Raw genomic sequence first — 56,519 nt, forward strand, 5'->3', positions numbered from 1 at the left:
TATAGGCGATCATCTTGATGGCCAGGGCCATCCCCAAGACTTCGCCGGCATTGGCCCCGGCCAGATCATGCGCCAGCAGACCCAGCGCCACCGTCGCCATGCCCGTGCCGAGCAGGGCCGCGACCTGAGCCGTAAACAGGTGCCGATAACCGGCATGTCGGAGCGGGGAAAACATCGAAGATCATCCTGCGGGTCGAGCCAGGGGGCTAGCCTTATCCCCTCCGGGGGGATAGCATCTTGCTATGGCCCACGTCGTCCATAAATCCCATCCCGAGATCGTCAATCGGCTCAAACGCGCCGAGGGACATCTGCGGAAAACCATCGCCATGATCGAGGGCGGCCGCACCTGCCTCGACCTCGCCCAGCAGCTTCACGCAATCGAGAAGGCCGTGGCGGCGGCCAAGAAGGCCCTGATCCACGATCACATCGACCATTGCCTCGCCCATGCGGCGGAGGGCGATCCGGCTGAGGCGCGGCAGGCCATGGCCGAGTTCAAAGACATCACCAAATACCTGTGAGACGCCGATGACTCCGTTTGCGGACCTGCTCGCGCAGGGCTCGGCCCATGCCTGGCTGTTCATTCCCTCGGCCCTCCTTCTCGGGGCGCTTCACGGTCTTGAGCCGGGGCATTCCAAGACCATGATGGCGGCCTTCATCGTCGCCGTGCGCGGGACGGTCTGGCAGGCGGTATTGCTCGGGCTTTCGGCGACCTTGTCGCACACGGCCATCGTCTGGGCGATCGCCCTGACCGGTCTTTACTTCGGTCAGTTCTTCGACATCGAAGCCTCGGAGGGCTGGTTCCAACTGGCCTCGGCCGTGATCATCCTCGGTGTCGCCGCATGGATGCTGTTGGCCACATGGCGCGAGCAGAACGCCGTCCATAACGAGCATGATCATGACCACACCCACGACGAGACGCGCTGGATCGACACGGGCCATGGCGTCGTCAGCCTGAGTATCTTCGAGGACGGTATTCCGCCGCGCTTCCGGTTTGCCCCCGATCACGGTCCTGTCCCGAGGGCCGGCGACATCAAGGTCGCCACCACGCGCGCGGACGGCTCCGTCCAGACATTCCACTTCGAGACACGCGACGGCTATCTCGAATCGGCTGACGTCATTCCCGAACCCCACGCCTTCACGGCGCGGCTGGTTCTGGGCCACGGCAATCACACCCATGACTTCGACGTCGAGTTCGCCGAACACGATCACGAGCATGGTCATGACCACGGCGGCCTGGATGTCTCAAACCCCGGCCACCAGGACGCCCATGAACGCGCCCACGCCAACGACATCAAGAAACGGTTCGCCAACCGCAAGGTGACCACCTGGCAGATCATGCTCTTCGGCCTGACAGGCGGCCTGATCCCGTGCCCGGCCTCGATCACCGTCCTGCTGCTCTGCCTGCAGCTGAAGCAGGTGGCCTTGGGTGCGACCCTCGTCCTGTGCTTTTCGATCGGATTGGCGGCGACCATGGTCACCGTCGGTGTCGCAGCGGCGATCGGGATGCGGCATGCGGAGAAGCGCTGGTCGGGAGGTTTCGCGGCTTTTGCGCGGAAAGCGCCCTATTTTTCAGGCGGGCTGATCGCCATCGTCGGCCTGGTTCTCACCTGGCAGGCCGTCGTGGCCCTGGCCGGGTAGTTCCTTCATGACCGGCACGCCCTGTATCGATATCTGCACCTTCGACGGCCGCTCGGGTCAGTGCGAAGGCTGTGGTCGAACGCGCCCGGAGATAGCGGGCTGGCGCAAGCTTAGTCCCTATCAGAAGAGAACCATCGAACGGGATCTGCCGCGTCGTCTCGCCAGGCTTTCAGCCAACCTCACACCGAAACCGACGGTGTGAAAAGAGACGTGAGGCCGTGGCCATCGCTCCGGTCCACCTTGCGGGTTACGGCGTTTGAGACCCGACGACGTCTCATTCTGACCGGCGCTGGCGAGATAGCGGTCGAGAATGAACTGGTCGAGAGGCACGCCGACCGCCCATCTCGGGAGCTGTTTCGTGCTTCATCCTCGAACGCTATGCTTCCGCTTCTGGGTGCTTTTGCGAGTGATGCCGGTTCTTATCTAGCTGTACTGTAAGCCTTTTTGGAACCTTGAAGCTTTCGCGCGATTAGCGTTCGGGTCGCAACCGATGCCGACCGGAGCGAACCTCGATGCCGGCTTCCGCCAAACTTCTCTCCATCGCGACCGCAAACGCGCCGAATGTCATGACCCAGACGGACGTGGTCCGGGTCGCTCAGGCGCTGTTTAGAGACCGGTTTCCCGGAATCGACCGGATGCTGCCCGTGTTCGACACTGCGGGGATCAGGACGCGGCAATCGGCCATGCCCCTGGATTGGTATCTCACTCCACGGAGTTGGCCGGAACGGACCCAGGCCTATCTCGACATCGCGGTCGGCATGTTGGCCAGAGCCGCGGAAGCGGCTCTCGATCAAGCAGGCCTGAAAGGTTCCGATGTCGACGTGGTCATCACGGTCTCATCGACGGGCATCGCCACGCCCAGCCTTGAGGCCCGCGCCATGGCCCGGATGGGATTTCGCTCCGATGCAGCGCGGGTCCCGGTCTTCGGCCTCGGCTGCGCCGGCGGAGCGACGGGCCTCGCCCTTGCGGGAAGGCTGGCCCAGGCCTCGCCGGGGGCCGTGATCCTTGTGGTCGTGGTCGAGCTCTGCACCCTTTCGTTCCGGATGGAGGATCTGACCAAGGCGGACATTGTTGCGACGGCGCTGTTCGGCGACGGGTCGGCCGCCTGTGTGGTGCGCTGCGGCGAGGCGGGCTTCGCCTCGATCGAGGCGGCGGGCGAACACACCTGGCCCGGAAGTCTGGACGTCATGGGCTGGCGCGTCGGCCCGACCGGTCTGGGCGTGATCTTCGACCGCGCCATTCCTCCGTTCGCCCGCGAAAACCTTCGACCGGCGATGGTCGGGATGCTCGAACGCCAGGGCCTGGAGCTTGAGGATGTTGATCGTTTCATCTGTCACCCGGGCGGAATGAAGGTCATCGACGCCCTGGAGGGATCCCTGTCCCTCGATCAGGGCAGTCTGGATCACGAACGGGAGGTTCTGGCCGACCACGGCAACATGTCCGCGCCGACGGTCCTCTACGTCCTCGACCGGGCGAGACGACGGGGCCTGCCGAACCGGTCGGTCGTGACCGCCCTGGGGCCAGGTTTCACCCTCAGCACCGTGACCCTGAGGGCGGCGGCGTGATGTTGTCCATCGTCGTCCTCGCCCTGGTGACCGCGCAGCGGCTCGGGGAACTGGTTCTGGCCGAGTATAACACTCACCGTCTGCGCGCCCAGGGCGCCGTCGAGACGGGCGCGGACCACTACGTCTTCATCGTCCTCCTGCACGGGGCCTGGCTTCTGGGACTGTGGGCGTTCGCGTGGGACAGGCCGGTCAACCTTGCCCTGCTCGCCGTCTTCGTTCTGCTCCAGGCAGGCCGGGTCTGGGTGATCGCCACTCTCGGTTCCCGCTGGACGACCCGGATCATCACCTTGCCAGGCGCGCCGCTGGTCACTCGGGGGCCTTATCGCTTCGTCTCCCATCCCAACTATGTCGTGGTCGCCCTCGAGATCGCGGTCCTGCCGCTGGCCTTCGGACTGGTCGGCTATGCGATCATATTCAGCCTTCTCAACGCAGCGATGATGTGGGTGCGCATCCGCAGCGAGGCCCGGGCTCTTTCGGCGGCAACCGCCGGAGCGCAGCCGGGATAGGAGACCGCTCGAGGCCTTCCTGTCGTGTCAGCAGGCGCGGATCCTGGCGGTGAGCTTAGCAACTCTGGTGCGAAGCCCCGTCCACCAGCCAAGCGGCTTTTTGGTTTTAGGCGGTCCAGCAAGTTCGCGGCGCCTGGCTCAGGGCAGTGTGAACACCGTCTGGATCCAGCCGCTCGTCTGGGCATGTTCGAGCAGCTCGAAGATCGGGATCGCAAACAGGAAGATCAGGCCATTCCTGAGGGTGACCAGAAAAAAGATGGGGCGGACTTCGAGGGTCTCGGCGTCCCGCCACTTCGAGACGTCTGGCCAGAAACGAGGCGTGGCCGGCGAGCATGAGGAGCCATTTCAGGAGCCAACCTGACGCCCGCGGCGTACCTTGCCAACAGTGAACCGGAGAAAAAGGAAGGGCGGAGGCGGCCGCCCCGAGCGGGGGTGGAACAGTCCAGGAGCCCGTGATGCGACCCTTGCCCTCATCGACGCCCCAGCCCTCCGATCGTCTCTCGGCGTCGCTTTTTGATCTACCGGGAGCCCTTCAGCCGGAGTTGGACGACGCGTCCCTACTCTCCCTGCTGATGACACGCACCTTGCCACAGCGTGACATTCCCCGGGCCGTTGAGACTTTGCTGAAGGTCTTCGGCTCGGTGGCAGCCGTCGTCGCTGCCGACCCGCCGGAACTCGCCCGGGCCGCTTCACTGAACGCGACCACGATCACCGACCTCAAACTACTGCAGCAGTTGAGCGTCCGTCTGGCCCGGTCGGAAGCTTGCCGACGTCCCGTCGTATCGTCCTGGTCATGCCTTATAGCCTATGTGCGCTCAGCGTTGGCCCACGCACCCCGGGAGCAGTTAGGTCTGTTCATCGTCGATCGCGTCTTCGATCGCGCCGAGCTCAGGCTCGGCGATCGTCGCCCCCAGACCGTTCGTATCCGCCGCCTCCAGGGACCCGCCCGATGACCTCGTTCCAGGATAGCCCCCACAATCCCGACGACGTCGCTTCCTCGGCAGGGTCCGGCGTCGGCCCTGAGGTCAGGCCCGACCTGACCAGCGCGGCAAAGGCGCCGCCGCCCGGCCTGTCGATGCGGGCGCCGCGGCCGCCGGTCACCCGGCTGCGCAAGTCGGTCGTCCAGACGATCGTGATCGGCGGCGTGATCCTCGTCTCCGGCTCCCTGGCCTGGGCCTTCGTCGTCCAGCCGGAACTGCGCGACAGCGCCCGGCTCCGCGCCGTCGAGGGCCGGGAAGAGCAGGCCCGGGGCTCCGTTCGACCCTCCGAAGCGGTCACCGACCAGCCCGCGACCTATGACCGGCTGCCCGAGCCGCGCACTGGAGCCGAGGCAGAGACGGCTAAGCCTGGTGTCCCTCCGCCGTCGCCCGCGCCGGGCCGGTACAGCGCCGATTATGCGCCATCGCGGACGACCCGGGCGACCGGGCCCAGTCCGGGCGAACAGGCGGCGCGATCGGGCTTGTTCTTCGAGGGGTCGTCAACCGGGGCCGGTCCTGCCGCGCATGCCGGGGCGGGTCCAGCGACAGCCGGCGCCCGTTCGGGCGCTGCGGACGTCGGCGCCACCTATAATGGCCACACCCTGACGGCGCCGCTGTCGCACTATGAGCTGAAGGCGGGCGCGATCATTCCTGCGGTCCTGTTGACCGGGGTGGACACCGCGCGCGCCGGGCCGGTCGTCGCGACGGTCTCGCAGAACGTCTATGACACCGTCAGCGGCCGCCATCTCGTCCTGCCCCAGGGGACCCGGCTTATCGGCCGTCATGAGGGCGAGAGCGCCTATGGCGACCGACGCGCCTTCCTGACCTGGGACCGGCTGATCCTGCCCAACGGCAAGAGCCTGGTGCTCACCGGCGAGCCCGGCGTTGACGCGCAAGGCGCGGTCGGGGTTCGGGGCCAGGTCGACCGGCGGCTATTCCCCCTCCTGATCGGAACCCTGTTCGCTGGCGCGATCACCACCCTCGGTCAGATCGCACGCGACGGCGATGGCGAGGGTTCAGGCGGCCTGCTCGGCGACGCCGGGGACGCCGCCGCCATCGAGGGCTCCCAGGTCGGGGGGCGGCTCGTGGACCGGGAGCTGGACGTCCGGCCGTCGATCCGTCTGCGCGCAGGCGCTCCGGTCCGCGTGATGATCACCCGCGACCTGATCCTGGAGCCGTACCGGCCATGACCTGGACACCTCTCGATACTGGAAACCGCTGGGCCGTGCTCGGCGTCACAGTCTTCTTCCTCACCCTGGGCGCCCTGATCGCCGAGCAGACGCCAGCCCTGGCTTTGGTCAACGAGAGCCCCAGCGTCCCGCGTGGCCTCTATCTGCGACAGCCTGGCGGCGCGGTGGAGAGTGGCGCGATGGTCGCTCTGCCCCAACCCCCGATCGCCCGGCGCTATCTGGGCGCGCTCGGCATGCCGGACGAGGTCCTGCTGATCAAACGGGTGGCTGCGGTCGGCGGCGATCAGGTTTGCCGAGTGGGCGCCGTGGTTCGGACTCCTGACAGGGTGGTTCCCGTTTTGGATCAAGACCGGCGCGGAATGGATCTGCCCGGCTGGACCGGATGCCGTCGGCTGGCGCCGGACGAGCTCTTCCTGCTCGGCGACACGCCGGGGAGTTTCGACAGTCGCTATTTTGGCCCCGTCCGAACCCGAGACCTGGAGGGGGTGTTTCGGGAGACACTGACATGGTGAGAACCCTCGTGGCCGCAGCGGCCCTGGTGTTTGCAGCGGGTAACGCCGCCGCTCAAACGGTCGACTGGCGCAACGCCGGTGGCGATCTGTTCGGCCGTCCCACCGCGCAGCCTGTGTCGGACGTGGCGGGCGTCGTCGACCTCACACCTAGACTGCCGCCCCTGTCCCAACCCTTCATGGAGGCGATCGCCGCCGCCGCCGAGCGCCATGGGATCGACCCCAAGATGCTCCATGCCCTGGTGATTGTGGAATCCGCCTATAGGGTCGATGCCGTGTCTCCCGTCGGCGCTGGCGGCCTGACCCAGTTGATGCCGGGAACCGCCGCCGATCTCGCCGTCAGAGACCGGTTTGATCCGGTCGAGAACCTGAATGGTGGGGCGGATTATCTGGCCCGGCAATTGCTCCGCTTCGGGGACGTCAGGCTTGCGTTCGCCGCATATAATTCTGGGCCGGATCGTGTCGCCAGGCTCGGCCGCATTCCGAATATTGCAGAGACCCAGGCCTACGTCGCCGCAGCCGTTGACTGCTACCTCGCGCTCTCGGCCGGGAGGGGCGCCCGCAATTCCCGGGACTGTCGGGTGCGGGAGCCGAGCCGATGACCCCGGCATCGGTACCGGTCATCTCGCCGACAGGGGCGACCGATGAGGACCTGCTGACCCGCAAGGAAGCGTCCGCCTTCCTGATACAGTTCGGTATCCGCATGAAGCCCGAGACCCTCGCACGGCTGTGGTCCACTGGGGGCAATGGCCCTCCCTGTCTCCACGTTCGGCATAGGCCCTATTATCCGCGTGGCGTGCTTCGCGCCTGGGCTCTGGACCAGGTCAGTGACCTGCGAGCGTCTGCACCGCCGGCGGCACGGGGGCGGCGTCATGGCTGAGATGTGTTTCGAAGGGTTCAGGACCGAGTGGGCGCCCACGGTGGCGGATCTGTTGATCGACCCCGCAGTCAGCTTCGCCCTCAAGGACGTTCTTAAAACCTGGGAGGTCCGCGATCCGGTCGACGCGGCGCGAGACGCCCGGTTGCTGGCCGAGGTTCTGGAGCGCCGGGCGGACGAGGCGGTGTCATGGACCCTGTGAGCGAGCCGCCTCCGTTCGACGCGTTGGAAGACAGGATCCTGCCCTGGTCGCAGGTCAGGGTGATCTGTGGTCTGAGCCGGACGACGGTTTGGCGCATGCAGAAGAGCGGAGACTTCCCGGCCTGCGTCCAGGTCTCTCGCAACCGGGTCGGCTGGTGGCAGAGCGAGTTGCTGGCATGGAGACGAGCAAGGACGCCCCGGCGTCTGCCGGAGCCGCGGGCCGTAGTATCGGCGCAGGAACCGGTCGAACCGGTCGAACCGCCACAGATCAGGCGAATCCAGGAACAGGCAAAGGGAGCCGCTCGACCAGAGGCCGTGATTGACCCGGATCCAGGCGCCAAGACCCGTCGAAAACGGAAAGCCGCCGTTGCGGAAAACCAGACGGCGTTCGATTTTGGCGGTTAATGCGCGGGATGTGGGGCTTTGACCCGATTGAAACGCACACGGTCAGCCCCAGCGATCAGAAGGGCGTCGAAGCCGGCGTCGCCCCAGGCCCGACGCTGAATTTGGGTCGTGGCCGGATCGGCCGTGCTGGCCCACCACTGCGGCAGGCTCGCGCTCTTGGGCAGCATATAGCCGATCTTGCGTTCCATCTCGACGAAGGAGAGTTCGAGCTCATCCGTCTTCTGTCTGCGGAGATAGTCTCGAAGCGGATCGTATTTGCCCATCGCTTCAGATGACCGGACACGGGGGTTCAGCGCAAGTCGAGCCGTCCTCAGAACAGCGCGGGCGAACCCGCCGCACATCCGGCCGGGGGTGGGAAATCGCTGGTGCGGCTCTAACCGACGGCGGATAGCCCGGCTCGGATCTCAACGACCTCATCGAACCGATCATCATTGAGGCGGTGGCGCTCGCGCGGTCTTGATCGACGTCATGGGACAAGGACAGGAAGCTGGCTTCAGCTGTATGTCGAGACCGCGCTCATACCGGTCGGGAGGCTCTCTGGCTCAGGGCGAACCGCTACGACCTGGGCAAGGTGTGCTACTGCACCGCATCCCGATGGCTTTGATCTCGATCAATGACGGCCGCGCCGAAAGAGGCGCTTTGAGCACAACCTCATGGAGCGGAAGTCTTGCGTCTAATCGCGATCACCGGATTGTTCTTGTTGACGGGATGTACGACCGATCCTGTCTATCGTGAAGCATCACGCACTGCGGAAGCAGCGCGATACTATCCGGTGGAAACGCTGGATTTCGCCTCCATCGCTCGGGGGAAGGCGCTTGTAGAAAGCCGCTGTGCAGCCTGCCACTCCGTCGGACCCACGGGGGAGAGTCCGAGCGCCGCCGCGCCGCCGCTGCGGCACTTGGGGACCCGTTATCCGGTGGCGGACCTTCAGGAAGCTTTTGCCGAAGGCATTACGAACGGCCATCCGGAGATGCCCCAAATCACTCTGGAAAGCGACGAAATCGCGGATCTGATTGTCTATCTTCAGGACGTACAGAACCATTCGAAGCCGTGACCGGGATGCGGGGCCGGCCGGCCCCTCTGGGTCGTCCGGCCTGATCCGGCCCGGGCTCACAAACCATTAGGGTTTCGAGCTCGATTGGGTGAGTGCGCGCGCTGTCAAAGCTGGCGAGTATTCAGGCCGATCCCCGTGTTTCCCGGGCAATCAGAAGCGGCAGCGGTCAAGGCCGAAGCCGATCAGAATGTTTTTCGGTCAGCGACGCTGGCCGGGGAGGCGGCGCGGTGCGGGCGGCTCCAGCCGCGCCGGTCGAAAGGAAGACCCGATGATCGAACACGAACGGATTGTGATCGTTGGCGCAGGCCACGTCGGGGCGACGGCCGCATATGCCCTGATGCTTCGAGCCCTGTTCGAGGAGATTGTGCTGATCGACAGCGATTTGGCGCTGGCCGAGGCTGAGGCGGCCGACCTCTCCGATGCGAACGCGCTCGCCAGGCCCGCGCGCATCTGGGCCGGAAGCTACGCCGACGCGGCAACAGCCCGGATTGCTGTCATTACCGCAGGGGCGGCGACGCACGGCTCGGAAAGTCGCCTGTCCGTAGCGTCCCAAAGCGCCATGATCGTCACGACCTGCGTCGGAGAGCTGGTCCAGGCCGGGTTCGCGGGGATCATCCTTGTCGCCGCCAACCCGGTGGACGTGATGACGCTAATGGCGCTGCGTCGCTCGGGCTTTGCGTCGGCAAAGGTCATCGGCACGGGAACACTGCTCGACACGAGCCGTCTCAAACAGACGCTCGCCGAGAGCCTGCAGGTCACGCCCGGGTCCATCGACGGGCTTGTTCTGGGCGAGCATGGCGACAGCGAGGTAGCAGCGTTCTCGACCGTTCGTGTCGGAGGGTTGCCGCTGAGCGAATTCTGTCCGCCGGGGCAGGAACTCGACCAGGGCCAGATCGCCACGGAGGTGCGCGACGCCGGCTACCGAATTGTCCAGGGCAAGGGCTACACATCCTTCGGGGTGGCGACCGCGATCGTGCGGATATGCGAGGCGATCTTGCGCAATGAGAGGGCGGTGCTGCCAGTCTCGACGCTGCTGACCGGACAATACGGTATCGCCGATGTCTGTCTCAGCCTGCCGTGCATTCTTGGCGCAGGCGGGGTCGAACGCATTCTGTCGCCGGCACTCACCCCCTCGGAGACGGCGGCATTGAACGCGTCGGCGAGGGCGTTACAGCAGGTGCTTGCGCATATGGATCTGGCCATCTGATCGCGAGACGTCGTGGCGGGCAAGGTTCCGTCGACGCCACACAGCCTCTGTGCCGCCGACGGCGGCTCGATGCCGGCGGTTCGTTCCGTGGCGTGGAGACCGAAGGAGAAATCAGTCGTTGACCTCGGCGAGGCTGATGCCGCCCGGCCCCCTTCCGACCGGGATGGTGCGGACAAGCCGGCGGGTCCGGGGATCGAGCACGGACACCGTGTCGGCGAAACTATTGGCGATATAGACCCGGTCGCCATTGCCGCCGACCACGACGCCGTGAGCGCCCGCGCCGGCGACGATCGTGGCGACGACAGTTTGACGGGCGGTGTCGATCACAGAGACGGTGTTGCCTGGACGCGCTTCTGTCCCCTGGTTGGCGACATAGACCTCCCGGCCGTCAGGTGAGGCGAAGACCTGAATAGGTCCGGGTCCGACCGGGATACGGGCGACCACCCGTCGGCTTGCGGTGTCGATCACGGCCGTGCCGTTCTCATCTCGCAAGGTCACATAGCCGAAGCGTCCATCCGGCGTGAATGCGACCTGGACCGGGCCACGGCCGACTGGAATGCGCTCGACTTCGTCCAGATCGACGGCGTCGACGACGGAAACCGTCCCATCGCCAGTATTGGCGACATAGAGGGTACGACCATCCGGGCTCATACGCAGGCCGTGGGGCGATCGCCCGACAGTGATGTTGCGATCCACTGAGCCCGACTTGAGATCGACGACCGTGAGCATGTTGTCTCCCGCGCTGGTGACAAACGCCCGCTCGCTCCGCGCATCGACGACGACATGCGCCGGCATCCTGCCGACGGGGATAGTCGTGCTGGGGCCTTTTGAAACGGCGCTCGCGTCGAAGATGAGGAGGCGCCCCGGTCCATCCATTTCAGCCTCTCCGTCCGGGCCCTGAGGTGCTGAGGCGCCGACTGCAAAGAGGGATCGACCGTCGCTGGAGACCTGAACGTTGTGAGGGGAAACGGCAATACGGGTCGTCTCGACCTGGCCTGTCTCGGGATTGATGACGGAAATCGATCGGCCCTGTTCGTCGGCTGTAAACAGGATCGGGCGAGTATTCCGATCCTGGTTTTCACACCCGGCCAACAAAAGGGCTGCGGTCGCGCTTGCCGCCACCAGGACGACTCTCTTGACGTAGGTTTTGAGAAACATCTGCTGTTCCGGTTTACGGGACGGGCCGATAGCGACCCCAGGCTCCATGACGCTATCCGGCGAATTCGCGCATTGATCCATGTCAGAACTGGGCGGTGGGCAACCTCATCCATCACCGGGTTCAACCGGTTGCCTGATGTCGGCGACAAGGGCCTGGTCGAGGCTGACGCTGTGGGGTTCTCCGTAAACCGCGATGATCATCGGCAGTCCGGATTCCAGCGAGACCTCGAGTGTCCGGTTGGTCTGGTCGATCCTGATCGCGAGGCTCCGGTTGCGCCATTGGAGGCTGAAACTCAGGCTGGTCCAACTCGCCGGCAGCTGCGGCGCGAGGGCGAGTCCGTCGCTCCGTAGCGCCAGTCCGGCGAACCCAAAGACCGACATCATCCAGAGGCCGCCTTGAGCCGCGATGTGGACCCCCCCTCCGATCGCGGACTTGGTGTCGATCAAATCGATCGCCGCAGTCCTGTGGAAATAGTCGAGCGCCCTTTCGACATCTCCCAGCCGCGCGGCCACGAGGCCGTGCATGGCCGTGCTCAAAGAACTGCCGTGCCCGCAGCGGGGCTCGTAGTATCGGAAGTTTTTCAGGTCCGCGCCGGCGTTGAATTCGCCAGGCAGCAAAGCCAGCAGGGCAACGACATCGGCCTGTTTCACCACCTGCGACTGCTGGGTGCGTTCACGCCCGAGGATGACGTCCATTGGGACGGTGCGGCCCGCATAGGCCGATAGATCCACGTCCTCGAGATCGAAATAACCCGCGAACTGCTCGTACAGGCCGGTGGCCGGATCCAGACCCGTCGCCAACGTCTCCGCGACGTCGGACCAACGTTTCAGCTCGGCCTCGTTCAGGTCGAGGTGGCTCGACAGGGCTGACCATCGATCGGGCCATCTTTGGCGCAGCAGGCCGGCGACGTCGAGCGCGCGGCGAATGTTCCAACGGGCCATGACGTTGGTGAACGCGTTGTCGTCGATATTCTCGTGATACTCGTCGGGGCCGATGACGTTGCGGATGTGGTGCAGGCCATCGGCTTCGGGCTGGGCCCGACTGGCCCAGAAGCGTGCGGTCTCGAGCAGTATTTCCGCCCCGGCCTCGATCAGGAATTCGTCGTCGCCTGTCGCCTGCCAATATTGCCAGACGGCATAGGCGACGTCGGCGCTGATGTGTTGCTCCTGCACGCCGGTAAGGATGTCGACGATTTGTCGATCCGGACCGACCGCCTGCTCAGGCGTGGTCTCCAGACCGGTATCCGTCGACTCCCAGGCGTAGAACGCGCCGCGCCATCCTCGATCCGCAGCCTTTGCCCGCGCCCCGTTCAGGGTGTGGAACCGGTACATCAGCAGGGACCGGGCCGCCTCCGGCCAGGTCACGATATAGAAGGGCAGGAGGAAGATCTCGGTGTCCCAGAAGACGTGCCCCCGATAGTCGGCCCCTGTCAGCGCCCTGGCGCCGATAGAGACACGCGGGTCGTCCGGGTTGGCGGCGCTGTTCAAATGGTAGATGGCGAATCGAAGCGCCTTCTGCGCCGCGGCGTCGCCTTTGAGGTCGATGTCGCTGGACGACCAACGATGTGCCCAGGCCGTCTCATGCCGTGTGAGCAGGTCTCGCCACCCTAAATCTCGACCGGCCTTGAGTTCATTCAGAGCCTTGACGCCGGCGTCCGGACCGGGAACCGCGCTTCGCGCCACCCCCATAATGCGCTCAAGGCAGATGATCTGTCCGGGACGGCTTTTCCAGGTCCACGACCATTTGAACGGGGCGAGCACGACCGGCGCCATCTCCAGGCCGTCGATCCGCAACGCCACCGCTGCCGCGATTTCCAAGCGCTTGCCGGAACGGCGGGTGCGCCATACGCCCAATTCGTTGTCGAGCCGCTCCGCCATGAGGTCGCGATCGAGGCCTTCGAAGGACGCTTCGAGCGTCATCTCGGACTCGCCGCGCTCAACCTCCAAATGATGCATTTGCAATCCCAGGGATCTGCGGTCCTGTGACACCAGGTTCAACCGGACAAGGCGGGCGCTCACGGCGGATCCGTCGACCAGGCGGCATTCCGAAAGCAAAAGGCCTCGCCGCATATCGAGCGTGAGCGCATGCGATGGACCAGGGCCGAAATGCTGGACAAGCGGCCCCCCAGGCAGGCTGATATGGACCTGCAACCCGTTCGGGACAGGGATCAACTCAGGCACTGCCCGGTCGCCATCGGGCGTATCGAACAGTCCGGCGACATAGGTGTTCGGTGAACCGACGCCCTGCGGTGATCGATTGACCGTCTGGGACGCTCGTACGCCGAGAAACCCGTTGCTGATCGCGAACCGAGTGGCGCGATCGCTCTCGCGGAGCGGATCACAGCCATCGTCACTCAGGACCCATGAGGCGTCGGCAGTCGGCTCCAGCGCCTGTTTCATGGTCTTCGGATCCTTCACAGTGTCGGGCCGACCAGCCGGCCAAGCGCAAGCTCGGTGATCACGACGTCGTCCAGGCTTGTGACCACCAGGTCCGCGCGCGCCGCACGCAGCATCTCGGCGTCGCCGAGGCGTGCAACGCCGATAGCCGCCATGCCCCCGGCGCGGGCCGCTTCAATCCCCGCTGGAGCGTCTTCCGCCACGAAACACTGCGCGGGCGCCACGCCCATCTCGCGGGCCGCGATCAGAAAAAGCTCCGGATCCGGCTTGCCGTGCGTGAGGTCTCGACCCGAGACATTGACGCGGAAGATGTCGAGCAGGCTCCGGCCGGCCCGCAGCGGGATCGCGCGCATCATGGCGGTGGCGTTCCTGGAGGAGGAAGCGGCCGCCATGGGCCAGCCGAGGGCGGCGACCGCCTCAACGAAACGCAGCGCGTCCGGAAAGGCCGCCACGGCGCCTGTCCGGATCAGCTCCTCCAGCCGCGCCTGCTTGCGTTCGGCATAGGCGACCGCGTGGCGGTCGGCGTTGCTCACACCCAAGGCCTCGAGTGCGGACCGGGCGCCGTCGAGCCGTAGCTTTCCCGCGACATGGGCTTGATAAATAGCCGTCGTGAAGCGGTCCGGCTCGGCAAGCCCCACGAGCGCCTCGCGCCACGCCCTCTCGTGGGGCGAAGCCAGCAGGACCCCATCGACGTCGAAGATTGCAGCGGCCAGCATCACCGCCGCTCGACCCTGCGGTTCGTCTCTTCTGGCATCTGCGCCTCGGCTCCGCTGTCCTTCGACATCGACCGAGGATGACATGCACCGGCGCGGCGAGCTTTGATCCAGATCAATGCGCGGATCCCGCATCGTCTGCTTTCTAGGCCGGAGGAGACGTATGTATGACCAGGTCGATACGGGTTGCCGTGAATGGTTATGGCGTGATCGGCAAACGCGTCGCCGATGCCGTTAGGGCCCAGAGCGATATGACGCTCATTGGCGTGTCCGACGTCGCGACGGACTGGCGAACCCGTGTGCTTCAGACCAAGGGTGTGCCGCTTTTTGCCGCCACGGCCCCGGCAGAGGATGCGTTCCGGGCCGCAGGCGTTCAGACGGCTGGCCGCCTGGATGATTTGCTTGGCGAGGCGGATGTCGTTGTCGATTGCACCCCCAAGCGCGTGGCGGCGGACAATGTCCCCCAATACCGCAAGCGTCAGCTCAAGTTCATTCTTCAAGGGGGCGAGAAGCACGGCATAACCGGGCATTCCTTCGTCGCCGAGGCCAATTTCGAGACGGCGATCGGGCGTGAATCGACCCGAGTGGTTTCTTGCAACACAACCGCGACTGTGCGGACCTTGAGCGCACTCAAGCGCGCCGGTCTGCTTGGACGCGCCCGGGGAACCCTGCTTCGCCGCGCGACCGATCCGTGGGAGAGCCATCAGGGCGGCATCATGAACACCCTGGTTCCTGAGCCCGAAATCCCCAGCCACCAGGGTCCGGACGCCCGGACTGTCGATCCCGACCTCGACGTGGTGACCATGGCGGTCAAGGTCCCCGAGACGATCGCCCATCTGCACTACTGGTCAGTCCAGTTGACCCGTCCCGTGGACAAGGAGGAGGTGCTCAATGCCTTCCGCTCGTCGTCACGCATCCTGTTGATGAAGACTGAGCACGGTCTGGATGCGCTTAACGCCGTCAAGGAACTGATGGCGGATCGGGGCCGCTCCCGCAGCGACCTTTATGAAGTGGCGCTGTGGGCCGACATGCTCACGGTGCAGGGCGATGAGCTCTTCTACGCCTACATGGTCGACAATCAGGCGATCGTCGTGCCCGAAACGATCGACGCCATCAGAGCGCTCGATGGACGCGAGACATCCGGGCGGCGCTCAATCGCCGCGACCGACTCGGCCATGGGCATCGAAGGCCGACTCTTCGCCGAGGCCGGCGCCCGGACACCCTAGACGCCCGCGCTTAAAGACGTGACCGCTCCAGGACCATTGCCGACCGGGAGGGGCGCAGACAATCCAACGGAGCGTCACTCGGGCTCTCCCTCACCAGTCGGAGAGCATCAATGACCACCCGGACGCTTGAAGTCGGTAATCTCTTCTCCGTCCTTGGGGCGTCCGGGATTGAACGACAGCTGCGTCGCATCGACGGCGTCGGCCGCGTTTCCGTCAATCCGGTGTCGGGGTCCACCACGGTCGCCTACGACGCGGCCAAGACCAGCCTGTCTGAAATCAGGGCGGCGATCGAGGCCTGCGGCTTCCACTGCGCCGGCGAGGCCCTCCCCAACCATGTCTGCCAGAATCACGAAGCGCCGGCCAAAGGCGCCCCGGAGCCGGTCGGGCCCGCCGACGCGCATCGAGGACATTCCCGCGAGACATCCAAGGCGAAGTCGGGCCTCATGAACGGGAAAGACCCGGCCCGGGGCAAGGCGCAGAAGGACGCCATGGCCCACGAAATGGGCCATGGCTCCGGAAAAGACATGCAGTCGATGGTGCGCGATATGCGCAACCGCTTCTGGGTCGCGCTGGGATTCAGTCTGCCGATCTTCGCCTTCTCGCCGATGGGCATGGACTTCATCCGGATTCCGCCTCCGTTCGGCATGAGGCTGGACCTCGTCCTGTTCATCCTTGCGAGCGGCGCCATCCTCTATCCGGTCTGGCCCTTCGTCGTTGCCGCCTGGCGGTCATTGCGAAGCGGCGTCGCCAACATGGCGGTGCTCATAGTTTTGAGCGTTGGCACCGGTTATCTCTTCAGCGTCGGCTCCACCTTTATCTACGGCGGACAGCAGTTCTACGAAGCGTCGGCGATTCTGCTGGTCTTCATCCTTCTCGGTCACTGGCTTGAGATGCGCGCCAGGGCCGGCGCATCCGAAGCCATTCGGGCCTTGATGGATCTGACCCCGCCCAAGGCGACCGTTTTGCGTGACGGCAAGGAAGTGGAGGTGCCCACCGCGGAGGTGGTGTCCGGCGATACGGTCGTGATCCGGCCCGGCAACAAGATACCGGTCGATGGCACCGTGCTGGAGGGGGCGTCGCTCGTCGATGAATCCATGCTGACCGGCGAGTCGATGCCGGTCGAGAAAAAGGTGGGCGACACCGTGATCGGCGCGACGATCAACAAGAGCGGCACGTTCCAGTACAGCGCCACCAAAGTCGGTGCGGACACAGCACTCGCCCAGATCGTCAAACTGGTTCAGGAGGCCCAGAACTCCAAGGCTCCCTCGCAGCTGCTGGCCGACCGCGCGGCCCAGTGGCTTGTCTGGGCCGCGATCCTCGTAGGCCTGCTGACCTTCGTGGTCTGGTTCTGGGTCATCGGCCAGCCCCTCCTGTTCGCCGTCAGCCTGACCATCACCGTCTTTGTCATCGCCTGTCCAGACGCGCTGGGCCTGGCGACTCCTATGGCCATCATGGTCGGGACCGGACTGGGCGCCATGAATGGCATCCTGTTCAAGAATGCGTCGGCGCTCGAGGACGCCACCAAGCTGGACGTCATCATCTTCGACAAGACCGGCACCCTGACGATGGGCCAACCCGAAGTCGTCGATCTGGTGACGGCGGACGGCGCCACGGAGCATCAGGTGTTGGCCGCAGCCGCGGCCGTGGAGGCCGGATCTGACCACCCTCTGGCCCAGGCCATCCTGCGCAGGGCCGAAAAGGTGAAGGCGCCCAAGGCGAGCGGGTTCACCAATCTCGAGGGCAAGGGCGCTCAGGCAAAGATCGGCGGCAAGACGGTGTTGCTCGGCAACAAGCGGCTGATGACCGAGAACAAGATCGACCTCGGGGAACTCGGCGCAAAATCCGAGGCGTTGCAGGGCGCCGGCCGGACCGTGGTCCACCTGGCCGTGGCCGGCAAACTGGTCGGTCTGATCGCCATCGCCGACGCGGTGCGGCCCACTGCGATCGAGGCGGTCAAGGCCCTGCGCGCTCGGGGCGTCGAGGTCATCATGCTGACCGGGGACAACCAGGGTACGGCCGAACGGATCGCCAAGGGTCTCGGCATCGATCGCGTGTTCGCCGACGTTCTGCCCGGCGACAAGGCGAGCAAGGTCAAGGAGCTGCAGGCTCAGGGCAAGAAGGTCGGCATGGTCGGCGACGGCGTCAATGACGCCCCGGCCCTGACCCAGGCCGATGTCGGCTTCGCCATCGGCGCCGGCACGGATGTCGCCATGGAGAGCGCAGACATCGTCTTGATGAAGAGCGACCCGTTCGACGTCGTCGGCGCCATCGAACTGTCCCGGGCGACGCTTCGAAAGATGCACCAGAACCTGTGGTGGGCCGTCGGGTACAACGTCATCGCCTTCCCGCTGGCCGCCGGCGTGCTCTATCCCTTCCTGCTTGGACCGAGCATCGCCGCCATCGCCATGTCCGGGAGCTCAGCGCTCGTGGCGATCAACGCCCTGATGTTGAAACGAACCCGCCTGACCGGCATCCGCCGGACCGGCGAGGCGGTCGTAGCGGAGCCGACGCTTACCGCGACGGCGGCGGTGTGAAGCGTAACGCCAGATTGACCCTGCCACCGGTTGCGATGGCTGTCCTGATGGCCTCGGTGTTCACGGTGTCGATGGGCTTCGGCGTCGTCCTCCCATTGCTGCCGTTCCTGATTGAACGGCTGGTTGGCGAAAGCGCCTCGGCGGGAGAGGTCTCCCGGTCGACAGGTCTGCTGACCGGCCTCTATATGCTGTCGTTGTTTCTCTTCGCACCGATGTGGGGCCGCCTTTCGGACAGGCATGGACGCCGCGTCATCCTGCTGATCGGCCTGACGGGTTTTGGCGCCACCATGCTGGTCTTCGCCTTCGTCGAGAGCCTCGTCGCGGTCTACGCGGAGCGGATCCTGAGCGGTCTGTTCGCCGCTGCGGTCACGCCGGTGGCGCTTGCCGCCGTAGGGGATCTGGCGGCGACCGACGAGGTGCGCGCGCGCCGATTGACCTTCGTCAGCCTGGCGGGGGTCTCGGGATTTCTCCTGGGACCCATGTTAGGCGTGTTCATCGCGCGCGCTGCCGCAGACGTGCTGTCGATCACCAATCCCATGGGGTCGTTGGCGTTTCCGCTGGGCGCGACGGCGGTTCTCGCATTTTCCGTGGCCGGCGCAGCCGTCTTGGCGATACCACGAAGCCGGCGCAGGGGGCGGATGGGCGCGCCCGACCCGACCGCTTCGTCGACAGGCCGCTGGCTGATCCCAAATCTGCTGATCCTGGGATTCATCGTCGCGGCCGGTGTCGGTGTTTTCGAGGTCGGTCTGGCGCTTCGCGGCAAGCAGGAACTGGGCATGACCCCGACTCAGATCGCCCTGATGTTTACGGAGTGCAGCCTGGTCATGCTCGTGGTTCAGGCCATTGTCTTCTCGCCCTGGATCAAGCCCTCGGCGACCCGCTGGCTCATAGCACCGGCCCTGGTCGTCCTGGCGACGGGATTGTTCCTGCTTCCGCGCGCGACGGATTTCACCCTGATGCTCGCGGTGATCGGCGCCGTGGCGGCAAGCGCCGGCATTCTCGCGCCGATCCTGACCTACTGGACCTCCAGCATGGCCGGTCAGGCGCAGGGCGCTCAACTCGGCCGGCAAACGGCTGCCGCAAGCTTGGGTGCGGCCGTCGGTTCGGCCGGGGGAGGCCTTTTATACGATGTCGCCTGGTTGCCCGATGCCTCGTTCATCATCATGGCCGTATTGACCGGGTTCGGCGTCGTTCTCGGCATGGCCATGCCTCGCATGCTGACCCATGCCCTCCCGATTGACCGTCAAAGGCGCGCTTCAGCTGAAAACTAAACCACGGCGCCGCTGCGTGTTGAAAGGTCAGCGGCTTCGGTCCGGACGTCACGTTTGGTTGGCGGGCGACAGGATCCGAAGCACCCTGGCCGGCCAGGGGCGCAAGCATCGCCACGCCTGACCTCGGCATTCGGGGGCCTAGACGACAAAAACGGGAGCGAAGCCGCCGCCCGGGGTTCTGAAATTTGTCGTCTGGCCCTGATAGACGCGGGCGGCCATCTGGAGAGGCTGGCCTTGATAGGTGTAGAGGCGGACATCGAGCTTCAGAGACTGGATCTCTCCGTCGATCTTGATGCGACGTTCACTCGGCTTTGCCAGTTCCTGGGCGATATAGCCGCCTCGCTGGATCTCGGCCCAAACGCGCCGGGTGAGCTTGTCGCCGCGATAGACGGCCTTTCCACCATGACCGCCAGCGGGCTTGAAGAAATGCCGGCTGCGCTCCGCCCACAGCCTCTCCGCGTTTTCGGCCGTCACGAGGGCGGTGTGGGGGATCGCCGAAAGGCTTTTCAGTTGGCCTGGCGTCAGATCCCAACCGGCGACCATGGCCGGGTCCGACAACAGGCTGAGATTCCGTTTGTCGGCGAACAGGGCATGGTTGCGGGGGTTGGGCGTCAGAACGACAGCGCCGTGGAGATAGGCGTCTCGCAAAGCTTCGTGGCCTGCGGCGTCGAGGGAAAAATCGACGAGGCGGTTGTAGACGAGGTCCACGGTCTGCCCATCATGTTCCAGGCGTCCCCCGGAAATCCGGAGTTCGGAGGGATCGACGACACAGGCCTTCACGCCGCGCTGTTCGAAGAACCGCTGGGCCAGCAGGAACTCCGGGTAGAGGAACTGATCTTTCGGGCCGTCTTCGACGATGGCGATCGTCCGTGGCTGACCGACGCGACCCTGCAATTCCCATTCGTCGATAAACATTTGCCACACGAGCGCTTCGAACTCGCCAGGCGCGTTTGCGCGTCTGGCGTCACTCGCTTGGCGGCAACAGGCCTCTTGGGCGCGGGCCAGCAAGGCGTTCAGGAAGGCGCCCCCGGCATTCGTATTCACTTCGATCAGCTTGGGGCCGCTGCCGCCAAGATGAAAATCATAGCCCATGAAAACGCCGCGGGGGCCGAAGTCGTGGCGGGCGATCGCGGGAGCCCAGCCAAGCACCTCTTCCTGATAGGCCGTGTCGCCGGTCGCCGCTTCGATGGCCGCGACGACGTCGAGCATGGCCTTGACGTCGTGCGTGGAGATGAAGACGGGCCCGCCGGAGAACAGATTCGGCCTTGAGGCGAGCAGCGCGCCAACGAGGTCCGGATCCCCGGCCTCCGCACGGATCGCCGCACTCAAGCTGGATCTGTCGAGCGTGATGCAGAAGCAGTCTCTGTTGAGCACAGCGTCGCGGGCGCTGTCCCCGATGCCGCCGGTTTCACTCATCCGCTCTTCCTTTTCCGACGGCGGCGCGAACGGCGGTTTCGCCTGCCGACCGGCGCCGCCTGGGCAGACTATGGAGCGTCAAGCCTGCGGGCATCATGTCGGCACGGAGCCGACCGCGCAGTCGGGCTCACGTCGACCCGTCTTGAAGCCTCCGCCGAAAGCCATCCAGACGAGGTAGAGAGACATCAGCGCTCCGCCGAAACAGAAGACCGAGACATAGGCGTAGGCGAAGAAGGCGTAGGTGACCGCCATGACGGCGAACACCAGCAGACCGAACACCTTGACGTTGCGGTCCCACGACAGGAGGAGCGAGCCCGCCACGATCGCCATGTAGATCACGTAGGTTCCTTCCCGCCCTATGATGAAGTCCAGAAGCTCGGTGCTTTGATAGACGATCGCGTTCGGCAGGAATCTCACCGTGAGCCAGCCTTCATGCGCGAAATAGGGGACATACTGCAGGCCTCCCAGCATCCCGCCCAGGACCGCCATGACGAGAAACAGGGGTTTGCGGCGAGAGCCTTCTATGAGGAAGACGGCGACCGGCACCCATACGGGCCAGGCCAGCCAGGAGAAGAACATATAGGCCAGGGAGTACCGGGCCACCGCGACCTGATCGTCGAGCCCGCCGGCGGTCCAGACCAGACCCTCGAACATCTGCTGAAGGCCGAACAGAAGGGGCAGGGCGAACAAGGCGGCATAACGCCTGTCCGTCCGTAGTCCCCGAACCAGGGTGACCGTGCCGACCGGGATCAGCACGACGGCGGCGGCATAACTGACGGCGGCTGAAAGGCAGATGGCTTGCGTCCTGTCGCCGGGTCGATCCGGTGCGTACGACCTGCGGCTCCTTGGGGGGACAAAGCAAGCCTGCGGATCACGGTCGGGTATTGATCCCGATCAATGCACGGACCGCTGGGGGCTTCAAAGTGGCCGCCACCGTTTATCCAGGAGCTCCCGATGAATCGCCGCCGCCTCCTCGAGGGCAGTCTGCTGGGCGCCACGGCGCTCGCTTTCGCAGCCCCGCAAGTTTCGTGGGCCAAGAGCTTCATGGCTCGGCCGGCGACCGTCCCCGTACAGCTTCGGATCGCCCGGCGAACCATCGAGGTCAACGGAAGGGCGGCAAGCGTCTTCGGGTTGCGTCAGCCGAATGGAACGCCCGGCCTGGCCTTGCGGGAGGGGGACGCATTCAATGTGATGCTGGAGAACGATACGGATGAGGCGACCATCATTCATTGGCACGGCCTGACACCGCCTTTTGCAAGCGACGGGGTGGCGGGCGCCGCTCTCCCGCTCATGGCGGCCCGCACTGAACGGAGCTTCGATTTTCCGGTGGGTGCGGCGGGAACGCACTGGATGCATGCCCACACACTGCAGGAGCAGGCGTTGCTGGCGGCTCCTCTGATTGTCCGAACCCTGGCGGAGGAGCGGCGCGACGAACAGGAGATCATCGTTCTCCTGCATGATTTTTCGTTTTCCTCCCCCGAGGAGATCCTCGAAAGGCTGAAATCACGCGGCAGCCCGGCGCCCGATCATGCGCCGATCGCCGGCATGGCGCCGACGACCGCCTCGACCGACGGCGTCGGGATGGCGATCGACATCAATGACGTCGAGTACGACGCCTATCTCGCCAACGACCGAACCCTCGGCGACCCTGAAATCGTTGCCGTCGAACTCGGCGGACGGGTGCGGCTACGGGTTATAAACGGGGCGACGGCTACCGCCTTCACCCTGGATCTGGGTGAGGTCGACGGGGAGGTGATCGCCGTCGACGGGCAGCTCGTCCAACCGGTCAAGGGCCGGCGCTTTCCTGTGGCGATGGGGCAAAGGCTCGACGTCCGTCTACAGTTGCCGCGCGAGGTCCGGTCGTTTCCGGTCCTTGCTCTTCGGGAGGGCGCCAGGCAACGGACGGGCCTGATCCTTCAGCCCCCGGGGGCGACCGTTTCCAGACTGCCTGAACTGTCCGTCGATGACGCTCCCGTGCTGGATCTGGATTTTGAAGCTCGCTTGTCCGCTCTGGTTCCGTTGGAAAACCATTCGGATCACAGGGCCTTCGATCTGGCGCTGACCGGATCGATGGCGACCTATGGCTGGGGTCTTGAAACCGCTGAGCCGATGGTGGTGCGCCGGGGTGACCGGATCGAGGTCACCATGCTCAACAAAAGCATGATGTCCCATCCGATGCACCTCCATGGCCATCATTTTCAGGTGGTGGCGATCAATCGTCAGCGGTTTTCCGGCGCCATGCGGGATACTGTGAACATCCCACCCCAGCGGTCGGTCACCATCGCATTCGATGCCGGCAATCCCGGTCAGTGGGCTTTCCACTGCCATCACCTCTACCACATGGCGGCGGGAATGATGACGCAGCTCTCTTATTCAACCTAGACTGACGTCGTCGAGCGGCGAACGACCACACTCCGGGCATGGCCGCAGGCCGTCGGAGGCCGTGGGTCTTGCCTGACCGCTGGAGCCGCCGACCGGGCGCCGGTTCAACACGACGATCGCCACCAGCGGCCGCGGGCCATGCCCTCGAGGTCGCCTGCGCCGGGGTCAAATACTGTTTGCTGAGCGCGTCGGGTGGCGGCGGCGCGAACCCCAGCGTTTGACGGGATAGTGAGCACCGGGGCGGCCTCGCCGGTCAGGACGGATTCCTCGACGCTCAGCCGCTCTCCGTCCGCGGCCCAACCCGTGTGGAGCAGGACCTTGGGGCCGGCGATTGCCGGCCTCCATTCAAGTCGCTCCTCACTCGCAGCCCTCGGAGTATTTCACGCGTGCATGCGAATTTCGTTGGCGTGCGGCGGATAGGGGGCGACGGGAAGCTGATCGATCGCCGTTCCGCTCAGCGTGCTGGCGAAGCCGTGGTTGACGTCCCGGTGATGGGCCTCGTCGGCCCGTACCATCAGCACGACGTCGCGCAGCGTCGCGTCGGCTGGCAGCTTCCAATAATGGATGGCGATGTCCGGCGCCGGAACATTGGGCGAGCGGCCCTCGTCGATCTCCTTCAGATACAGGGTGTAGCTGATGACGGCCTCCTCCTCGAAATATCCGACCACCCGGTGGGCCGTGCGCGACGAGATCAGGTAGAGCCCGAAAAAGCCGATGTAGAACACCGCCTGGGCCAGCTGGATCACCAGCCGCTCGAACCATGTCGGCTGGGCCACGGCGATGAAGGTCATCAGATGCATCCGCTCGTTCTCGGCCTCCTCCATCAGGGTGCGGATCCAGCCGTCGTCGTCCTTCATCTGTCGCAGGCATCTCAGGTGAGTCAGCGTGGCCCCGACCATGCCGGGCACGGCGGCGACGGTTTCCAGCACGATGGCCCGGTGACCGTATTTCTTGGCGAAGAAGGTGTCGGCGCAGACGCGCAGCAGTTTGGTGAAGCCGAGGGCGAATTTATCAGAAAAGCCTCGCGGCACATGGTGGACGGCGGGTTCGGCGACCTTCTCCTCCGCCAGGGCCCGGTCGTCCGGAGCGAGAATTCTATTGACCATCTGCAAGTCCTTTCAGGACGCCGTTTGTGGTTAGGGGAGACAAATGATGGATACCCGCGTACCGGGCCGCGCGTCGGCGAGCTCGACGCGAGCGCCCAGCTGACCAGCAAGAGCCTGAATGATCCCGGTGCCCAGACCTGGCTTGACCGTCTGGGATCCGCTGGGCATGCCGACGCCGTTGTCGGTCACGCTGAGGATCCAGCCATCGCCTCGGGCGTGGTAATCGACGACGATGTCGCCGTTTCGGTCGTCGGGAAAGGCGTGCTTCAGCCCGTTGATGACCAGCTCGGTGACGATCAGACCCAGGCTTACGGACATGCCGGATGAAGCGATGCTGTCGTCCACGGATACGGTCAGCGCCAACTGGTTGTGGTCTCTGATCATCGAGTCGCCGATGCTCCGACACAGGTCGGTGAAATAGGCCCGGAGTTCGACGTCCCCCGTCGTGGATCCGGCCAGGTGCCGTTGCACGGCCGCGACGGACAAGATGCGCTGATGGGCGTCTCGCAAATGGCTTCGGCTCTCATCCGATCCGACCGTTCGAACGCCCTGCATCAGGACGCTGGCGATGATCTGGAGACTGTTGGCGACCCTGTGCTGCACCTCCTGATACAGCAGCGCGTTCTGACGGATGAGTTCGTCCTTCTGACGATCCTTCGCCCTGGGGATCGTCACATCCGTGATCGTCAACAGGAGCCGCACGCCCTGATCCGGCCCTGGGCTCAGGCGACGCGCATGAAAGATCAGATGCTTGGGTGGCCGATCGGCGAGCACCAGATCCATCTCGTAGGCACGGATGTCAGCCTTGCCATAGGCGGTCGCTCTCAGCAGAGACCACAGCTGCGGCACATTCCATTCGCCGGCGCCCAGATCCGCCAGCCGGCAACCCGGGATAGCGTTCGGGTCGATGTCGAAATCCTCGAGGAACGACTGACTGGCGGCCACGACCTCGAGTTCACCGTCCAGCAGAAGCACGGGGGCGACCGAGGCGTTGATGAGCGACAGCGCGAGAGACATCGATATATCGGGCACGGGCACGGGCACGGTCGATGTCGGCATGAACGATCCCTGTTGAATGTCGCGGAGCCGGCCGGGCCCACGCCTTGGGCCGACCGGTCAAGGCAGGCTAGCCCTGCGGGCTGACAACTGCCTTGATCCAGATCACGGGGGCGCTGCGACCGGCGTTTCGAACGGCGGGAAGGCGATCAAATCAAATGGCATCCGGGCGGGTGGCGTCAGGCTCTCGGCCGCCTGGTCCCGCAGGTTCGCCTAGCGAGAAACATTCCGTTCGGCTTCGGCCATCGACGGCCGAGATCGCGCAGATCAGTTCCGGTTTCACATGGATGATCGCCACGGAACTGGTCGCCGGGCAGTAGACGCTCACCATCGGCCAGCGCTTGAACATCATCTGGTTGAGCCGTTCGACTTCGCCGGCGTCCGTCACCTCGGTCGCGTGCGCGGCCATCGAAACCCCGACGGCGCCGCCCCGCTCCGCCAGCGAGTGGATCGAGACCGAAACACGATCATCGGCCTGGAGATTGGCCAGTTTCTGGCTCTCGCGGCCGCTGACGAAATACAGGTTCAGCCCGTCATTCAGATAGCCGACGGTCGTCACTTGGGGCCAGCCGTCGGGTCGATTGACTCCGATGCTCATCAGCCGTTCACGATCGAGAAGTTCGACGATGGTTTCGACCGCGGCCCCGTTGATCGGCGGGTAGCGGTCGATATTTGAGTCAGCGTCCATGATGCGGTCCTCCGGGTCAGCGGTCTCCCGCCTACCCTCCCGGCCCGCCGGCTGCCTTGATCTGGCTCAACGGTCCGGCGTCAGAGTTCTCCGCAGGCGTGCGCGCGCAGCAAGTCCGGACGTTCGACGATCAGCTCGCTCTGGGAGGGCATCGAGATGATGCCTTTGGCCTTCATGCGGGTGAGCACTCGGCTGACCGTCTCGATCGTCAATCCCAGATAGTCGGCGATCTCGCCACGTTTCATGGGCAGTCGGACATGGCCAGGGGCCGTCGGACGGGCGGGGTCGTGCCCGGGCAGGTCGAGAAGAAAGGACGCCAGACGCTCGATGGCCGTCTTGCGCCCCAGCAGAAGCATCTGGTTCTGAGCGGCGGCCAGCTCATGAGACGTGCGGTGCAGGAGCATATGTTCCAACGGCGAGCTGCTCTCGACCAGGGCGCGGAACGGTCCTTTGCGGAACCTGCAGACGGTCGTCGGCTCGATCGCCTCGGCGGAGAACACATAGACCTCACCGATCGCCAGGCCCAGGAAGTCGCCGGCGAACAAAAAGCCCGTGATCTGGCGCCGACCGTCGGGCAACAATTTGTAGACCCTCAGAGATCCCGACGTGATGTTGAAGACATGGGGCGCGGGTTCGCCTTCCCGCGTCAGAACCGCCCCGGCTGCCAGCTTGACGACTTCAGCCAGGTCTCCCAGGCGTTTGAGATCCTGATCGGCGACGCTGCCGCAGACGCTCAACGCCCGCGCGCCGCAACTGTCGCAATCGTTGACTTTGGGCCGGTCGACGCATCCGTGAGGAAGCGTTCGCGGCGCAAGCATGGGCTTCGTGGCAGCGATCATTCGCTAAAATGCGCGCCGGAGCCCCGAACGCCTAACGAAATCGTTGATCCAGATCAAATGCCGCAACCCGTAGCGATCTATTCGGCGTTGAATTACTCAGATGACGAGGAGTAAAATTCAAAAATCGTTCGGTGTGACATAGACGAACCCTTGTATTCGCCAAGGTTTTTGCAACCGTAAAGCTTCGTCCGTTATTTGGTCGCCGGGAGCTGACCCGCGCCGGGATTAAGCTCGCCTTGATCGGCGCCGGCGCCGTCTTGGCCTCCCGAGCCGGTCGGCGACTGGATCGAATTCAAATATGCGATCAGGTCTCGGTTTTCGTCGTGCGACAGGACGAACTCCAGCGTGGCGGGAAATGCCGCCCGGAGGCGGACCGCGACCCGCCCCCGGAGATCGGCGGGAGGTGAGTTCCGGGTTAGCTGGTGACGACCGTCGACGCGTGAGCCGAACGTCAGGTCGCCACAGGCCTGGTCCGAGGGCCATGGAGGTCTGGCCCGTCTGACCGCCCTCCCACCAGATCTCTGAGGATGCGTCCGTTTCAGCTAGGCGGCCAGGAGCGCATCATAAACATCCACGTAACGCAGGGCCATGGCGGTGGCGGAGAAACGCCGCTCGAATTGGGCGCGAATGGCCTGCCGGTCGAGTTGCGCGGCCTGTAGCGTGGCCGCGACGGCCTGGGCCATGGTGTCGACCAGAAAGCCCGTCATTCCGTCCTCGACGATTTCGCTGGTCGAACCGCAACGGAACGCGACCACGGGCGTGCCGCACGCCATCGCCTCGATCATGACCAGGCCAAACGGCTCGGGCCAATCTATGGGAAAGAGCAGGGCGTCAGCGCCGCCCAGGAACTCCGACTTCTGGTGATCGCCGATCTCGCCGATGAACTCGATCAGCGGATTGCTCTCGATCAATGGCCTGATCGTCTCGTCGTAGTAGACGCGATCGGCTGCATCCACCTTGGCCGCGATCTTCAGCCGCTTTCCCAGTCTCGTGGCGATCTCGATGGCCCGGTCTGGCCGTTTCTCGGGCGATATGCGTCCCAGAAAAGCGAGATAGCCGTCCGACCGGCCGGAATATCTGTAGAGTTCGGCCGGCATCCCATGATGGACTGTGGCCCGCCAGTTGGCGAACGACAGAGGGCGACGCTGGTCGTCGGAGATGGAGACGAGGCCGAACTCGGGCCACCGCGCATACACCCCCGCCAGATCTTTCATGTCCAGCCGCCCGTGCAATGTCGTCAGCGTCTTGCCCGCCCAGTTCCGGAACATGGGGAACTGGATCATGTCGGTATGGAAATGGATCACGTCGAAATCGTCGACCCGGTCCAGAACCTGAGCCAGCATCGTCAGATGAGCCGCCAGGTCAGACTTTAACGGCGAGGGGTCGAGCCTGATCGCCTGGTCGCGAACCGGAACGAGACGCGCCCGGGTCTCTGCGTCGGCGCTCGCGAACAAGGTCACCTCGTGGCCGAGGTCCACGAGGGCGTCGGTCAGATGCGCCACGACCCGTTCAGTACCGCCATAGAATTTCGGTGGCACGGCTTCGTACAGCGGTGTGACTTGGGCGATCCTCATCTGTAGAAGCTCCGGGGGACCATCGAGGAAGGGGCGCAGGGGCCGCCTGCTGGCCCCTGCGACGGAGCGGTGGGACTCGAGGTCATGGCGCATGTCTCCATCCGATGAGGCGCGCATCTTGCCAAGGCGATCGGCCGATATCCTTGATCCCGATCAATGCGTCGCCCGGGGCGAAGGGCGCAGTTGGCCCGAAACCGGAGCCAACCCCATGACCTATGAGAGCCTGATGGTCTATGTCGACCAGGGCGTCGAGACCGAGGCGCGCATCGCCTTGGCCTGCGATCTCGCCGAGCGGTTCGACGCGCGCCTGATCGGAATATCGGCCAGTCTGCCGGATGCGCCCCAGGTCGATCCCTATGCCGGCGGGGCGATGTTGGGTGAAATGCTCGGTCTGTTCCGGGACATGGCCGAGGCCGATGTGACCCAGGCCGAAACGACCTTCTGGAAGGCGGTCGGAACCCATGCCGATCGCTGCGAATGGCGCGGGAGGATCGGCTTTCCGTCCGATGTGGTGGGGCAGGCCGTCCGCGCCGCCGACCTGCTGATCCTCGGTCGTCTCGATCCCGCGCGAGCGCCGCAACGGTCCATCGACCCGGGCGACGCCCTGATGGCGCTCGGGCGTCCTGTTCTGATCGTCCCGCCCGCGCCGGTCCGCCTTTCTCCGGGAACGGCGGCGGTGGTGGCGTGGAAGGACTGCCGCGAGGCCCAGCGCGCGGTCGCCTCCGCCCTGCCGATGTTGAGAGCCTCGGCCCTGACCTATGTGATCGAGATCTGCGCCGAGGGCGGCATGGACGAGGCCGCGGCCCGCACGAACGATGTCGCCGCCTTCCTGGGACGCCATGACATCGTGGCGAGCGCCCAGGTGCTTCAGGGCGATGACGGCGCACGGTCGAGCCAGATTCTCAAATTCGCCGACGAGCATCAGGCGGGCCTGATCGTCGCCGGCGGTTACGGCCACGCCCGCATGCGCGAATGGGTGCTGGGCGGCGTGACCCATGGGCTGCTAGGCGCGTCCCCGGTCTGCCTGCTGCTCAGCCATTGATCCCGGCGCATCGAGGATCACGATCGTGGGAGACGGCGCGAGGCTCGTGGACCTACGCGCAGGGAGGTTTCGAGACGTTGGAAGGATCGTTCCATGACGGATGACCGCATCGCAAGCGCAAGGCACCGGGCCAAGGTGATGTCGGCCGAGGACGCCGCTATTCTGATCGCGCCGAATACGACAGTGGGGCTCAGCGGGTTCACCGCCTCAGGCTATCCGACCGCCGTGCCCCTGGCGCTGGCGGCCCGGATCGAGGCCGAGCACGCGGCGGGGCGTCCCTTCAAGCTGCGCATCTGGACCGGCGCCTCGACCGGGCCGGAGCTGGACGGTGCCCTGGCCAAGGCCGACGGCATCGAATTCCGGCTGCCCTACAACAGCGACCCGACTTGTCGCGACAGGATCAATCGCGGCGAGATGGCCTATTCCGACATGCACCTGAGCCAGGTCGCGCCTGTCGCCTGGCAGGGCTTCCTCGGCCCGCTGGACACCGCCATCATCCAGGTCACCGGCATCCGAGAGGACGGGGCGCTGATCCCTGCGTCCTCGGTCGGCAACAACAAGACCTGGCTTGACCGTGCCAGCCAGGTGATCCTGGAGGTGAACCGGTGGCAGAACCCGGAGCTTCTGGGCATGCACGATATCTACTACGGCACGGCGCTACCGCCGAACCGGGTGCCCATTCCCCTGATCCGCGCCGGCGATCGCATCGGCGAGCCGTGCTTCCGCTGCGACCCGGACAAGATCGTGGCCATCGTCGAGACCGACCAACCCGACCGCAACGCCGGCTTCACCGCGCCCGGGCCGGATGACCTGGCCATCGCCGGACACCTGCTGGAGTTCCTCGAGCACGAGGTGTCGAAAGGACGTCTGCCGCCGTCGCTGCTGCCGCTGCAATCGGGCGTCGGCAATACAGCCAACGCCGTCCTGACCGGCCTGATCGACGCGCCCTTCGAGGACCTGAGCGCCTATACCGAGGTCATCCAGGACGGCATGATGGCGCTGATGGACAGCGGCAAGCTGCGGGTCGCCTCCTCAACCGCCCTCAGCCTCAGCCCGGAACTGACCGAGCGGGTCAACCGGAGCATGGACGACTACCGCGACCGCATCATCCTCAGGCCGCAGGAGATCAGCAACCACCCCGAGGTGATCCGGCGCCTGGGCTGTATCGCCATGAACGGCATGATCGAGGCCGACATCTACGGCAACGTCAACTCGACGCACATCATGGGCTCGCGGATCCAGAACGGCATCGGCGGCTCGGGGGATTTCGCCCGCAACGCCTACATCTCGATCTTCATGAGCGCTTCGACGGCCAAGGGCGGCAAGATCTCCACCCTGGTGCCCGCCGTCTCCCACGTCGATCACATCAATCAGGACGTCCAGGTGATCGTCACTGAACAGGGCCTGGCCGATCTTCGCGGCCTGTCGCCCAAACAGCGGGCGCGCGTCGTCATCGACACCTGCGCCCATCCGAGCTTCCGCCCGGCGCTGGAGGACTACTACCAGCGCGCCCTGAAGGGGTCTTACGGGCTGCAGACGCCGATGCTGCTTGACGAGGCCTTGTCATGGCATTCCCGGTTTGTCCGCTCGGGAAGCATGGCCCCGCTCTGACCACGTTGGCCTCAGGGCTTGGCCAAGGCAGCGAGGGCCGCCTCGATGCGAGCCATCTGGTTTTGGCTGAGTTCAAGGCGGTCGTGCAGCCGCATGATCTCCAGCTCGGCCCGCAGATTGACCGTGTAGTCGTGCTCGGCCGCAAGACGGTCGCGGACCGCCTGACGCTTCTGGCTCATCATGATCACCGGGGCCTGAAGCGCCGCGACCGCCGAGAGCATAAGGTTGAGGAAGATGAAGGGGTAGGGATCGAAGGCGGACGAGAAGCGCGCAAGCCCCAGGTTGAGAACGGCCCAGCCGATCAGGACGCAGCTGAACACGCCGATGAAGGTCCATGATCCCCCCACGTCGGCGACGGTGTCGGCCAGCCGTTCCCAAAACGTCCGGTCGTCGGTCTCCAGAACCGGGCTGACGCCCGACGGCGCTTCGCTGACCATCAGATCAACGACGCTTCTCTGGACCGGGGTGAGGTCGGCGTACGGCGCGCCGAGCAGGCCTTGGGAAAGCTCGTCCTGACGAATCTTGAGGGTCATATCGGGCCTTCGTCCAATGCCGGCGAGCGGGCTCGCGTCGGCGCTAATGGCTGTGTTTGAGCCAGGCCGCTTCACGCGGGTTCGTGGTGTCGTCGGCAGCCGTCACGACCGCCATCTTGAGCACGCCAGTTTTCTGGTGAGAGAATAGGCCGCAAGCTGCTTCGAGTCTGTGTGATCTTCGGCGGGCTGCCGCGTGAGCGCCGGTCCAGCCGCGAACTGCTCCAGCGCGGCGACAAGGGCGATGCGAATCGTCCATTTGCGGCGGCGCCGAAGGGCGTCTGGCCCCGGCGCGCGGGGGAAGGCGAATCGTCCGGTGGTTCTGGAGGTGATCGCCCGCCTTTCGCACGCCGGAAGCCCATCGGAACCCAAGTTCCCGATTTGGTCATACGGAGCGCGCAGCGAACAGCGGGCCCGCGACACCCTGCCAGGAGCCAGAACGAAACCCTGGCAGGGTTGGGCATGGCAGGGTTGATTTGAATCAAGGCGGAGCGGGCCCAGGCCCTTCAAGGTCAGGCGAAGATTGTCTTTGACAGGTACGAACAGATGACCAAATCCGCAGGATTTCTCGGCGCGCTGGCGCTGGCGGCTCTTGTTGCCGGGTGCGCGACGGCCCAACCGCTGACGGCGGAGCAACGGCTCCAGTGTGAAACGATGCTTGGGGGCATGAGCAGCAACGCCGCCCAGGCGGGAAGCGCCAAAACCCCAGGCCCTACCCCGATGACAATGACACACGCCCAATGTCGCCGAGGACTTGCCAACTAGATGTCGCACCAGGAAGCTTAGCGCGCACCGCACCCAAGGTACTCTGGTCAATCGACGCCAAGGCGTACGAGGCCTAGTGCCTAGTGGGTGGATGTGCTTCCAGTCACCCCAAAAATGCCTGCAGGTAAGCGCCACCGTCTCGGCGGGGATGAGTTCAGGATGGGCCAGGAGGAGGCGCTGATCGAACTGACGCCGCTCGCCGGGGCGCCTGGCTTCTCTGAAGATCAACTCCCGGACCGACTGGTCTGGCTGCTCCTGGGGGGCGCCGGCTCAGGCGTGAAGACCTTGAACGCGATGCGGACCTCTTCCAATGGAAGCGAGCTTGATACCGGCGTTTCGCGGGTGTGGGCCTGTCGGCGAAAGCGCACCCACGACAACAATAATAACATTAGATTGAATAGTAACATTGCCAATGTTATCGTCCAATCCAATGTTATCGAACGCGACATCCTTTGGAACCCTGGGCCGTCTTTTCGACGATGCGGCGGCCTACGTCACGCAGCTGTTCGACATCCGATTGACGTTCGAAGACGCCGACGTTGGTCTCCTGCCGTTCTTCCTGACGGATCGCTATCGTCTCGCCGAAACGAGCCTGTTCGGACGAAAGCTGCTCATTCTCGCCACGCCCGGCCAGGACGCGGAAACGCCGGCGACGATCGCCAAACATATCGAGACCGCCCGCTCGACATCGGACGCGTTCGTGGTTGTCTTTCTGACCGACGCCCTGAGCTCGGCCAATCGCCAGCGTCTTATCCAGCAGGGCGTCAACTTCATCGTCCCCGGCAATCAGCTGTTCCTGCCCGAGCTCGGCGCCGATCTGCGCGAGTACTTCCGGTCAGAGGTCCGGCCGGCCGTGGAACAGTTGACGCCGGCCGCTCAGGTCGTGGTCCTGGCCTCGTTGCTTCGTGAGGACCTCGATGGCCAGACGCCCAAATCCCTGACCGAGCGGTTTCAATATTCCGCCATGAGCACCGGGCGGGTGGTTGATGAACTGCAGCGGCACGGCATTCTCAGCATCGATGTTCGCGGCCGGGAGCGTCGCATCGCTTTCAAGCAGGAGGGCGACGACCTCTGGCGGACGGTCCGTGATTTGCTTCAGTCGCCCGTCCGTGCCCGTCGCCTGGTCAGGCCGTTTCCCGAAGTCCGGGCGCTGCCGCTGGCCGGAGAAACCGCTTTGTCGGATTACACCCTCCTCGGTCCTCCCGTTCATGAAACCCGGGCGGTCTCCGCCCGTCAGTGGAAGGGGCTGGTCTACCAGCATGACCTTCAGCCGGCCGACGATCGGGACCCGGAAGCCATCCGCATCGAAACCTGGTCCTACGATCCCCGTCTGCTTTGCCATCACGGTCCCGTCGTGGATCGCCTCTCCCTGTATCTGAGCCTGGAGGATCGTCATGACGAACGCCTCGATCAGGCCGTCGACACCCTCATGGAGCCCTTTCAATGGTCGTAGGCATTGATGTGTTCAAGGCGGCCTTCGCGGGCTTCGAGGACCAGTACACGTTGATCGGCGGGGCGGCGGCCGAGATTCACATGACGGGCGCCGGTCTGCTGTTCCGACCGACCAAGGACCTCGACCTGGTCCTCTGTCTCGAGGCCCTGAAGCCGGAGTTCGTCCAAGCCTTCTGGGCTTTCATCGACGCCGGCGGCTATCAGACCCGTGAACGCAGCGACGGCGCGAGGGATTTCTTCCGGTTCACCCATCCTTCCGACAAGACCTATCCGGCGATGATCGAGCTGTTCTCGCGACTGCCCGATGTCATCACCGTGCCGCAGGGCGCGCGCCTCACGCCCATACCGCTTGACGGAACGGTCGAGAGCCTGTCAGCCATGCTGCTGGACGACGCCTATTACGCCTTGCTCAAGGACGGAACGACAGAGATCGACGGCGTCCCTGTCATCGACGTCCAGACCCTCATTCCCTTCAAGGCGTTCGCCTACAACAACCTGGCGCGCGACCGGGCTGACGGCCAGCAGGTCGATAGCCGCAATGTCACCAAGCATCGCAACGATGTGTTCAAGCTCCTTCAGCTGTTGGGGCCGACGGTGACCCTGGCGCTCCCGGATGGGATCGCCGCCGATCTGCGGGCCTTTGTCGAAGCGGTCGAGGCGGACAAAACCTTTGATCCGAAGGCGCTGAAACTCACGCCGCCTGACGCGGTGCGACTCGTCGCGCGGCTCAAGGCCGTCTACAACCTCTAGCGAGATCGCGACGGCGAAGCGTGCGACGGATCAACAAACAGCGCGGCGGAACAAAACAGGAAGATTTTTGGAAATCACGCTATGGTTCCTGTGTGATTCCATCATCTGTAACCTCGCCATCGCCTCAAACGCCCGCCGGACCCGGCCGACGCCTCGTCTTCATTAGCCATGCCAATCCGGAGGAGAACGATTTCGTCCGATGGCTCGGCGTTCAACTCGCCAGCGCCGGCTATGAAGTCTGGTCGGATGTCACCAAGCTGATCGGCGGGGAGCTGTTCTGGGACGACATCGAAGACGCCATTCGCCATCACACGGCGAAATTCATCCTCGTCGTTTCTGCCGCCGCCTTGAACAAGGAGGGCGTGAAAGACGAAATCCACCTCGCCGTCACGGTGGAGCGCAGCGACAAGATCGCCAATTTCCTCTTGCCGGTCAGGGTCGACGATGTCCCCTTTTCGGACTTCAACGCCAATATCGCCCGCAAGAACGTCATCGACTTCAAGGCCGGGTGGGCGCCCGCCCTGGCGAGAGTTTTTCAGGTCCTTGAGCGTGACGGCGTGCCGAAGGGCGCAATCGCTCCGGCTGACGTCGCAGCCTGGTGCCTCCGGCGGTCCGACGCCGATCAGATGCCTCGGATCGAGCCCGAGCAGCTCTACTCGAACTGGCTCCCAATTGCCGCGCTGCCTCCCCAAGTGTCCCTCTTCTCGCTCGGCGTCGCCGAGACGGCGGTCTCGAGCGTCATGTCCGGGACCCGTCTCCCCTGGTTCAAATACTTCAGGCTGGTGGGGACGTTCGGAACAGAAGTGGACCTGAAGCTCGCGCTGCCGGAACAGGTCATCGAGCGTCGCTACACCTTGCCGCTGGAAGACATGTTAGCCGGGATGCCGGCGGCGATGCCCGGCGTCAAACGCGCGGACGCCCGGCGCATGGTCGTCAATCTCCTGCGGCAATCCTGGAACAACGCCATGGCCGCCAAGGGATTGTCCGCGTTCGAGATGGCCGACAATTCGGTCGCATGGTTCTTCACCAAAGACCTGATCGAAAAGGATACCGCCTATTTTGTCGATCACACCGGCAAACGCAGGCGCAAGGCCATGGTGGGCCGGAGCGAGAAGCGGGGCGTCTATTGGCACCTCGGCTTCATCGCCAAGCCCGTCATGACGAACACACCCCATTTTGTCATGAAGGCGGCCATCATCTTCTCGCACGACGGCAAGACGCCGCTCGACAGCGTGGAGAAGATGCACAAGCTCCGGCGCGGTTTTTGCCGAAACTGGTGGAACGGACAATGGCGCGACCTGATGCTGGCTTACGTGGCCTGGATCGGTGACGAGGACGGCCATCTGAAGCTGCCGATGGGCGATTTCGCAGAGGTGGTCGTGGATGCGCGGCCAGTCCTGTTTGAATCGCCGGTCTCTTGCGCCGATCCCGCCGTAAAATCCCGGGCCGTGGTCCCGGACGATGAGGACGAAACGCCTCCGGAGGCGCCGGTGGAACCGGACGAGGCCTTCGAGATCGCGGGCCTCGCGGAGTCCGCAGATGACTGATCCGATCCAGGGCCTGCAGATCCTGACGGAGCCGCTACTCCAGTTCGGACACGGCCAGATGCTGCCCGACCCTAAGGATGGTCTGTTCCTTTTCGGCCCCATGATCGACGAGGCCAAACCCGCTGAAATGAGAGTCGGCGTCATCGGCACGGACGAAGGGATCGCGCGGTACAAGACGTGGGTGGCTCAGATCACGGGATATATCCCGGCCGCAAAGGCGGAGCAGCATCACCTGGCGTTTCCGGGCTTCGAGGCGGCTTTCAAGACCAAATGGCCCGCCAACCCCGTCGCGACCATCTCGGTTTCAGCGGCGGCCTTGTCGAGCACAATCCGGATCCCGGACGGCCACGAGCGCGTGTACAAGACCGTCGATCTCTTCGACCAGGCCATCCGCAAGTTCCTCCGCGAGGAGGACAGCGTTCCGGCGGTCTGGTTTGTCGTGATACCGGACGACGTACACCGTTTCTGTCGGCCGAAGTCGATCGTCCCCTTGCCCGAACGGACCCGGACCAGCCAGAGGTTCTCTGCTCGTACGGCGCGGAACTTCGTACAGGCGCCGTCGATGTTCGCAGAGGACAACGCCGCCGCCGAGCCCTACCGGTACGAGGTCGATTTCCACAACCAGCTCAAGGCGCGGCTGCTCGATCAGAAGGTGGTTCTTCAGATCGTCCGGGAATCAACGATCGATCCGGAGGGCGTCAATGCGCTCGGTGGCAAGCCGCGGATGCTCCAGGATCCCGCCAACATCGCCTGGAACCTGTCGACGACCGCCTTCTTCAAGGCCGGGGGGCGTCCCTGGGCGTTAGCGGGTGTCAGAGAGGACGTCTGCTACATCGGTCTCGTCTTCAAGAAGACCGATACTGCCGGATCGCCAGGGAACGCCTGCTGCGGCGCCCAGATGTTTCTCGGATCCGGAGACGGCGTCGTGTTCAAGGGCGCCGTGGGGCCCTGGTATTCGCTGACGACGTCCGAGTTTCACCTCGATGAGGCGAAGGCGAAGGAGATCGCCGGCCTGGTGGTCGAGGCCTACATCGCCAAGCACGGCCGCCCGCCGAAGGAACTTTTCATCCACGCCAAGCAGCATTTCAACGAGGCGGAATGGCGAGGCTTCTCCAGCGCCGTGGGACCTGACACACGGCTTGTGGGCGTGCGGATCCAGACGACACGGGAGATCAAACTCTTCCGTCAGGGACGGAGCCCTGTCCTGCGCGGTACGGCCCTGACGGTCAGCCCGCGCAAGGGCTATTTGTGGACCGTCGGCTTCGTGCCCGATCTCCAGACCTATCCGGGGCGCGAAGCGCCCAACCCGCTGTCCATCGAGGTGACCAAGGGCGACGCGGATCTGACCCAGGTCATGCAGGACGTCCTCGGTCTCACCAAGCTAAACTTCAACGCCTGCATCTACGGGGACGGCACGCCGGTGACCTTGAGGTTTGCAGACGACGTCGGCGAAATCCTGACCGCCGCGCCAATCGCCAACCTGCCGCCCTTGCCCTTCAAGCACTACATCTGAACGCTGCGCACAGCCGCAGCTCTGGCCTCGCACGTGGGGTGGGAGCAAGCCCTTGACGGAAACACCCACTTCGTGGAAGTTAAAACTTCCAGAGAGTGAGAGTTTACATGGGCCGCCCTTCGAGATCGACACAGGACTTACTGACCTCGCGCGAAGTGGCGTTGGCGGCAGATATCACGCCGCGCAATTTCGCGCTGCTCCACGATCAGGGACTCGCGCCCAGAGCGCGGGACAGCGTTTCGGGCAAGGCGGGCGCGCGGGTCTACGACGGCGTCGGGCTGGCGCACACCGCGCTAATCGGAGCGCTCCACCTCAGCGGTCTCGAGCTCCTGGTCGCCGGCCGGCTGGCCGCCGCCTTCGCGGACCAGTTCGACTTGAGCTACGGCAAGCTCCCGTCAAACCTTGGGGCCTATATCCACGCGCCGCTCAATCCGCGGTCGGGCTACAGGCCGTGGGACGACGAGCCGGGCGAAGCACCGATCGATACGGATCAGGACTACTGGCTCCATGAAAGGCTCCGGAACCGGTCGGGCCTGTATCAGCCTGCGACGGCGCTGACCGGCGATTTCATCATCGACATCGCGGACCACAGCTTCGTCACCACGGAGCACAAAGGCCGGGAATCGATCAAGGTTTTCTCGCCCGTCTCGGGCGGACTGCCCGTGAGTCCCGACTTCCGCATCGTCGGTCGGGGCTCTACCGCGCGGATCGTCGCGGTTCATGAGGAACTCGACAGTCTCGACGTCTTTAGCGATGCGCGGGCCGCCGACCAGTTGCGCCGCCTCGAACGGGACTACCTGGATGGTCGCGATAATGCGGTGACGCGCCTGCGCATCAATCTCTCCTTGGCGATTCGCAACGCGTTCGATCGCCTCCAGGATCAGCGGGCCGGGGTGGTGGCGGGCTGATCGCGCCCGACGCCTGGTCGGCTTTCGCTCAAATGGACAAGCCTTCGGTGAGTGCGCTCCATCTATCGGCGGCGGGCCAGGGGTCTTTCTCAGAATTCACCGGCCTCGCATCGACGACAATCTCGGCGATCAGCTGAACCTCGGCCGGTTATTCAGGCCACGGACGTCGAAGAGCATCTATCCCAAGCCCAACGGGTTCTGGCTTCCGACTACGCGGCGGCGCGCAGGGCAGTCTCCTCCTGGAAACTCAGACGATTCGAAATACAGATGGTGTCCCGGCGCGTGCTCCTCGAAAGCTCGAGGGTGAGGAGGCTATCTTCGGGGTAGGCCGGGCTGAGTTCCAGTTTCAGATATTCGAACAGCTGTCGGTCGTGAACAGCCAACATGACCTGGCGACCGTGTTGCTTGGACAGGGTTCGCAACAGGGCGGCGAAATGCGCAATGTGAACGTCGTCCATCGATTGAACGGGGTCATCAAGGATGAGCCACGGCAGCTGCGCCGGCACCGACATATGCATGGCCATGAACAGGGTCAGGGTCGCCGTGTTGAGATTGCCGGCACTGAGCATGGCCCCCGGTGTGCCCCCGGCGTCCCCGCCGTCCCGGTTTAGCGTGATCAACTTCGGCTGCAGACGCTGAGTGTTACCCTCAGGAATGCTGAACGCCGGCACGAAGGGTTCGCCCGGCGCGAGGCGCACGAACAGATCGCGCCAGAGGCGGTTGAGCCGGTCGTTAAATTCTTTCCGAATGACAGACGAGCGAACGGCGTCCACTTGGGCCCTGATGGTCTGTCCGGTCGCCCTGAGGGCATTTCCCCGAGCGATAGCGGCATCTGTGCGCGTTCGCGCGTCTTCATCTTCGACGATGGACGCCATCATGATGTCCTGTCGCTCCATCATGCCGGCGAGCGAAGAGAAGGTCTCGCCCGCGCGTCGGCGCAACGTCAGCCGGGTCTCCAAAGCGTGGATTTTTTCCGCCAGTCCCGAGGTCAACCTGTGAGCCGCTGCGGAGGCCGTTTCGCCGTCCATCGGTTCGTCCTGCCCGCTTGTCGTGGCATAGTCTCGCAAGGTCTGCAGAGTCGCACGGGCATCCAGGTCGCGCGCCTGATAGGCGCTGAACCGCTTGCGGGCATCGACTTCGGCGGCCTCCAGTCGCGCGCCCTCGATTAGAGGGGCGCGCAGGTTTGCGAGCTCGCCGATGATGCCGTCGAAGGCGGCCGTCCGCCGAGCGGCGTCTGCCAGCTCTTGTGGTTCGAGCTGACGGCCCATCAAGGTGTTGATCTCGCGGTCCAGCGCTTCAACACTCAGTTGAGCCTCTCCCCGCGAACGGCTCAAGGTCAGCAGCCGTTCGGCCGACCCCGACAGGGTCCTGACCTTGGCGTGCACATGATCGATGAGCGGACCTTCCACCACATCGGAGAAGTCGCGGTCGCAGACGGGGCAGACGTCGCTCGAAATGAAACTTGTCAGTTCAGCGAGAGCGGCTCCCAGTCCACTGGTATTGGCGCCTATGCGACCGATCTCGAGGTCGATGGTCGCAAGCTGCGTCTCCGCGACCGTTAGCTCGTTGCGAGCAGAGACCAGTCGTTCGGCGTCTAAACTGCTGCGGGTCGATCGGTCCGTCGCCTCGGTTCGCGCAAGCTGAAGAACCTTCAAGGCTTCGTCGTGAAGAAGGTTCAGTTCGGACGGCAGGGCCGTTCCAGGCAGAAGCCGTTCCATTCTGGAGCGAAGGGCGTCGATGCGGAGATCGTGCAGCAAACGCCAGGCGTCGATCTCGATTTTGGCTTGCGCCATAGTGTTGGCAAGGACATCCGGATCGGTGACGACTTCCTGGCCGAAGAATCGCTCCGCCTCCCTCCTTATGGACTCCAGCTGCCGCCGCCGGTCGACGAGCCGTTCGAGTGCGCCCTCGTCCGCAGTGGACCTGATCTCGATCTCCAGAGCTGTCAGGTCCTTCGTCCCGGCATCGTGCGGGAGGGCTAGCTGAGACGCCGTCTCCAGAATCGCTACCCTCGCCGCCGTGATATCCGACAGCAGACTTTCCAAGGCCTTGTGTTTGTCGGCGAGCGTTCGATCAAGACGGTTCTTTTCAACCTCGATGTCGCCCCAACCGCTCGCGAGCTTTCGCACATTGCGAACGTCGCCGAGATTCTTGAGGCCCGCCTCAAGAATATCCAGCCGATCAAGGCCCAGCAGGTTTCCGACGAACCGGGCTAAGGGAGAATCGAGCCCCGAGTCGGAATCCTGATAGATTTGCAGGAGCTGGCCCAGCAGGCTCTGGGGAAGGTAGCACCGCTCGCTGAAGAAGCCGGCCTGGGCGGCGGCGAGGGTGCGGCCTACTGTCAGACCCCTGGCGTCGAGGGTGGACGCGAATTTCGTCTCGCCCGCCTCGTCCCTGGCCCGTACCTCGACCGACCCCTTGGCCATGGTTTTGTGAAGAAGCTGAGCCGTATAGTTAGGATCGGCGCGACGGAGCGCGGCAACACGCCCTGTCAGGGCCAATTCTATCGCTGAAAGAAAGCTGGTCTTCCCAGCGCCGTTCTCGCCGTGGATAAGCACGACTTTTGCGTCGAGCGGGGCGTACAACTGCCCACGAATGCTGCGGAAGTTGGTGATTTCCAAATCGCAAAGGGCAAGGCTCAAGGCGCGGCCTCCACCATCAGCGCCTGATTGAGGCTTTGTCCCATGGCGTCTGCCACTGCCTCCTCGCCCGCTTCGGCTGCCTCCAGCAGGATGGTCAGGAGATCCTGATCGCCATCTCCGGACAGCGCAGCAATCAAAAGATCGACGGCGCCGCCGTTCGAATCTTCGGCCCCGACCTCGCGCAAAGGCAGATCGAGCGAGAGCAGCACGCGCAACCGGTCATCGAGAAGAAGCGCGGCGGCGTCCCCGTCGGGATCGCCCGCCGCGTTGATCGGAATGTCTCCGATCGTCAACACGCGACAGGTTTCAGCCAACACCTCAACCTCACCGGTGAGGACGGCTCCTGCGAGAACGGCCGTCAGGACATAGCGCGAACCGGTGACGTCCAGAGCGCGGCTCAAGGCTTCGATGCGCTGGCGCACCCTGACAATGTCCCGATCGCCGAAATCGCCGGTGGTCGTGTCGACGATCAGAATGAGGTCGAGCGCACGGCCATCGCTGCCACGAAGGGCGGCGGTGAAGTTGAAGCTCACGCTGGCGACCTGGAACGGCGTGGTCACATCTTCGTAGCCGTCGGCCTTCAGCCGTCGCACGATCATGTTGACGAGAGGAGCGTCACTCATAGAGTCACCTCGGAGACGAATCTTGCGCCAAGTTCGTCAAAATCACCACAGCCCGCCAAGATGTGTTCGAGGCTGACATGCCGGGTCTCGACCCGGTTGGTCCTGCCAGGGGCCCCGCGAGGGCGTCTCGCGCTTGATGCGCTTGCGCCCTTCATCGTCTGCCAGACATCGTCGGCGTGAATGACGATCGCGTTGTCGTTGGCGAACGCGCCGGCTTGTTCAAGTGCGATGGCTTCCTTTGCGCTCTTTACCAGAAAGACAGGGCGGCTGGCGGCTCCGGCCCATGCGGCCTCAGCCTTGATAACCCCAGAGGTCAGGGCGCCATCTTGCGGCGGCCCCAATTTCCAGAGTCCGCCCGACTGGCCGTGCTGAAACAAGGCCAGGCCGATCGCCAAACTCCCCAAACCAGCCGCGCGAGCATTCTGGTCACCGACGAGCTGCTCGGGACGGGCAACACTCAAGACTTCATAGGCGTTGGGATCAATGGGGCAGCAGCCGGTTCGAAACACCGATAGCAGGCGCGACCAAAGACTGATCGCCCGATTGACGGCGGCGGTCCGGTCGCCGACCGCCTGGGCTCCCGCCAGGTCTCGCAAGCTGAGAAGGGCTGTAGAAAGACCCTCCAACCCGCCCGCGATCGCGGTGCTGCCGAGCTGCAGATGCATCAGGCGGCCAAGCTTGTCTGTCAAAAGCTTCAGAACGAGGGAGATGAGCACCTGCTCGCCCCATGCGCGAATGTGCGCGCTCGCCTCGATCGGGGCGAGATTGGCATTGTAGGCATCGCCGTAAACGATCTTGAGAATAGCGTGCTGCCCATCCCTGATCTCATCTTCGCAGAAGATATGACCGGGCGCGTTCGGCTCGCAGGGCCAAGGCCACGGATGGACCCGCTTTGCAGCAGCGAATACGCCCTGAAGGTTCGCGTCCTGGATCGAAAGCCCGAGAACGAGGGTCTTGAGGTTGGTGGCGAGCTCGGTCACCGCGGCGACCATGGCGGCGAAATCCGCGTTGTGGGCCCACTCGGTGATCTGGGTCTGGCTTCCTGTCAGATATTTCCGGAACACCTCAGGTTCATTCGTGGCGTGAACAATGCACCCGTGGAATTTCAACAGCCGCGCCTTTCCGGCTGCTGCACGGAGGTGATCCGGGTCCACGACGGGTTGAAGGACGGCGGCGGCGCCGCTGCTGAGTCGCGCCACCGCAGCCTCTATGAAGCCGTCCCAGTTGCCAGAAGCGATCTGTTGGACCGCGCCTTCAAGTACCAATATTGCGATACAAAGGTGCTCCGCCGCCGGTTCAGAGGGATGAGCAAACGCGGCGCGGATATCGATCCCGTCCCACAACATCCAGTCCGCAGCCTGATGTTCGACCCGGATGTCCAGCAGTCGTGAATAATGCGTCCAGAGCTCGTCCGTGATGGCTTTGGCCATCGGCCATTCCGCGAATGGACGCTCGAAATAAAGCCTTGCAACATCGGGATCGGCGCGAGCTTCCCGGATCGCCGTCAGCAAAGCGGGTTCGAACTGCTCGCGTGTGGCCGGGTCCATGGCGCGTATCCGGAGCGCCTCCATACCCCGCGCGATGAGGTCGGGGAGGTTCGGGGCGTTTCGCGATATGCCGGATCCAACCCAGAGCGCGAACTCTCCGTTCTCGACGGCACTCGCGACAGCGGCGAACTCGCCATCAAGCTTGGCCAGAACCTCGACGACCGAAATGGCGGTGGCGCTCGGCGATGCCGGCATTTGACGCATCGCTCCGCGCTTGCGTTGAAAGGTTTGCACCAGAAATAACGGTTGCACTGAAACGCTTAGCTTGCGCGTTCAGCGTCGTCCATCCGCTACGATAAGTTGCGATGGTCGTGGGCTCGCGCGTTCAAGTCGGCCGCAATCAGCGTATTATCATCTGGTCTGGACTAGAGGTCCGGCCAAGTCACCCCAGCGGGCGCGATGTCGGCCGGGATCTGGGACAGAAAGTCCTTAAGGTGGCGGAGTTTCGCCAGCAGTTCGTCGAAAGTGATGATCTGCACATCGTGAAGATTATTTCGATAGAGCTCGAAAGACTTCTTCTGCGCCTTGTCCTTCAGGTCGCGGCCAACAATGACGACACCCTTGATGGCGTAGGACTCCAGATCCCATCGGTTTGACGCATCCTTCAGGCCGGGCAGAGCCTTCTGCAACTGATAGCGCTGGTCGAGGATCTGGGTAACGCTTCCGCTGAGATCGTTAGAGGGCGGATAGACGCCACCGCGGTACTGCGATCCCACCAGCGGCGAACCTGGCTTTTTGATCTCGATCAACGTCAGATTGTCCGTCAGTCCGTTCTTGTGAAGGAAATCTGCAATTTTGCCGCCTGCGCCGGAAAACGCCGTGCCGCCGACTGAAATCTGATCGCCAACCGCGACGACAGGCAGGTTGAAGGCGAGCCTGAGAATGAACGGGTTCTCGACAAACAGATTTTGCCAACTTTGTTCGCTGCGGTTGGCCGCCAACAGTGTTGAAAAGCGCTCGATGACGCCTTCCAGGGTGACTAATTCGATTTCCCGCTGGAGGTGCATCAAGGCCGGTGCGTCTTCCTTGGCCAAGGTCTTGGCCTGACCAGCGACGACATCCACTGCAGCCCTCCGATCGGATTTCGACAGGCCCGCGCCGCCCGAGGCTCCCACAACCTTGAACACCGTGTCGGGCTCGTAGGGGCGTTGCTTTTCCGGATAAAGCGCGGGGGCTGCTGCGGCTAGCAAAGTGTTATGGGCCAGGATGACCTTGTCCCGGTTCGCAAGGGTGACCGCCTTGGTATGTACTCGATTGAACGCCTTTCGCAGTTCATCGAAGTCACGCCATGAGACGATGAAATCCGAGCCCTTTATCTCAGTTTTTCGCTGTTTGCTGACGATCAGGCGCGTGACGTCCGGCGCCGTCTCGATGACGATAGGAATGAACCGAAGGTCCTTGACCAGGCCCAAACCGAAGTCCGGCTCCTTGATGAAACCCGAAGGCAGCCGGTCGAGGACGTTCCACGGATCGTCATCACTATCGTCAAGCCAGTCTTCGAACAGCCGAAATCCCTCAAGCTCGATGGCCAGTAGCGGGTCATACTTCGGCTGTAGAAAATCGTAGCCAGGCAGAGTGGTGTGGGGCCGAATGACCAACCGGTCATTGGCCTCGTCATACGTCAGTAAGCTCATGATGGCGTTGTCAGCCGTCACTTTGGGGTCAACCGCCGCCACTTGAGCGAGCAGTTCGTCAGAAATCCGGTACGTCAGGTCGATTGTGCCGTCCGGCCGCCCATGGGCGGTGAAGACGCCACGGCCGATCCGTGGACCGGGTCGAAAGTCATCGCTTCGAGACGCCATCGCCTTCTCCCCTTTAGCTGGACCGCTCGAAAATCTGGCTTGCGGACTGGACGATCTGGTCGAAGTCATACGTGGTTTGTCTTCCGGCGTATTGGAACACCGTGGGTGTCCTAAAGGCGCTCCCGATCAAACTGGCTTCCTAACTTTGTATCGGCCGATACCGCATTCAGTCGGGTGGTCTCGATCATCTTCAGGTCTTGGGACTGAACCGCTCACCAATCCGCTCCGCCAGCGCCCGAACCGGATCGTCGCTCAGATGGGCATACCGTTCCGTGGCGCGGCTGTTGGCGTGTCCCAGCGCCTTGCCGATCATAGGGAGACTGGCCCCGTCGGCCAGGGCGAAGCTTGCGAAACTGTGGCGCAGGTCGTGGATGCGCACGCCTTCCAGCTTGGCTTTGGGGAGCACCTTGTCGCGCCAGATCTTGGACTCGGAGGTCGCATATCCGTTGTCGCCCTTGGTGGCCGGGAAGACGAATTGGCTTCGACCACGGGTCTTGTAGAGACGCTGCAGGATTCCGAAGGCCATGTCGTTGAGCGAGATCCGACGATCCCCCGTGCGACCGCCGGCCTTGGTGCGGCTCGGCGGCAGTACGAGCCGGCGCCGGTCGAAATCGACCTCCGTCCAGCGCAGGCCAGCGATCTCGTTGCGCCGCGCGCCCGTCAGAAGCAGAAGCCGATAGACCGCGCCCTGCCGTTCGGAGATCGTCGCATCCGCCTCCAGGGAGTCGAGAGCGGCGATCAGATCCTGGGCTTGGGCCTCTGACAGGAAGCGTTCGACCGCCGGTCGGAGCTTTCGTTCGACCTTTGCGCAGGGGTTCGAGCCGGCGAAATGGCCCTTGTCGATCGCCCAGTTGAAGGTCGCCCGCAGGGTGGAATAGGTGCGGTCAGCGATGCCTGCCCCGCCCTTGACGATGGATCGACCACGAAGTTTGGTCTTCACATCCTTGGCGGTCTTCCCGGCCGTGATTGATCGGATCATCCCGGTGATGTGGTCGCGGGTGACCGTATCGAGCGCCATCTTCCCAAGCAGGGGCACGACGTGGCGCTCGAGGTTGGTCCGGTCCATGGCCCATGACGAATCCCGTTTGGTCGGTTTGTCGTCCGGCCCATTCTCCAGATACAACTCGACCAGGCCTTTGACGGTGAGACCCTCTATGCGCCTGCGGGCTTCACCGGGATCGATGCCGCGCCGCGCATCCACCACCACCGACGCCGCCTCCTTGCGAGCCCGATCCGCCGTGAGTTTGTCCGGCCCATCCCCATGCTCGCCGAGCGTCAGCCAGCGCTGGGTTCCGCGGACCCGATACTTGATGGCGAACATCCTTCGGACAGGCTTGGCGGCATGGCCCTGTCGGGTTTCGGTCCCAGGATAGATCCGGAGGCAGAAGCCTGCGATCTCGCTGTCCCAGATTCGACCCTCGCCGGTCTCCGGAACGGGCGCGCTCTCAACCACGCGCTTGGTGAGTTTTTGCTTCGTCATGGCGATAGAAATATACGCTCATTTCCGAGCCACCGCTACCACTCCGCTACCAACTCAAGTGAAACCGGGCGAAACGCTCCGTGACCGGATAAACAAGAAAACTTATGTAAAACAATATACAAAGTCGATTTTTGGAACGTCCTGAAAAGCCCGGAAATGCTGATCCCCAACATTGCCAAGGTTGGGGTCGAGAGTTCGAATCTCTTCGCCCGCTCCAAGTCGAGACTGATAAAATCAGGGGCCTGTCGTTCTCGGCAGGCCCCGATTTTTTGCCCGATCACGCTAGCGCGCGGAGATCAGTCCGGCCGCAAGGGTCAGAACACCCAGTCCGAGCGACAGTGGGATGCGCAAGGTCAGCCAGCCTTCAGGCGTCATGCCGGCGGCCTTGAGCCGCAGATCGACCAGCAGGCTGGCGGCGATGAAAATGCCAAGGAAGATCAGGGCCGGACTGGGCCAGGTTGAACCGGTCGCCAATTTCCAAGCGTTCGTCAGGGTCAGCAGGGTCGGTAACACGGCCGCGATCCAGACCCAGGTCGGCGCCTGGCCGCGCGCCATGGCGGCCAGGCCCCACCAGACGCCGCCCAGGAAGCTGAAGATCAGGGCGGCGTAGGCATAGGCGAGTCCGAGAGCGCCGAACCACAGGTCCGGTCCGCCGAATATCAGGATCGCGACCGCCGCCGCCTGGGGCAGAAGGCCTGCGAAACCCAGGACGCGGGCGATCGGCGGCAGTCTGTATCGGTCGGTCATTTCGTCATCCATCGCAAATCTGTCGGATCTGGCGCGATCCAGACTATGCAAGGCATCCGTATATCATGGCCGCCACGTGCTGCGTCCGAAGGAAAGCCATCGTCGTCGATGACCCAACTGATCGTCTGGTATGATGGAGGCTGCCCCCTGTGTCGTCGCGAGATCGCGCTGATGCGTCGGCTGGATCGCCGGGGCGCGATCCGGTTCGTGGATGTGGACAAGGGAGACGCGACCTGCCCCATCGACCGCGACACCCTGCTCGCCCGGTTCCACGCCAGCGAGAATGGGCGTCTGCTGTCCGGCGCGGCGGCCTTTGCGGCGATGTGGCGGGCCATTCCCCTGCTGCGGCCCATCGGGCTGGCGGCGCGTGTCCCGGTCGTTCTGGCCGCGCTGGAAGGCGCGTATCGGCTCTTTCTTCGTGTGCGTCCGCGTCTTCAGTCTCTGGCCCGCAAGTGGGGATGACGCATGTCGGTTCTGAGACTGGTGCTGGGCGATCAGCTGTCCGACGACCTGTCGGCGCTGGAGGGGCTGGATCCCGATATCGACACTGTCCTGATGGCCGAGGTCCGCGACGAGGCGACCTATGTCCGGCATCACAAGCAGAAGCTGGCCTTGGTGTTCGCCGCCATGCGGAACCATGCCGAGCGGCTGACGGCGCGGGGCGTGCGGGTGCGCTATGTGCGGATCGACGATCCCGACAACAGCGGCTCGATCACCGGCGAACTGGCGCGCGCCCTGGACGACGGCGCCTATGAGGCGGCGGTTCTGACCGAATGCGGCGAATGGCGGCTGGCCGAGCGTCTGGCGGCCTTCGCCGAGGGGGCGGGCCTGCCGGTCGAAATTCGCGAGGATCGGCGCTTCATCAGTTCGCAAGACCGCTTCCGGCGCTGGGCGTCGGGCAAGTCGCAGCTGCGGATGGAGTTCTTCTATCGCGAGATGCGGCGCGAGACGGGCCTGTTGATGGACGGCGCCCAGCCGGAGGGCGGGCGCTGGAACTATGACGCCGAGAACCGAAAGAAGCTGGCGAAGGGCGTGACGCCGCCGGGTCGGCTGCGCATCCCGCCCAACGCCATGGCGCGCGAGGCCATGGCGGATGTGGAGCGGCTGTTTCCCGAGCATTTCGGATCGCTGGACGGGTTCGGCTGGGCGACGACGGCGGACGAGGCGGAGGCCGCGCTGGCGCATTTTCTGGAGGCTGTGCTGCCGTCGTTCGGAGACTGGCAGGACGCGATGGCGGAGAATCAGCCGTGGATGTGGCACGGGCTGATCTCGACCTCGATCAACCTGGGCCTGCTGGATCCGCTGGGCGTCTGTCGTCGGGCCGAGGCGGTTTATCGCGCGGGCAAGGCGCCGCTGAACGCCGTCGAGGGGTTCATCCGCCAGATCCTGGGGTGGCGCGAGTTCGTGCGAGGAATCTATTGGCTGAAGGCGCCGGAGTATCGGGCGCGGAACTTCCTGGATGCGGACCGGAAGCTGCCGTGGTTCTACTGGTCGGGCGAGACCGACATGGCCTGCGTCGCCGATGTGGTGAAGACGACGCGCGACAACGCCTACGCCCATCACATCCAGCGGCTGATGGTGACGGGCAACCTGGCCCTGCTGCTGGGGGTGCATCCCGATGCGGTCGACGACTGGTATATGTGCGTCTACGCCGACGCCTATGAATGGGTCGAGATGCCCAATACGCGCGGCATGGCCCTGTTCGCGGACGGAGGCATCGTGGGGTCCAAACCCTATGCGGCGTCGGGGGCCTATATCGACCGGATGAGCGACTATTGCGGGGCCTGTCGCTATGACGTGAAGAGCAAGAGCGGCGACGCGGCCTGCCCGTTCAACCGGCTGTACTGGGGCTTTCTGGAGCGCAACCGCCACCGGCTGAGGGACAATGTGCGCCTCGCCATGCCCTACAAGACCCTGGACGGGTTCGGCGAGGCGAAGCGGGCGGCGCTGAGGGCCGAGGCGGAGGCCTGTCGGATCCTGCTGGGCGCGACGCCGATTGAGTGAAATCGGAACCTGGACCCGGCGGACGGGATTTGCTTGGCTGTTCCGCTAACCGTCCAAGAGGCCACCCGTGATCTTGTCCCGCCGTTCCGCACTCGTCCTGACCGCCGCCGTCGCGGCCTCGGCCCTGTCCGCCTGCGCCTACAATGAGGCGCTGGGTCGCAACCAGTTCCTGCTGGTGGACAATGCGGCTCTGTCGCAGCAGTCGACGCAGGCCTGGCGCGAGGCCATCGCCAAGCCCGGCGTGATGACCACCGGCGCCCAGGTGGACCGGATCCGGCGCGTCGGGGACCGGCTGGTGCAGGCGGCGGGCCTGGGCGAGCGGACCTGGGACTATGCGGTCTTCACCGAGGCCAGCCCCAACGCCTTCGTCCTGCCGTCGGGCCAGATCGGCGTGACGACCAGCCTGCTGAGCCTGGTCCAGAACGACGACCAACTGGCCAGCGTGATCGGCCATGAGATCGGCCATGTCGTCGCCAACCACGCCGCCGAGCGGGCCTCGAACCAGACGGCGACCAGCATTGGTCTGGCGGCCGTCGGAGGCGCGGCGGGACGCTATGGGGATGCGGTCAATGCTTACGGCGGTCTGGCGGCGCAGTATGGCCTGCTGCTGCCCTATTCACGGCGCGACGAGCTGGAGGCCGACCGACTGGGCGTCGACTATATGGCGGGCGCGGGGTTCAAGCCGTCGGAAGCCGTCGCGCTGTGGCGGTTGATGTCGGCGCAACGTCAGACCCAGACGCCGCAGTTCGCCTCGACCCATCCGTCGGACGCGACGCGGATCGACATGCTTCAGCAGTATATCGCCAGCCGCGGCTGGAACTGATCAGACCCGGATGTCGATGTAGGAGCCGGGGCGCATGATGCGCGGCTCCTCGCGCTGAGGCGGGGCCGCCGGCGCCTCGACCGGCCGCGCGGGATTGGCCGTGCGGATCGAGGACATGACGGCGGCAGCCGGGACCGGCGGCTTTGGCGCCGCAGCCTGGTCCATCGCGGCGCGGAAGAAAGCCGCCTGGGCGTTGCGGGCGCTCGGCAGGTCGAGACCCGGGGCGGGCAGGTTCAGCGGCAGGCCGGTGCGAATCGCGCTCATGCCGGTATGGTTAATGGAAACCCTCGAAAAAGGGTTAACGCGCGTTAGGCAGGATCACTGAGGGCGTGGCGCCGGGCTGGGCGCTGGACGGGGCGGGGCCTGCATCGAGGTCACCAGCCGCTCGATGTCGGCGTCGTCCAGCAGGGGGCCGGACTGTTTGGCGGTGATCCGTCCCATGGCGTCGACGGCGAAGGTCTCGGGCACGCCCGAGATGCCCAGATCAAGGCCCGCCCGCCCCTCGCGGTCCACCAGCACCATCGAATAGGGGTCGCCAAGTTCGTCCAGGAAGGCGCGGGTGGCGACCGGCTCGTCCTTGTAGGCGATGCCGACGACGGCGATCCCGCGCGCCTTCAACGCCAGAAGCTTGGGATGTTCGATCCGGCACGGCGCGCACCAGGAAGCGAAGACATTGACCAGCATGGGCCGACCGACGCCGGCGGTCTTGAGGTCCAGATTGCCCGGCCCCGCCTGGTCGCCCGACAGCAGGGGCAGGACGGTCTCGGGGATGGTCTGGCCGATCAAGGCGTCGGGCTTGAAGGCCGGATCGCGCTTCAGCGACCAGCCGACGAACAGGGCCGCGAGCGCCGCAAGGACGACCAGCGGGAGGAAGGCGAGCCAGCGGTTCATTCCTGTTGTCCTACCGCGCCTAGCGCTGCTTGAGGACGTTCTTTTGGCTCTACCGCGCTTCGCGCTGCTTGAGGGCGAGCCGCCTCATCGGCGGCTATGTCTAGGCGGTCGAGTTCGAGCTTCCATTTGCGCGAGGCGATGACGGCGCGGGCGGTCAGGGTGGTCAGGACCAGGGCGCTGACGCCCCAGGCGGGCCAGACGAAGGCGGCGTAGGGGGTCATGTCGAGGTCGAGCATCTAGGCCTCTTGAGCCGAACGGGCGCGCAGGGTCATGACGCGGCGGCGGCGGATCTCGGTGCGGATGGCCGTCAGCCAAAGCGCCGCGAACAGCGCGCCATAGGCCGCCAGCATGGTCAGGAAAGGCGGAAGATAGACGGGGTCCAGCCCCGACGAACCGGGGGTCAGGAAGCTGGCGGGCTGATGCAGGGTGTTCCACCAGTCGACCGAGAATTTGACGATCGGCAGGTTGATCAGTCCGACCAGGCCCAGGACGGCGGCGGCGCGCCCGGCCTTCTGCTCGTCGTCGATCGACGCCCGCAGCGCCATATAGCCGAGGTAGAAGAGGAACAGCACCAGGACGCTGGTCAGGCGGGCGTCCCACACCCACCAGGTGCCCCACATCGGCTGGCCCCACAGCGAGCCGGTGAACAGGGCCAGGGCCGTGAAGGCCGCACCGGGCAGGGCGGCGGCGCGGGCGGCGGCGTCGGCTAAGGCATGACGAAACACGAGTGCGAAGAAGCTGGAGACGCCCAGCGCCGCATAGGCCCCCAGGCCCAGGGTGGCGGCGGGGACATGGACGAACATGATCCGCACCGTGTCGCCCTGCTGATAATCGGCCGGGACCGAGAAGCTGAGCCAGGCGCCGACGCCCAGCAGCACGGCGGCGAGGCCCCACAGGACGGGGGTCAACGGGCCGGTGAAGGCCATGAAGCGCTGCGGATTGGACAGGCCGAACATCGGTTCAGCGCTTACGCGGCGAAGGGGCGGCGGGCAAGCTCACCCTTGCGCGTTCCGAACGGCGGCCGCTCCGGCAAAGGGGGCGATGACGGCGGCGAACAGGACATAGGCGCAGAGCAAAGCCAGGGCTGGGCCGACGGGCTGGCCGGAGGCGGCGCGTTCCAGGGCGCCGGCGCCGAAGACGACGGGCGGGATGAACAGGGGCAGGACGACCACGGCGATCAGCAGGCCGCCGCGCTTTGCGCCCAGTGCGAGCGCTGCGCCCAGCGCGCCGGTGAAGGCGAAGCCTGCGCCGCCGATCAGGGCGGTCAGGGCGACGAGAGGCGTCAGCGACGCGGGCAGGCCCAGGGCCAGGGCGGCGACGGGGGCGGTCAGGGCCAGGGGCAGGCCGACCGCGACCCACTGGGCCAGGGCCTTGATCAGGACGACCTGCTCCAGCGACAGATGGCCGAGCGCCAGCAGGTCCAGGCCGCCGTCTTCCATGTCCCGCTCGAACAGCCGCTCCAGCGACAGCAGGGACGCCAGGGCCAACGCCAGCCACGCGACGCCGCCCGCCACGGGACCCAGCGTTCGCGGATCGCCCCCAGCCGCCAGCGGCAGGATGGCGGTCAGACAGGCGAAGAAGCCGCAGGCCAGCAGCGGCCCGCCGCCCCCGCCCCAGGCCAGGTCCAGTTCGCGCTCCAGCAGGACGCGGGTGGCGCCGCGCAGGCCGGGCGGGCGCGGTTCCTGATCGGCGTCGCGGCGGCTCATGTCAGCGCCCCCAGGTCGAGAGCGCGGGTCGGCAGGGGCAGGGGATCGTGAACCGCGGCGACGATCAGGCCGTCATTGACCAAATGGCGCTGCATCTGTTCGGCGAAGGCCTCGCGCCAGCGGGCGTCGAGTGGGGCCATGGGCTCGTCCAGCAGCCACAGGGCGCGCGGCGATCCGACCAGCCGGCCCATGGCCAGACGGCGGCGCTGGCCGGCCGAAAGACGCCGCACCTCCAGGTCCAGCAGGGGTTTGAGGCCGAAGGCCTCGACGGCGTGATCGAGGCCATATTGGGTGTGGCCCAGCCAGTCGCACTGAAAGCCCAGCTCCTCGCGCGCCGTTCGGCCGCCTTTCAGCCCGTCCAGATGGCCGAGGAAATGGGTCTCTCGCCCGCGCGCCTGCCGCTCGTCCAGCGGATTGCCGTCGCCGTCCTGAAAGGAGACCGTTCCGGCGTCGGGCCTCAGCAGGCCGGCGATGGTCCGCAGCAGGCTGGTCTTGCCCGCGCCGTTCGCACCCGTCAGGGCCAGGACCTCGCCGGCGCGCAGGGTCAGGTCGAGGCCTTGGAACAGCCGCCGCTCGCCGCGTGACACGGTCAGGTCGGAGAGGGTGAGGGTGTGGATCATGCGTAATTCTCCCTCCCCGCGCCGGGGAGGGTGGCCGAGCGTAGCGAGGTCGGGTGGGGGCGGCGTTGCGCCGCATTACCGATCCACCTTGCATTAGACCGTGCGTCCCTGCCGGGCCGCCCCCACCCGGTCGCTGCGCGACCACCCTCCCCGGAGCGGGGAGGGAGAAGTGGGGTGCTGAATCTGCGAACCCTTCTCAATGTCCCTGTCGAGGGTGTGGACACATGGACGGTCGGGTCCCGTGGAGCTATAGGCACGGTCGCCGCAGCAGGCTTTCGCCGCGCGCGCAGGGGCCCTGTGAGCCGCTGCGTCTGTCGCGCGAAGGCGCAACCGGATTGTCGGGCGGCGCTGACCAGAGGAAGACTCCATGCCGTCGAACGACAGCTTCAAGACCCGCCAGGACCTTTCCGTCGGGCGTAAGAAATACGCCTATTACAGCCTTCCCGCCGCCGAGGAAGCCGGTCTGACCGGGATTTCCCGCCTGCCGCGCTCGATGAAGGTGCTGCTGGAGAACCTGCTGCGCAACGAGGACGGCGTGTCCGTCACCGAAGCCGACCTGAAGGCCGTCGCCGCCTGGGTCGAGAACAAGGGCTCGGTCGAGCACGAGATCGCTTTCCGCCCGGCCCGCGTCCTGATGCAGGACTTCACCGGCGTGCCCGCCGTGGTCGATCTGGCCGCCATGCGCGACGCGATGAGCGCCCTGGGCGCCGACGCCGCCAAGATCAACCCGCTGGTGCCGGTCGATCTGGTCATCGACCACTCGGTCATGGTCGATAACTTCGGCACGGCCAAGGCCTTTGGCCAGAACGTCGAGCGCGAATACGAGCGCAACATCGAGCGCTACAACTTCCTGCGCTGGGGGTCGTCGGCCTTCAACAACTTCCGCGTCGTGCCCCCCGGCACCGGCATCTGCCACCAGGTGAACCTGGAGAACCTGGCCCAGACCGTCTGGACCCTGGACGAAGGCAAGAAGACCGTCGCCTATCCCGACACCGTCGTCGGCACCGACAGCCACACCACCATGATCAACGGCCTGGCCGTCCTGGGCTGGGGCGTCGGCGGTATCGAGGCCGAGGCGGCCATGCTGGGCCAGCCGATCCCGATGCTGATCCCCGAAGTCATCGGCTTCAAGTTGACCGGCGCCATGCCGGAAGGCACGACGGCGACCGACCTGGTGCTGACCGTCACCCAGATGCTGCGCAAGAAGGGCGTTGTCGGCAAGTTCGTCGAATTCTTCGGCGACGCCCTGCCGAACATGACGATCGAGGACCAGGCGACCATCGCCAACATGGCCCCGGAATACGGCGCCACCTGCGGCTTCTTCCCCGTCTCGGCCGCCACCATCGGCTATCTGACCGCCACGGGCCGAGACAAGGCGCGCGTCGCCCTGGTCGAAGCCTACGCCAAGGCCCAAGGCCTGTGGATCGACGAGACCTCGGAAGACCCCGTCTTCACCGACGTGCTGGAACTGGACATCTCGACCGTCGTGCCGTCGCTGGCCGGTCCGAAGCGTCCGCAGGACCGCGTCGAACTGACCACCGCCGCCCCGGCCTTCGAGACCGCCCTGGCCGACGTCTTCAGCCGCCCGACCGACGCCGAGCGCGTGTCGGTCGATGGCCAGAAGTTCACCGTCGGCGACGGCGACGTGGTCATCGCGGCCATCACCTCCTGCACCAACACCTCCAATCCGTCGGTGCTGATCGCCGCCGGTCTGGTGGCGCGCAAGGCCCATGCGCTTGGCCTGAAGGCCAAGCCTTGGGTCAAGACCTCGCTGGCCCCCGGTTCGCAGGTCGTGACCGACTATCTGACTGACGCCGGCCTGCAGAAGGACCTGGACGCCCTGGGCTTCAACCTGGTCGGCTATGGCTGCACCACCTGCATCGGCAACTCGGGTCCTCTGGACCCGGCGATCTCCAAGGCGATCAATGACAACGCCCTGGTCGCGACCTCGGTCCTGTCGGGCAACCGCAACTTCGAAGGCCGCGTGAACCCCGACGTCCAGGCCAACTATCTGGCCTCGCCGCCGCTGGTCGTGGCCTACGCCATCGCCGGCTCGATGCGGATCGACATCACCAAGGATCCGATCGGCCAGGACAAGAAGGGCAATGACGTCTTCCTGAAGGACGTCTGGCCGACCAGCCAGGAAATCGCCGACATCCAGAAGAAGTCGGTCACCCCCGCCATGTTCGCCAAACGCTACAAGGACGTGTTCAAGGGCGACAAGCACTGGCAGGCCATCAAGGTCACCGGCGGTCAGACCTATGAGTGGGACGACAGCTCGACCTACGTCGCCAACCCGCCCTATTTCGACGGCCTGTCGATGGACCTGACCCCGGTCCAGGACATCGTGGAAGCGCGCGTCCTGGCGATCTTCGGCGACTCGATCACCACCGACCACATCAGCCCCGCCGGTTCGATCAAGAAGACCTCGCCCGCCGGCGTCTATCTGACCAACCACGGTGTCGAGGCGGCCGAGTTCAACAGCTACGGCGCCCGTCGCGGCAACCACGAAGTCATGATGCGCGGCACCTTCGCCAACATCCGCATCAAGAACCGCATCACGCCCGAGATCGAGGGCGGCGTGACCAAACACTTCCCGTCGAACGACACCATGTCGATCTATGACGCCGCCATGCGGTATCAGTCGGAAGGCCGGCCGCTGGTCGTCTTCGCCGGCAAGGAATACGGCACCGGCTCGTCGCGCGACTGGGCGGCCAAGGGCACGCGCCTGCTGGGCGTTCGCGCCGTCATCGCCGAAAGCTTCGAGCGCATCCACCGTTCGAACCTGGTCGGGATGGGCGTCGTTCCGCTGCAGTTCAAGCAGGACGGCTGGTTGAAGCTGGGCCTGACCGGCGAAGAGATCGTCACGATCCGCGGCCTGTCGGACGCCAATATCGGCAAGCTGAAGCCTCGCCAGGACCTGTGGGTCGAGCTGTTCCGTCCGTCGGACGGCAAGATGGCGCGCTTCCCGGTCCGCTGCCGCATCGATAACCAGACCGAGCTGGATTACTTACTGGCCGGCGGCGT

The 56,519-nt window shown here is 64.8% G+C and carries 53 protein-coding genes and 1 pseudogene (1 of these 54 running past the window's edge); 29 read left to right on the forward strand and 25 right to left on the reverse strand.

Going from position 1 to position 56,519, the window contains the following annotated elements:
• Positions 1-175: pseudogene (locus WC597_RS10215) on the reverse strand (MFS transporter); the annotation flags it as partial.
• A 67-nt stretch (positions 176-242) separates the two neighbouring features.
• Here WC597_RS10215 and WC597_RS10220 point away from each other — a divergent pair.
• The 12 genes from WC597_RS10220 (at position 243) to WC597_RS10275 (ending at position 7,868) form a co-directional block, all read left to right on the forward strand.
• Positions 243-518 (forward strand): metal-sensing transcriptional repressor, encoded by a 276-nt coding sequence (locus tag WC597_RS10220; RefSeq protein ID WP_088582496.1) that lies wholly within the window; start codon positions 243-245, stop codon positions 516-518.
• Between the two features lie 7 nt (positions 519-525).
• A complete protein-coding gene (locus WC597_RS10225; RefSeq protein WP_135194135.1) occupies positions 526-1,638 on the forward strand; it encodes a nickel/cobalt efflux transporter in 1,113 nt (370 codons plus the stop codon).
• Between the two features lie 7 nt (positions 1,639-1,645).
• On the forward strand, positions 1,646-1,840 hold the full coding sequence (locus tag WC597_RS10230) for a DUF1289 domain-containing protein (RefSeq protein WP_135194134.1): 195 nt from the start codon (positions 1,646-1,648) through the stop codon (positions 1,838-1,840).
• Positions 1,841-2,150: 310 nt separating this feature from the next.
• The gene (locus WC597_RS10235; protein WP_372693224.1) at positions 2,151-3,203 is read left to right on the forward strand and encodes a type III polyketide synthase; all 1,053 of its coding nucleotides are present in this window, start codon (positions 2,151-2,153) and stop codon (positions 3,201-3,203) included.
• A complete protein-coding gene (locus WC597_RS10240; protein ID WP_245159367.1) occupies positions 3,203-3,709 on the forward strand; it encodes an isoprenylcysteine carboxyl methyltransferase family protein in 507 nt (168 codons plus the stop codon). The genes WC597_RS10235 and WC597_RS10240 overlap by 1 nt, the downstream gene beginning before the upstream one ends.
• A gap of 455 nt (positions 3,710-4,164) precedes the next feature.
• On the forward strand, positions 4,165-4,662 hold the full coding sequence (locus WC597_RS10245) for a hypothetical protein (RefSeq protein WP_372693225.1): 498 nt from the start codon (positions 4,165-4,167) through the stop codon (positions 4,660-4,662).
• A complete protein-coding gene (locus WC597_RS10250) occupies positions 4,659-5,876 on the forward strand; it encodes a TrbI/VirB10 family protein (RefSeq protein ID WP_372693226.1) in 1,218 nt (405 codons plus the stop codon). The genes WC597_RS10245 and WC597_RS10250 overlap by 4 nt, the downstream gene beginning before the upstream one ends.
• Complete coding sequence (locus WC597_RS10255; RefSeq protein ID WP_287928204.1) at positions 5,873-6,388, forward strand: S26 family signal peptidase; 516 nt, start codon at positions 5,873-5,875, stop codon at positions 6,386-6,388. Before WC597_RS10250 ends, WC597_RS10255 begins: the two co-directional genes overlap by 4 nt.
• Positions 6,382-6,987, forward strand: coding sequence for a lytic transglycosylase domain-containing protein (locus tag WC597_RS10260; RefSeq protein WP_287928203.1), 606 nt, complete (start codon positions 6,382-6,384; stop codon positions 6,985-6,987). Before WC597_RS10255 ends, WC597_RS10260 begins: the two co-directional genes overlap by 7 nt.
• Entirely contained in the window at positions 6,984-7,265 is a 282-nt protein-coding gene (locus WC597_RS10265; RefSeq protein ID WP_372693227.1) for a hypothetical protein, read from the forward strand. The genes WC597_RS10260 and WC597_RS10265 overlap by 4 nt, the downstream gene beginning before the upstream one ends.
• Positions 7,258-7,464, forward strand: coding sequence for a hypothetical protein (locus tag WC597_RS10270; protein WP_287928202.1), 207 nt, complete (start codon positions 7,258-7,260; stop codon positions 7,462-7,464). The genes WC597_RS10265 and WC597_RS10270 overlap by 8 nt, the downstream gene beginning before the upstream one ends.
• Positions 7,452-7,868, forward strand: a complete 417-nt coding sequence (locus WC597_RS10275; protein WP_372693228.1) for a helix-turn-helix transcriptional regulator — start codon at positions 7,452-7,454, stop codon at positions 7,866-7,868. Before WC597_RS10270 ends, WC597_RS10275 begins: the two co-directional genes overlap by 13 nt.
• Here the strand turns inward: WC597_RS10275 and WC597_RS10280 are convergent.
• Complete coding sequence (locus WC597_RS10280) at positions 7,865-8,131, reverse strand: hypothetical protein (RefSeq protein ID WP_287928200.1); 267 nt, start codon at positions 8,129-8,131, stop codon at positions 7,865-7,867. The two genes, WC597_RS10275 and WC597_RS10280, sit on opposite strands and share 4 nt — an antisense overlap.
• A 404-nt stretch (positions 8,132-8,535) precedes the next feature.
• Between WC597_RS10280 and WC597_RS10285 the strand changes: the two genes are divergently transcribed.
• Both WC597_RS10285 and WC597_RS10290 read left to right on the forward strand, forming a co-directional pair.
• Positions 8,536-8,922 (forward strand): cytochrome c, encoded by a 387-nt coding sequence (locus WC597_RS10285; protein ID WP_287928198.1) that lies wholly within the window; start codon positions 8,536-8,538, stop codon positions 8,920-8,922.
• A gap of 268 nt (positions 8,923-9,190) precedes the next feature.
• Positions 9,191-10,129, forward strand: coding sequence for an L-lactate dehydrogenase (locus WC597_RS10290; RefSeq protein WP_372693229.1), 939 nt, complete (start codon positions 9,191-9,193; stop codon positions 10,127-10,129).
• A gap of 111 nt (positions 10,130-10,240) precedes the next feature.
• On the opposite strand, the gene WC597_RS10295 is transcribed toward WC597_RS10290, so the two are convergent.
• Genes WC597_RS10295 through WC597_RS10305 form a run of 3 tightly spaced genes read right to left on the reverse strand, consistent with a single transcriptional unit; the run spans position 10,241 to position 14,400 of the window.
• A complete protein-coding gene (locus WC597_RS10295) occupies positions 10,241-11,368 on the reverse strand; it encodes a beta-propeller fold lactonase family protein (protein ID WP_372693230.1) in 1,128 nt (375 codons plus the stop codon).
• 24 nt (positions 11,369-11,392) lie between these two features.
• On the reverse strand, positions 11,393-13,687 hold the full coding sequence (locus tag WC597_RS10300; RefSeq protein ID WP_372693231.1) for a glycoside hydrolase family 65 protein: 2,295 nt from the start codon (positions 13,685-13,687) through the stop codon (positions 11,393-11,395).
• A gap of 14 nt (positions 13,688-13,701) precedes the next feature.
• Complete coding sequence (locus WC597_RS10305) at positions 13,702-14,400, reverse strand: HAD family phosphatase (RefSeq protein WP_287928194.1); 699 nt, start codon at positions 14,398-14,400, stop codon at positions 13,702-13,704.
• 164 nt (positions 14,401-14,564) lie between these two features.
• On the opposite strand from WC597_RS10305, the gene WC597_RS10310 reads away from it, so the two are divergent.
• From WC597_RS10310 to WC597_RS10320, 3 genes are all read left to right on the forward strand, one after another.
• Positions 14,565-15,623, forward strand: coding sequence for a type II glyceraldehyde-3-phosphate dehydrogenase (locus WC597_RS10310; RefSeq protein WP_287928193.1), 1,059 nt, complete (start codon positions 14,565-14,567; stop codon positions 15,621-15,623).
• 110 nt (positions 15,624-15,733) lie between these two features.
• Positions 15,734-18,157: a heavy metal translocating P-type ATPase gene (locus WC597_RS10315; RefSeq protein WP_372693232.1), complete on the forward strand. Its 2,424-nt coding sequence runs from the start codon at positions 15,734-15,736 to the stop codon at positions 18,155-18,157.
• 47 nt (positions 18,158-18,204) lie between these two features.
• Entirely contained in the window at positions 18,205-19,428 is a 1,224-nt protein-coding gene (locus tag WC597_RS10320) for an MFS transporter (RefSeq protein WP_287928191.1), read from the forward strand.
• A gap of 138 nt (positions 19,429-19,566) precedes the next feature.
• Here the strand turns inward: WC597_RS10320 and WC597_RS10325 are convergent, their stop codons facing one another.
• Positions 19,567-20,844: a hypothetical protein gene (locus tag WC597_RS10325; RefSeq protein ID WP_287928190.1), complete on the reverse strand. Its 1,278-nt coding sequence runs from the start codon at positions 20,842-20,844 to the stop codon at positions 19,567-19,569.
• Between the two features lie 93 nt (positions 20,845-20,937).
• Positions 20,938-21,639, reverse strand: a complete 702-nt coding sequence (locus tag WC597_RS10330; protein ID WP_312184807.1) for a DUF6629 family protein — start codon at positions 21,637-21,639, stop codon at positions 20,938-20,940.
• Positions 21,640-21,798: 159 nt separating this feature from the next.
• Between WC597_RS10330 and WC597_RS10335 the strand changes: the two genes are divergently transcribed.
• Positions 21,799-23,226, forward strand: a complete 1,428-nt coding sequence (locus WC597_RS10335) for a multicopper oxidase family protein (RefSeq protein WP_287928188.1) — start codon at positions 21,799-21,801, stop codon at positions 23,224-23,226.
• A 380-nt stretch (positions 23,227-23,606) separates the two neighbouring features.
• Here WC597_RS10335 and WC597_RS10340 read toward each other — a convergent pair whose 3' ends face one another.
• The 5 genes from WC597_RS10340 to WC597_RS10360 form a co-directional block, all read right to left on the reverse strand.
• Complete coding sequence (locus tag WC597_RS10340) at positions 23,607-24,332, reverse strand: alternative oxidase (RefSeq protein WP_287928186.1); 726 nt, start codon at positions 24,330-24,332, stop codon at positions 23,607-23,609.
• A 30-nt stretch (positions 24,333-24,362) separates the two neighbouring features.
• Complete coding sequence (locus WC597_RS10345; RefSeq protein ID WP_292078892.1) at positions 24,363-25,391, reverse strand: sensor histidine kinase; 1,029 nt, start codon at positions 25,389-25,391, stop codon at positions 24,363-24,365.
• A gap of 151 nt (positions 25,392-25,542) precedes the next feature.
• Positions 25,543-26,076 carry a pyridoxamine 5'-phosphate oxidase family protein gene (locus tag WC597_RS10350; RefSeq protein WP_287928184.1) on the reverse strand — a complete coding sequence of 178 codons (534 nt, stop codon included), beginning with the start codon at positions 26,074-26,076 and terminating at the stop codon, positions 25,543-25,545.
• An 80-nt stretch (positions 26,077-26,156) separates the two neighbouring features.
• Complete coding sequence (locus WC597_RS10355) at positions 26,157-26,915, reverse strand: cyclic nucleotide-binding domain-containing protein (protein WP_372693233.1); 759 nt, start codon at positions 26,913-26,915, stop codon at positions 26,157-26,159.
• Positions 26,916-27,457: 542 nt separating this feature from the next.
• Entirely contained in the window at positions 27,458-28,489 is a 1,032-nt protein-coding gene (locus WC597_RS10360) for a glycosyltransferase family 4 protein (RefSeq protein WP_287928182.1), read from the reverse strand.
• A gap of 208 nt (positions 28,490-28,697) precedes the next feature.
• Here WC597_RS10360 and WC597_RS10365 point away from each other — a divergent pair, with 208 nt between their 5' ends.
• Positions 28,698-29,531 carry a universal stress protein gene (locus tag WC597_RS10365; protein WP_287928181.1) on the forward strand — a complete coding sequence of 278 codons (834 nt, stop codon included), beginning with the start codon at positions 28,698-28,700 and terminating at the stop codon, positions 29,529-29,531.
• Positions 29,532-29,624: 93 nt separating this feature from the next.
• Complete coding sequence (locus WC597_RS10370) at positions 29,625-31,142, forward strand: acetyl-CoA hydrolase/transferase family protein (RefSeq protein ID WP_372693234.1); 1,518 nt, start codon at positions 29,625-29,627, stop codon at positions 31,140-31,142.
• An 11-nt stretch (positions 31,143-31,153) separates the two neighbouring features.
• On the opposite strand, the gene WC597_RS10375 is transcribed toward WC597_RS10370, so the two are convergent.
• Complete coding sequence (locus WC597_RS10375) at positions 31,154-31,675, reverse strand: DUF1003 domain-containing protein (protein ID WP_292078893.1); 522 nt, start codon at positions 31,673-31,675, stop codon at positions 31,154-31,156.
• A 1,192-nt stretch (positions 31,676-32,867) separates the two neighbouring features.
• Here WC597_RS10375 and WC597_RS10380 point away from each other — a divergent pair.
• The 5 genes from WC597_RS10380 (at position 32,868) to WC597_RS10400 (ending at position 38,607) form a co-directional block, all read left to right on the forward strand.
• Positions 32,868-33,890 (forward strand): hypothetical protein, encoded by a 1,023-nt coding sequence (locus WC597_RS10380; protein ID WP_372693235.1) that lies wholly within the window; start codon positions 32,868-32,870, stop codon positions 33,888-33,890.
• Positions 33,881-34,639 (forward strand): hypothetical protein, encoded by a 759-nt coding sequence (locus tag WC597_RS10385; RefSeq protein ID WP_372693236.1) that lies wholly within the window; start codon positions 33,881-33,883, stop codon positions 34,637-34,639. The genes WC597_RS10380 and WC597_RS10385 overlap by 10 nt, the downstream gene beginning before the upstream one ends.
• Positions 34,640-34,659: 20 nt before the next feature.
• Positions 34,660-36,186 carry a toll/interleukin-1 receptor domain-containing protein gene (locus tag WC597_RS10390; protein ID WP_372693237.1) on the forward strand — a complete coding sequence of 509 codons (1,527 nt, stop codon included), beginning with the start codon at positions 34,660-34,662 and terminating at the stop codon, positions 36,184-36,186.
• On the forward strand, positions 36,101-37,699 hold the full coding sequence (locus WC597_RS10395; RefSeq protein ID WP_372693238.1) for a hypothetical protein: 1,599 nt from the start codon (positions 36,101-36,103) through the stop codon (positions 37,697-37,699). The genes WC597_RS10390 and WC597_RS10395 overlap by 86 nt, the downstream gene beginning before the upstream one ends.
• Positions 37,700-37,860: 161 nt before the next feature.
• The gene (locus tag WC597_RS10400; protein ID WP_372693239.1) at positions 37,861-38,607 is read left to right on the forward strand and encodes a hypothetical protein; all 747 of its coding nucleotides are present in this window, start codon (positions 37,861-37,863) and stop codon (positions 38,605-38,607) included.
• 209 nt (positions 38,608-38,816) lie between these two features.
• On the opposite strand, the gene WC597_RS10405 is transcribed toward WC597_RS10400, so the two are convergent.
• The 6 genes from WC597_RS10405 to WC597_RS10430 form a co-directional block, all read right to left on the reverse strand.
• On the reverse strand, positions 38,817-41,249 hold the full coding sequence (locus WC597_RS10405) for an AAA family ATPase (protein ID WP_372693240.1): 2,433 nt from the start codon (positions 41,247-41,249) through the stop codon (positions 38,817-38,819).
• The gene (locus tag WC597_RS10410; protein ID WP_372693241.1) at positions 41,246-41,872 is read right to left on the reverse strand and encodes a hypothetical protein; all 627 of its coding nucleotides are present in this window, start codon (positions 41,870-41,872) and stop codon (positions 41,246-41,248) included. The genes WC597_RS10405 and WC597_RS10410 overlap by 4 nt, the downstream gene beginning before the upstream one ends.
• On the reverse strand, positions 41,869-43,614 hold the full coding sequence (locus WC597_RS10415; RefSeq protein WP_372693242.1) for an SIR2 family protein: 1,746 nt from the start codon (positions 43,612-43,614) through the stop codon (positions 41,869-41,871). The genes WC597_RS10410 and WC597_RS10415 overlap by 4 nt, the downstream gene beginning before the upstream one ends.
• Before the next feature lie 170 nt (positions 43,615-43,784).
• Entirely contained in the window at positions 43,785-45,221 is a 1,437-nt protein-coding gene (locus WC597_RS10420) for a Shedu immune nuclease family protein (RefSeq protein WP_372693243.1), read from the reverse strand.
• A 190-nt stretch (positions 45,222-45,411) separates the two neighbouring features.
• Entirely contained in the window at positions 45,412-46,701 is a 1,290-nt protein-coding gene (locus WC597_RS10425) for a tyrosine-type recombinase/integrase (protein WP_372693244.1), read from the reverse strand.
• A 282-nt stretch (positions 46,702-46,983) separates the two neighbouring features.
• Positions 46,984-47,448 (reverse strand): DUF3429 domain-containing protein, encoded by a 465-nt coding sequence (locus WC597_RS10430; protein WP_372693245.1) that lies wholly within the window; start codon positions 47,446-47,448, stop codon positions 46,984-46,986.
• Between the two features lie 108 nt (positions 47,449-47,556).
• Between WC597_RS10430 and WC597_RS10435 the strand changes: the two genes are divergently transcribed.
• The 3 genes from WC597_RS10435 to WC597_RS10445 all read left to right on the forward strand — a co-directional run bounded on the left by WC597_RS10435 (position 47,557) and on the right by WC597_RS10445 (position 50,275).
• Entirely contained in the window at positions 47,557-47,910 is a 354-nt protein-coding gene (locus WC597_RS10435) for a thiol-disulfide oxidoreductase DCC family protein (RefSeq protein WP_372693246.1), read from the forward strand.
• 3 nt (positions 47,911-47,913) lie between these two features.
• On the forward strand, positions 47,914-49,452 hold the full coding sequence (locus WC597_RS10440; RefSeq protein WP_372693247.1) for a cryptochrome/photolyase family protein: 1,539 nt from the start codon (positions 47,914-47,916) through the stop codon (positions 49,450-49,452).
• Between the two features lie 67 nt (positions 49,453-49,519).
• A complete protein-coding gene (locus tag WC597_RS10445; RefSeq protein ID WP_372693248.1) occupies positions 49,520-50,275 on the forward strand; it encodes a M48 family metallopeptidase in 756 nt (251 codons plus the stop codon).
• Here WC597_RS10445 and WC597_RS10450 read toward each other — a convergent pair whose 3' ends face one another.
• The 6 genes from WC597_RS10450 to ccmA are packed head-to-tail and all read right to left on the reverse strand — an operon-like array spanning position 50,276 to position 53,492.
• Entirely contained in the window at positions 50,276-50,539 is a 264-nt protein-coding gene (locus WC597_RS10450; protein ID WP_372693249.1) for a hypothetical protein, read from the reverse strand.
• Between the two features lie 54 nt (positions 50,540-50,593).
• Positions 50,594-51,166, reverse strand: coding sequence for a DsbE family thiol:disulfide interchange protein (locus tag WC597_RS10455; RefSeq protein WP_372693250.1), 573 nt, complete (start codon positions 51,164-51,166; stop codon positions 50,594-50,596).
• Positions 51,163-51,402, reverse strand: coding sequence for a heme exporter protein CcmD (gene ccmD / locus WC597_RS10460; RefSeq protein ID WP_372693251.1), 240 nt, complete (start codon positions 51,400-51,402; stop codon positions 51,163-51,165). The genes WC597_RS10455 and ccmD overlap by 4 nt, the downstream gene beginning before the upstream one ends.
• Positions 51,403-52,122, reverse strand: coding sequence for a heme ABC transporter permease (locus WC597_RS10465; RefSeq protein ID WP_372693252.1), 720 nt, complete (start codon positions 52,120-52,122; stop codon positions 51,403-51,405). It lies immediately after the preceding gene.
• A gap of 39 nt (positions 52,123-52,161) precedes the next feature.
• Positions 52,162-52,872, reverse strand: coding sequence for a heme exporter protein CcmB (gene ccmB / locus WC597_RS10470; protein WP_372693253.1), 711 nt, complete (start codon positions 52,870-52,872; stop codon positions 52,162-52,164).
• On the reverse strand, positions 52,869-53,492 hold the full coding sequence (gene ccmA, locus WC597_RS10475; RefSeq protein WP_372693254.1) for a heme ABC exporter ATP-binding protein CcmA: 624 nt from the start codon (positions 53,490-53,492) through the stop codon (positions 52,869-52,871). Before ccmA ends, ccmB begins: the two co-directional genes overlap by 4 nt.
• A 367-nt stretch (positions 53,493-53,859) precedes the next feature.
• Between ccmA and acnA the strand changes: the two genes are divergently transcribed.
• Positions 53,860-56,519, forward strand: the 5' portion of a protein-coding gene (gene acnA, locus WC597_RS10480) for an aconitate hydratase AcnA (RefSeq protein ID WP_372693255.1). It continues 67 nt past the right edge of the window; only the first 2,660 of its 2,727 coding nucleotides appear in the window; it begins with the start codon at positions 53,860-53,862; its stop codon lies off the right edge, out of view.

The organism is Brevundimonas sp. (assembly GCF_041648115.1).
In the GTDB taxonomy this organism is placed as follows: Bacteria; Pseudomonadota; Alphaproteobacteria; order Caulobacterales; family Caulobacteraceae; genus Brevundimonas.

Excerpts from the sequence above, each read along its gene's own strand:
- WC597_RS10435 (WP_372693246.1), top strand. The coding sequence starts at position 47,557 with ATGACCCAACTGATCGTCTGGTATGATGGAGGCTGCCCCCTGTGTCGT.
- WC597_RS10225 (WP_135194135.1), top strand. The coding sequence starts at position 526 with ATGACTCCGTTTGCGGACCTGCTCGCGCAGGGCTCGGCCCATGCCTGG.
- WC597_RS10230 (WP_135194134.1), top strand. The coding sequence starts at position 1,646 with ATGACCGGCACGCCCTGTATCGATATCTGCACCTTCGACGGCCGCTCG.
- WC597_RS10245 (WP_372693225.1), top strand. The coding sequence starts at position 4,165 with ATGCGACCCTTGCCCTCATCGACGCCCCAGCCCTCCGATCGTCTCTCG.
- WC597_RS10290 (WP_372693229.1), top strand. The coding sequence starts at position 9,191 with ATGATCGAACACGAACGGATTGTGATCGTTGGCGCAGGCCACGTCGGG.
- WC597_RS10275 (WP_372693228.1), top strand. The coding sequence starts at position 7,452 with ATGGACCCTGTGAGCGAGCCGCCTCCGTTCGACGCGTTGGAAGACAGG.
- WC597_RS10270 (WP_287928202.1), top strand. The coding sequence starts at position 7,258 with ATGGCTGAGATGTGTTTCGAAGGGTTCAGGACCGAGTGGGCGCCCACG.
- WC597_RS10310 (WP_287928193.1), top strand. The coding sequence starts at position 14,565 with ATGACCAGGTCGATACGGGTTGCCGTGAATGGTTATGGCGTGATCGGC.
- WC597_RS10300 (WP_372693231.1), bottom strand. The coding sequence starts at position 13,687 with ATGAAACAGGCGCTGGAGCCGACTGCCGACGCCTCATGGGTCCTGAGT.
- WC597_RS10420 (WP_372693243.1), bottom strand. The coding sequence starts at position 45,221 with ATGGCGTCTCGAAGCGATGACTTTCGACCCGGTCCACGGATCGGCCGT.
- WC597_RS10220 (WP_088582496.1), top strand. The coding sequence starts at position 243 with ATGGCCCACGTCGTCCATAAATCCCATCCCGAGATCGTCAATCGGCTC.
- WC597_RS10295 (WP_372693230.1), bottom strand. The coding sequence starts at position 11,368 with ATGGATCAATGCGCGAATTCGCCGGATAGCGTCATGGAGCCTGGGGTC.
- WC597_RS10360 (WP_287928182.1), bottom strand. The coding sequence starts at position 28,489 with ATGAGGATCGCCCAAGTCACACCGCTGTACGAAGCCGTGCCACCGAAA.
- WC597_RS10410 (WP_372693241.1), bottom strand. The coding sequence starts at position 41,872 with ATGAGTGACGCTCCTCTCGTCAACATGATCGTGCGACGGCTGAAGGCC.
- WC597_RS10375 (WP_292078893.1), bottom strand. The coding sequence starts at position 31,675 with ATGACCCTCAAGATTCGTCAGGACGAGCTTTCCCAAGGCCTGCTCGGC.
- WC597_RS10265 (WP_372693227.1), top strand. The coding sequence starts at position 6,984 with ATGACCCCGGCATCGGTACCGGTCATCTCGCCGACAGGGGCGACCGAT.
- WC597_RS10320 (WP_287928191.1), top strand. The coding sequence starts at position 18,205 with ATGGCCTCGGTGTTCACGGTGTCGATGGGCTTCGGCGTCGTCCTCCCA.
- WC597_RS10365 (WP_287928181.1), top strand. The coding sequence starts at position 28,698 with ATGACCTATGAGAGCCTGATGGTCTATGTCGACCAGGGCGTCGAGACC.
- WC597_RS10235 (WP_372693224.1), top strand. The coding sequence starts at position 2,151 with ATGCCGGCTTCCGCCAAACTTCTCTCCATCGCGACCGCAAACGCGCCG.
- WC597_RS10355 (WP_372693233.1), bottom strand. The coding sequence starts at position 26,915 with ATGATCGCTGCCACGAAGCCCATGCTTGCGCCGCGAACGCTTCCTCAC.
- WC597_RS10415 (WP_372693242.1), bottom strand. The coding sequence starts at position 43,614 with ATGCCGGCATCGCCGAGCGCCACCGCCATTTCGGTCGTCGAGGTTCTG.
- WC597_RS10345 (WP_292078892.1), bottom strand. The coding sequence starts at position 25,391 with ATGCCGACATCGACCGTGCCCGTGCCCGTGCCCGATATATCGATGTCT.
- ccmB (WP_372693253.1), bottom strand. The coding sequence starts at position 52,872 with ATGAGCCGCCGCGACGCCGATCAGGAACCGCGCCCGCCCGGCCTGCGC.
- WC597_RS10260 (WP_287928203.1), top strand. The coding sequence starts at position 6,382 with ATGGTGAGAACCCTCGTGGCCGCAGCGGCCCTGGTGTTTGCAGCGGGT.
- WC597_RS10430 (WP_372693245.1), bottom strand. The coding sequence starts at position 47,448 with ATGACCGACCGATACAGACTGCCGCCGATCGCCCGCGTCCTGGGTTTC.
- WC597_RS10370 (WP_372693234.1), top strand. The coding sequence starts at position 29,625 with ATGACGGATGACCGCATCGCAAGCGCAAGGCACCGGGCCAAGGTGATG.
- WC597_RS10450 (WP_372693249.1), bottom strand. The coding sequence starts at position 50,539 with ATGAGCGCGATTCGCACCGGCCTGCCGCTGAACCTGCCCGCCCCGGGT.
- WC597_RS10465 (WP_372693252.1), bottom strand. The coding sequence starts at position 52,122 with ATGTTCGGCCTGTCCAATCCGCAGCGCTTCATGGCCTTCACCGGCCCG.
- WC597_RS10250 (WP_372693226.1), top strand. The coding sequence starts at position 4,659 with ATGACCTCGTTCCAGGATAGCCCCCACAATCCCGACGACGTCGCTTCC.
- WC597_RS10340 (WP_287928186.1), bottom strand. The coding sequence starts at position 24,332 with ATGGTCAATAGAATTCTCGCTCCGGACGACCGGGCCCTGGCGGAGGAG.
- WC597_RS10385 (WP_372693236.1), top strand. The coding sequence starts at position 33,881 with ATGGTCGTAGGCATTGATGTGTTCAAGGCGGCCTTCGCGGGCTTCGAG.
- WC597_RS10240 (WP_245159367.1), top strand. The coding sequence starts at position 3,203 with ATGTTGTCCATCGTCGTCCTCGCCCTGGTGACCGCGCAGCGGCTCGGG.
- WC597_RS10315 (WP_372693232.1), top strand. The coding sequence starts at position 15,734 with ATGACCACCCGGACGCTTGAAGTCGGTAATCTCTTCTCCGTCCTTGGG.
- ccmD (WP_372693251.1), bottom strand. The coding sequence starts at position 51,402 with ATGCTCGACCTCGACATGACCCCCTACGCCGCCTTCGTCTGGCCCGCC.
- WC597_RS10335 (WP_287928188.1), top strand. The coding sequence starts at position 21,799 with ATGAATCGCCGCCGCCTCCTCGAGGGCAGTCTGCTGGGCGCCACGGCG.
- WC597_RS10350 (WP_287928184.1), bottom strand. The coding sequence starts at position 26,076 with ATGGACGCTGACTCAAATATCGACCGCTACCCGCCGATCAACGGGGCC.
- WC597_RS10395 (WP_372693238.1), top strand. The coding sequence starts at position 36,101 with ATGAGGACGAAACGCCTCCGGAGGCGCCGGTGGAACCGGACGAGGCCT.
- WC597_RS10380 (WP_372693235.1), top strand. The coding sequence starts at position 32,868 with ATGTTATCGAACGCGACATCCTTTGGAACCCTGGGCCGTCTTTTCGAC.
- WC597_RS10440 (WP_372693247.1), top strand. The coding sequence starts at position 47,914 with ATGTCGGTTCTGAGACTGGTGCTGGGCGATCAGCTGTCCGACGACCTG.
- WC597_RS10305 (WP_287928194.1), bottom strand. The coding sequence starts at position 14,400 with ATGCTGGCCGCTGCAATCTTCGACGTCGATGGGGTCCTGCTGGCTTCG.
- ccmA (WP_372693254.1), bottom strand. The coding sequence starts at position 53,492 with ATGATCCACACCCTCACCCTCTCCGACCTGACCGTGTCACGCGGCGAG.
- WC597_RS10455 (WP_372693250.1), bottom strand. The coding sequence starts at position 51,166 with ATGAACCGCTGGCTCGCCTTCCTCCCGCTGGTCGTCCTTGCGGCGCTC.
- WC597_RS10425 (WP_372693244.1), bottom strand. The coding sequence starts at position 46,701 with ATGACGAAGCAAAAACTCACCAAGCGCGTGGTTGAGAGCGCGCCCGTT.
- WC597_RS10255 (WP_287928204.1), top strand. The coding sequence starts at position 5,873 with ATGACCTGGACACCTCTCGATACTGGAAACCGCTGGGCCGTGCTCGGC.
- WC597_RS10280 (WP_287928200.1), bottom strand. The coding sequence starts at position 8,131 with ATGGGCAAATACGATCCGCTTCGAGACTATCTCCGCAGACAGAAGACG.
- WC597_RS10325 (WP_287928190.1), bottom strand. The coding sequence starts at position 20,844 with ATGAGTGAAACCGGCGGCATCGGGGACAGCGCCCGCGACGCTGTGCTC.